The organism is Segatella albensis DSM 11370 = JCM 12258 (assembly GCF_000426565.1).
Lineage (GTDB): Bacteria > Bacteroidota > Bacteroidia > Bacteroidales > Bacteroidaceae > Prevotella > Prevotella albensis.
On record NZ_AUFP01000013.1, the window covers coordinates 1 to 53,969 of the forward strand.

At 41.6% G+C, this 53,969-nt stretch carries 41 protein-coding genes and 1 pseudogene; 16 read left to right on the forward strand and 26 right to left on the reverse strand.

The genetic code is table 11. The annotated features are described in order from the left end of the window. Positions 1 to 315 precede the first annotated feature (315 nt). The 8 genes from hisS to K333_RS13565 form a co-directional block, all read right to left on the reverse strand. Positions 316 to 1,680, reverse strand: a complete 1,365-nt coding sequence (hisS, locus tag K333_RS0108035) for a histidine--tRNA ligase (RefSeq protein ID WP_024990389.1) — start codon at positions 1,678 to 1,680, stop codon at positions 316 to 318. A 95-nt stretch (positions 1,681 to 1,775) separates the two neighbouring features. Next, entirely contained in the window at positions 1,776 to 3,053 is a 1,278-nt protein-coding gene (locus K333_RS0108040; RefSeq protein WP_024990388.1) for an adenylosuccinate synthase, read from the reverse strand. 1 nt (position 3,054) lies between these two features. Further along, the gene (locus K333_RS0108045) at positions 3,055 to 3,540 is read right to left on the reverse strand and encodes a Fur family transcriptional regulator (RefSeq protein WP_027452553.1); all 486 of its coding nucleotides are present in this window, start codon (positions 3,538 to 3,540) and stop codon (positions 3,055 to 3,057) included. A 149-nt stretch (positions 3,541 to 3,689) separates the two neighbouring features. Next, the gene (locus K333_RS0108050) at positions 3,690 to 4,307 is read right to left on the reverse strand and encodes a DNA alkylation repair protein (protein WP_024990387.1); all 618 of its coding nucleotides are present in this window, start codon (positions 4,305 to 4,307) and stop codon (positions 3,690 to 3,692) included. Between the two features lie 7 nt (positions 4,308 to 4,314). After that, positions 4,315 to 6,282, reverse strand: coding sequence for a dipeptidyl-peptidase 3 family protein (locus K333_RS0108055; RefSeq protein WP_024990386.1), 1,968 nt, complete (start codon positions 6,280 to 6,282; stop codon positions 4,315 to 4,317). Further along, positions 6,282 to 6,755: a helix-turn-helix domain-containing protein gene (locus tag K333_RS0108060; protein WP_024990385.1), complete on the reverse strand. Its 474-nt coding sequence runs from the start codon at positions 6,753 to 6,755 to the stop codon at positions 6,282 to 6,284. The genes K333_RS0108055 and K333_RS0108060 overlap by 1 nt, the downstream gene beginning before the upstream one ends. Positions 6,756 to 7,132: 377 nt before the next feature. After that, positions 7,133 to 7,825 carry a hypothetical protein gene (locus tag K333_RS0108065; RefSeq protein WP_024990384.1) on the reverse strand — a complete coding sequence of 231 codons (693 nt, stop codon included), beginning with the start codon at positions 7,823 to 7,825 and terminating at the stop codon, positions 7,133 to 7,135. Between the two features lie 158 nt (positions 7,826 to 7,983). Continuing rightward, the gene (locus tag K333_RS13565) at positions 7,984 to 8,106 is read right to left on the reverse strand and encodes a hypothetical protein (protein ID WP_262498690.1); all 123 of its coding nucleotides are present in this window, start codon (positions 8,104 to 8,106) and stop codon (positions 7,984 to 7,986) included. A 262-nt stretch (positions 8,107 to 8,368) separates the two neighbouring features. On the opposite strand from K333_RS13565, the gene K333_RS0108075 reads away from it, so the two are divergent. From K333_RS0108075 to K333_RS12130, 3 genes are all read left to right on the forward strand, one after another. After that, on the forward strand, positions 8,369 to 8,851 hold the full coding sequence (locus tag K333_RS0108075) for a low molecular weight protein-tyrosine-phosphatase (RefSeq protein ID WP_024990382.1): 483 nt from the start codon (positions 8,369 to 8,371) through the stop codon (positions 8,849 to 8,851). A gap of 131 nt (positions 8,852 to 8,982) precedes the next feature. Further along, the gene (locus K333_RS0108080; RefSeq protein ID WP_024990381.1) at positions 8,983 to 9,858 is read left to right on the forward strand and encodes a sigma-70 family RNA polymerase sigma factor; all 876 of its coding nucleotides are present in this window, start codon (positions 8,983 to 8,985) and stop codon (positions 9,856 to 9,858) included. An 11-nt stretch (positions 9,859 to 9,869) separates the two neighbouring features. Further along, complete coding sequence (locus K333_RS12130; RefSeq protein WP_024990380.1) at positions 9,870 to 11,345, forward strand: sodium:solute symporter; 1,476 nt, start codon at positions 9,870 to 9,872, stop codon at positions 11,343 to 11,345. Here the strand turns inward: K333_RS12130 and K333_RS0108090 are convergent. Both K333_RS0108090 and K333_RS0108095 read right to left on the reverse strand, forming a co-directional pair. After that, positions 11,342 to 15,448, reverse strand: a complete 4,107-nt coding sequence (locus K333_RS0108090; protein ID WP_450097607.1) for a hybrid sensor histidine kinase/response regulator transcription factor — start codon at positions 15,446 to 15,448, stop codon at positions 11,342 to 11,344. The genes K333_RS12130 and K333_RS0108090 overlap by 4 nt on opposite strands. 459 nt (positions 15,449 to 15,907) lie before the next feature. Continuing rightward, positions 15,908 to 17,680, reverse strand: coding sequence for a calcineurin-like phosphoesterase C-terminal domain-containing protein (locus tag K333_RS0108095; protein ID WP_024990378.1), 1,773 nt, complete (start codon positions 17,678 to 17,680; stop codon positions 15,908 to 15,910). A gap of 116 nt (positions 17,681 to 17,796) precedes the next feature. On the opposite strand from K333_RS0108095, the gene K333_RS0108100 reads away from it, so the two are divergent. Beyond that, on the forward strand, positions 17,797 to 19,335 hold the full coding sequence (locus K333_RS0108100) for an endonuclease I family protein (protein WP_036886465.1): 1,539 nt from the start codon (positions 17,797 to 17,799) through the stop codon (positions 19,333 to 19,335). Positions 19,336 to 19,416: 81 nt separating this feature from the next. On the opposite strand, the gene K333_RS0108105 is transcribed toward K333_RS0108100, so the two are convergent. Continuing rightward, on the reverse strand, positions 19,417 to 20,709 hold the full coding sequence (locus K333_RS0108105) for an L-cysteine desulfidase family protein (RefSeq protein WP_024990376.1): 1,293 nt from the start codon (positions 20,707 to 20,709) through the stop codon (positions 19,417 to 19,419). A 566-nt stretch (positions 20,710 to 21,275) separates the two neighbouring features. Between K333_RS0108105 and K333_RS0108110 the strand changes: the two genes are divergently transcribed. After that, positions 21,276 to 22,574 (forward strand): NCS2 family permease, encoded by a 1,299-nt coding sequence (locus K333_RS0108110; RefSeq protein ID WP_027452554.1) that lies wholly within the window; start codon positions 21,276 to 21,278, stop codon positions 22,572 to 22,574. A 132-nt stretch (positions 22,575 to 22,706) separates the two neighbouring features. Next, positions 22,707 to 23,828, forward strand: a complete 1,122-nt coding sequence (locus tag K333_RS0108115; RefSeq protein ID WP_024990375.1) for a DUF3810 domain-containing protein — start codon at positions 22,707 to 22,709, stop codon at positions 23,826 to 23,828. Positions 23,829 to 23,867: 39 nt separating this feature from the next. On the opposite strand, the gene K333_RS0108120 is transcribed toward K333_RS0108115, so the two are convergent. The 4 genes from K333_RS0108120 to K333_RS0108135 are packed head-to-tail and all read right to left on the reverse strand — an operon-like array spanning position 23,868 to position 26,778. Further along, positions 23,868 to 24,425 carry a histidine phosphatase family protein gene (locus tag K333_RS0108120; protein WP_024990374.1) on the reverse strand — a complete coding sequence of 186 codons (558 nt, stop codon included), beginning with the start codon at positions 24,423 to 24,425 and terminating at the stop codon, positions 23,868 to 23,870. Positions 24,426 to 24,429: 4 nt separating this feature from the next. Then, positions 24,430 to 25,221 carry an adenosylcobinamide-GDP ribazoletransferase gene (locus K333_RS0108125; RefSeq protein WP_027452556.1) on the reverse strand — a complete coding sequence of 264 codons (792 nt, stop codon included), beginning with the start codon at positions 25,219 to 25,221 and terminating at the stop codon, positions 24,430 to 24,432. After that, positions 25,196 to 26,254 carry a nicotinate-nucleotide--dimethylbenzimidazole phosphoribosyltransferase gene (cobT, locus tag K333_RS0108130; RefSeq protein ID WP_024990373.1) on the reverse strand — a complete coding sequence of 353 codons (1,059 nt, stop codon included), beginning with the start codon at positions 26,252 to 26,254 and terminating at the stop codon, positions 25,196 to 25,198. The genes K333_RS0108125 and cobT overlap by 26 nt, the downstream gene beginning before the upstream one ends. Further along, positions 26,251 to 26,778 carry a bifunctional adenosylcobinamide kinase/adenosylcobinamide-phosphate guanylyltransferase gene (locus K333_RS0108135; RefSeq protein WP_024990372.1) on the reverse strand — a complete coding sequence of 176 codons (528 nt, stop codon included), beginning with the start codon at positions 26,776 to 26,778 and terminating at the stop codon, positions 26,251 to 26,253. Before K333_RS0108135 ends, cobT begins: the two co-directional genes overlap by 4 nt. A 30-nt stretch (positions 26,779 to 26,808) precedes the next feature. Here K333_RS0108135 and K333_RS0108140 point away from each other — a divergent pair, with 30 nt between their 5' ends. The 4 genes from K333_RS0108140 to K333_RS12685 all read left to right on the forward strand — a co-directional run bounded on the left by K333_RS0108140 (position 26,809) and on the right by K333_RS12685 (position 33,482). After that, a complete protein-coding gene (locus K333_RS0108140; RefSeq protein WP_211223367.1) occupies positions 26,809 to 28,254 on the forward strand; it encodes a cobyric acid synthase in 1,446 nt (481 codons plus the stop codon). Between the two features lie 22 nt (positions 28,255 to 28,276). Further along, positions 28,277 to 29,260 carry an aminotransferase class I/II-fold pyridoxal phosphate-dependent enzyme gene (locus K333_RS0108145; RefSeq protein ID WP_024990371.1) on the forward strand — a complete coding sequence of 328 codons (984 nt, stop codon included), beginning with the start codon at positions 28,277 to 28,279 and terminating at the stop codon, positions 29,258 to 29,260. Continuing rightward, positions 29,236 to 30,219, forward strand: coding sequence for an adenosylcobinamide-phosphate synthase CbiB (gene cbiB, locus K333_RS0108150; RefSeq protein ID WP_024990370.1), 984 nt, complete (start codon positions 29,236 to 29,238; stop codon positions 30,217 to 30,219). The genes K333_RS0108145 and cbiB overlap by 25 nt, the downstream gene beginning before the upstream one ends. Before the next feature lie 158 nt (positions 30,220 to 30,377). Then, on the forward strand, positions 30,378 to 33,482 hold the full coding sequence (locus K333_RS12685; protein ID WP_081657226.1) for a glycoside hydrolase family 98 domain-containing protein: 3,105 nt from the start codon (positions 30,378 to 30,380) through the stop codon (positions 33,480 to 33,482). Positions 33,483 to 33,576: 94 nt separating this feature from the next. On the opposite strand, the gene K333_RS0108160 is transcribed toward K333_RS12685, so the two are convergent. The 10 genes from K333_RS0108160 to K333_RS12695 all read right to left on the reverse strand — a co-directional run bounded on the left by K333_RS0108160 (position 33,577) and on the right by K333_RS12695 (position 41,459). After that, positions 33,577 to 34,116 carry a C40 family peptidase gene (locus tag K333_RS0108160; RefSeq protein ID WP_027452558.1) on the reverse strand — a complete coding sequence of 180 codons (540 nt, stop codon included), beginning with the start codon at positions 34,114 to 34,116 and terminating at the stop codon, positions 33,577 to 33,579. A 481-nt stretch (positions 34,117 to 34,597) separates the two neighbouring features. Continuing rightward, positions 34,598 to 35,098, reverse strand: a complete 501-nt coding sequence (locus K333_RS12140; protein WP_238314476.1) for a hypothetical protein — start codon at positions 35,096 to 35,098, stop codon at positions 34,598 to 34,600. 282 nt (positions 35,099 to 35,380) lie between these two features. Further along, positions 35,381 to 36,556 carry a serine/threonine protein kinase gene (locus K333_RS0108170; RefSeq protein ID WP_024990369.1) on the reverse strand — a complete coding sequence of 392 codons (1,176 nt, stop codon included), beginning with the start codon at positions 36,554 to 36,556 and terminating at the stop codon, positions 35,381 to 35,383. Between the two features lie 122 nt (positions 36,557 to 36,678). Next, a complete protein-coding gene (locus K333_RS0108175) occupies positions 36,679 to 37,203 on the reverse strand; it encodes a cob(I)yrinic acid a,c-diamide adenosyltransferase (protein WP_024990368.1) in 525 nt (174 codons plus the stop codon). Positions 37,204 to 37,215: 12 nt separating this feature from the next. Beyond that, the gene (locus tag K333_RS0108180) at positions 37,216 to 38,130 is read right to left on the reverse strand and encodes a ribonuclease Z (RefSeq protein WP_024990367.1); all 915 of its coding nucleotides are present in this window, start codon (positions 38,128 to 38,130) and stop codon (positions 37,216 to 37,218) included. Then, complete coding sequence (locus K333_RS0108185; RefSeq protein WP_024990366.1) at positions 38,130 to 38,699, reverse strand: lipocalin-like domain-containing protein; 570 nt, start codon at positions 38,697 to 38,699, stop codon at positions 38,130 to 38,132. The genes K333_RS0108180 and K333_RS0108185 overlap by 1 nt, the downstream gene beginning before the upstream one ends. Positions 38,700 to 38,708: 9 nt before the next feature. Beyond that, positions 38,709 to 39,602, reverse strand: a complete 894-nt coding sequence (gene mazG, locus K333_RS0108190; RefSeq protein WP_024990365.1) for a nucleoside triphosphate pyrophosphohydrolase — start codon at positions 39,600 to 39,602, stop codon at positions 38,709 to 38,711. A gap of 67 nt (positions 39,603 to 39,669) precedes the next feature. Beyond that, entirely contained in the window at positions 39,670 to 40,428 is a 759-nt protein-coding gene (locus tag K333_RS0108195; protein ID WP_027452559.1) for a LytR/AlgR family response regulator transcription factor, read from the reverse strand. After that, positions 40,425 to 40,811: a LytS family sensor histidine kinase gene (locus K333_RS12690; protein ID WP_051230909.1), complete on the reverse strand. Its 387-nt coding sequence runs from the start codon at positions 40,809 to 40,811 to the stop codon at positions 40,425 to 40,427. The genes K333_RS0108195 and K333_RS12690 overlap by 4 nt, the downstream gene beginning before the upstream one ends. A 6-nt stretch (positions 40,812 to 40,817) precedes the next feature. After that, entirely contained in the window at positions 40,818 to 41,459 is a 642-nt protein-coding gene (locus K333_RS12695) for a histidine kinase (RefSeq protein WP_051230910.1), read from the reverse strand. 218 nt (positions 41,460 to 41,677) lie between these two features. On the opposite strand from K333_RS12695, the gene K333_RS12955 reads away from it, so the two are divergent. The 3 genes and pseudogenes from K333_RS12955 (at position 41,678) to K333_RS12155 (ending at position 45,591) form a co-directional block, all read left to right on the forward strand. Then, positions 41,678 to 42,400: an efflux RND transporter periplasmic adaptor subunit gene (locus tag K333_RS12955; RefSeq protein ID WP_081657227.1), complete on the forward strand. Its 723-nt coding sequence runs from the start codon at positions 41,678 to 41,680 to the stop codon at positions 42,398 to 42,400. Further along, the gene (locus K333_RS12960) at positions 42,376 to 42,738 is read left to right on the forward strand and encodes an efflux RND transporter periplasmic adaptor subunit (RefSeq protein WP_155807885.1); all 363 of its coding nucleotides are present in this window, start codon (positions 42,376 to 42,378) and stop codon (positions 42,736 to 42,738) included. Before K333_RS12955 ends, K333_RS12960 begins: the two co-directional genes overlap by 25 nt. Positions 42,739 to 42,744: 6 nt before the next feature. Beyond that, positions 42,745 to 45,591: pseudogene (locus K333_RS12155) on the forward strand (efflux RND transporter permease subunit). Positions 45,592 to 46,570: 979 nt separating this feature from the next. On the opposite strand, the gene K333_RS0108215 reads toward K333_RS12155, so the two are convergent. Then, positions 46,571 to 47,566 (reverse strand): hypothetical protein, encoded by a 996-nt coding sequence (locus tag K333_RS0108215; protein WP_024990364.1) that lies wholly within the window; start codon positions 47,564 to 47,566, stop codon positions 46,571 to 46,573. Positions 47,567 to 47,791: 225 nt separating this feature from the next. Between K333_RS0108215 and K333_RS0108220 the strand changes: the two genes are divergently transcribed. The 3 genes from K333_RS0108220 to K333_RS0108230 are packed head-to-tail and all read left to right on the forward strand — an operon-like array spanning position 47,792 to position 53,737. Then, complete coding sequence (locus K333_RS0108220) at positions 47,792 to 49,357, forward strand: fimbrillin family protein (protein WP_024990363.1); 1,566 nt, start codon at positions 47,792 to 47,794, stop codon at positions 49,355 to 49,357. Then, positions 49,354 to 52,227: a fimbrillin family protein gene (locus K333_RS0108225; protein WP_154653020.1), complete on the forward strand. Its 2,874-nt coding sequence runs from the start codon at positions 49,354 to 49,356 to the stop codon at positions 52,225 to 52,227. The genes K333_RS0108220 and K333_RS0108225 overlap by 4 nt, the downstream gene beginning before the upstream one ends. A gap of 16 nt (positions 52,228 to 52,243) precedes the next feature. Next, entirely contained in the window at positions 52,244 to 53,737 is a 1,494-nt protein-coding gene (locus tag K333_RS0108230) for a fimbrillin family protein (RefSeq protein ID WP_081657230.1), read from the forward strand. The last annotated feature ends 232 nt before the right edge of the window (positions 53,738 to 53,969 follow it).

The following is a 53,969-nucleotide window of genomic DNA, read 5'->3' on the forward strand; positions in this document are numbered from 1 at the left end:
GTTTTGCAGAATGTTGACTTTCAACATCCGTTTTTTTTGATTCACTTTTCAAAATTTCTCCGTACCTTTGCAGCCGTCAACGTTGATAAGGCCTGCAGAGGGCTCCGAAAGACAAAGCGCGCTGTCTCGAAGAAATCTCGAAAGACCTTCGGAAGAAATTGCTAGCTCTAAAAGCTCGAAAACAACAAGGGTCAATTGCCAACTCATCAACACTTTACACGGAGACCGGTATCAGAGAGGCAGATGACAAAACGGGAAACAAAAAAGATGCAATGCCGTCGAGCATCGCATCCTTGTTATGAACATAGCAAAAACTTATGCTAAAATTGTTTTGATGATTTCATCGGCAGTTACCATGGTTTGCTCACCAGTAGTCATATTCTTCAACGTAACCTTGCCTTCGTTCATCTCATTTTCACCAGCAAGTGCCACAAATGGAATATTCTTAGCATTAGCATAGTTCATCTGCTTCTTCATCTTGGTACTATCCGGGAACATCTCTGTACGTACACCGGCCTTGCGACACTTCTCGACAATAGGCAGACAATAAGCAGTTTCCTTATCGCCAAAATTGATGAAGAGTACCTGAGTAGCATTAACGGCTTCCTTTGGATATAGATCAAGTGCATTGAGCACATCATAAATACGGTCGGCGCCGAAACTGATGCCCACACCAGAAAGTCCTGGCATACCGAAGATTCCTGTAAGGTTATCATAACGGCCACCACCACCGATACTTCCCATCGCAGTATCAAGGGCCTTTACCTCAAAGATAGCACCGGTATAATAGTTCAGACCACGAGCCAATGTCAGGTCGAGTTGTATTTCGTTCTTCATATCGAAGCCCTTCAGCGTGTCGAGAATAAACTGAGTTTCCTCTACACCCTTCTCGCCCATCTCACTACCGGCAAGTACTTGTTTGATGGTAGCAAGTTTCTCATCATTTGTTCCCTCAAGAGCAATGATAGGTTGCAGTTTGGCTATTGCTTCCTCAGAGATACCATCTTCGCGAAGTTCTGCATTTACTCCATCAATACCAATTTTATCAAGTTTGTCCATAGCCACGGTGATATCAACAATCTTGTCAGCCTCTCCTATCACCTCGGCAATACCTGTAAGAATCTTACGGTTGTTGATTTTGATCTGTACGCGAACACCAAACTTAGCAAAAACAGTATCGTAAATCTGCATCAACTCTACTTCATTGAGCAAAGAATCAGAACCTACAACGTCAGCATCACACTGGAAAAATTCGCGATAACGACCCTTCTGTGGACGGTCTGCACGCCATACTGGTTGAATCTGATAACGCTTGAAAGGCAACTGGAGTTCGTCACGATGCATCACCACATAACGAGCAAAAGGTACAGTAAGGTCATAACGCAGACCCTTCTCACAAAGCTTAGTCTGTAACTTCAACGTATTGCGCTCAGACAATTCCTCGTCGGTTACCTTTTTCAGATAATCACCAGAGTTCAGCACTTTGAAGAGTAACTTATCACCTTCATCACCATATTTACCCATCAGAGTATGAAGAGTCTCCATAGCTGGAGTTTCTATCTGCTGAAAGCCATATAGCGCATAAACGCTCTTGATCGTATCAAATATGTAATTACGCTTGGCCATTTCCATAGGGCCAAAGTCGCGTGTTCCCTTTGGGATACTTGGTTTTTGAGCCATATTATTTCTTTTATTATTTTCGACACGAAAGGCACGAAATACACATTCTTGTGTAATTCATGCCCACGTGATAAAGATTATTTTAACTAATTAATTTATTTACGAACGATGGTCTGTGCACGATCAGGACCAATAGAGATGACCTTGATAGGTGTCTCGAGGAACTCTTCGAGGAACTTCACATAAGCCTTGAACTCTTCTGGGAACTGATCTTCACTGGTAAACTTCGTCATGTCGGTCTTCCAGCCTTTGAACTCCTTATATACAGGGGTTACATTGTCGATTTCGTATGGCAGCTCTGTTGTCTCACTACCATCAGCCAACTTATAAGCTACACATGCCTTAATTGTATCGAAACCATCGAGCACATCGCTCTTCATCATGATCAATTCGGTAACGCCATTTACCATGATACTATAGCGGAGCTGAACCAAGTCACACCATCCGCAACGACGCTCACGACCGGTAACAGCACCATATTCATGTCCCAGGTCACGAATCAACTTACCTGTTTCGTCAAACAACTCTGTAGGGAATGGACCAGCACCAACACGAGTGCAATAAGCCTTCATGATACCATATACATTACCTATCTTGTTAGGACCGATACCCAGACCTGTACAAGCACCTGCGCACACTGTATTACTTGAAGTAACGAAAGGATAAGAACCGAAATCAACATCAAGCATCGTGCCTTGAGCACCTTCACAGAGAATGCTCTTTCCTGAACGTAACACATTGTTGATTTCATGTTCGCTGTCTACAATATGGAACTGGCGCATATATTCAATGCCCTCGAGCCATTTCTTCTCTGTTTCCTCAAAGCCTTCAAAATCTGTCCATCCCAATGCTTTCAGCATCTGCATGTGACGTTCCTTGTGAGCTGCATATTTAGCGTCGAAATTCTCCAGGATATCACCGACGCGGAGGCCATTGCGACTTACCTTATCGGTATATGTAGGGCCAATGCCCTTACCTGTAGTTCCCACCTTATTTTTATCTTTGGCAGCCTCATAAGCGCGGTCGAGGATGCGATGAGTAGGCATAATCAGATGAGCCTTCTTTGAGATATGAAGGCGCTCCTTCAATGGATGTCCGCTCTTTTCCAAATCCTGTGCTTCGCCCATAAAGAGATCCGGAGCCAAAACTACACCATTACCGATGATATTCACCTTTCCACCCTGGAAGATTCCAGAAGGAATAGAGCGAAGAACATACTTCTCCCCTTCGAATTCAAGAGTATGGCCTGCGTTAGGGCCACCCTGGAAACGAGCTACTACATCATACTTCGGAGTTAATACATCAACTACCTTTCCTTTTCCTTCATCGCCCCACTGCAAACCCAGCAGAACGTCAACTTTACCTGTGTTCATTTTATTTTTGGTTTCTTAGACTTTGCGTTTTATTCTTCCGCTTCGTGATTTTTCCTTGGCAACTGCTGCACACGCCATAGATGTACAGAGAGAATCCATCTTTTCGGAATCGCCTGAGCCGAGCCTCGTTGATACTTTGCGTCACACCAGGCAATGATATTTCGGTTATTTTCCCACATATTGTACAAATCTGGTGACAGTGGTTATTACTTGCATAGTATGCTTCGTAGAGTGTAACTCCCTGAAAGTTGTGTCGCACCACCAACCGCAATTCTATAAACAATCGGATAGTGTTGTATAGCGTAGCTCTACTTACACGAAAGTTATTCGCGAGCAGAGTCTCACTTAATTGTTCGAGCGAAAAATGCCCCTTTATGCTGTATACTGCATCCAAGATAGCATATCGCTCCGGGGTTTTGCGATGATTACGCAACTCCAAATAGTTATCGAGAATCTCTCTAACCTTGGCCTTTACGTTTTCTTTCATATCACCAGTTCGTTACATAAAACGCACAAAATTACTAATTTTAATTTAGATAAAAGAAAAATAAACCAAGAAAATAATAAATGATAAAGAAAATAAAACGATAATGACATAAAAGTAGCAAAAAACACCACTTTTATGTCATTGTGTCGTTATAGTTCGATCAGTCCTTTGGTTGCTGATTTTGCCATTCGTTCATACACGATACCGAGTTGGGCAAATCGTTGTATGCAGTTGGCCGCAGCATGCTTTAAGCCTACATTCTCTTTTTGTTGCAGGGCTGTGATGGCCTGATCTAGAAACTCGTTGATACCTCGTTCGTTAGGTTCCTGACCTTTCATGAAAAGGCGCGAAAGTATAGAATAACCGCATATCTGTCGGATAACGCTTTCACTTGCAATCCATTGATAAGCAATGGCTGGTGCATGCTTTACGTTCTGCAACAGATTAAAGGCCAATAGTTCTGCCAATTCTTGATTGTGTACGCTTTCCATCCATACATCCACGAGTTCCTCGTCCATTCTTTCTGCAGGCATGATGAGCATAGCAAGAATTTTACATTCTCTGATGTCTTCTTTCCACAGTTCTATGGCAAGTTCGTAGTTCTTGCCATATTCTGCAGCCATACGTTTCAGTTCTATCAAAGGCACCCCCCAGTTGATCTTGTAGTCAAGACCTTTATCACGCATCGACTGTGACCCCGGGCCATTCATCCACAGACGGAATGAACGTTTGATGCCCATTAGTTGGTTATGTACTTCTTCGTTCATACACATGTTATATTAATGTTGCATATTCCTCAGAATATCTTCGCATCTGATGTTCGTAAGTTTCAGTATAGTCCACCTTGACATCCTCTATCTCGCCATCCTTTCCTATCACAGGTTTCATCCACGGATTGATAAATCCCTTGTATGGAGCGATATTCAGTTTGGCATATCTATTCAAGATTTCCTCGTGTAACTTTCTATCCAGTTTTACAGCATATTTCTCTACAAGTTGTCGGGCGCGCTCATAGTCACCTTCACTCTTGATACGCTGTATTTCGGCTAATTGCATAGCAAAGATGTCACGTAGTCGAGCGTAATCATTAATTCTGATGTAATGTTTACCCTTCACCTCTACAATCTCTACGACATTCTCCTGTCGGTTGATATCGCAATCCAAGGCCCAATTGGCAATTAATGCGCGGTTACGCATATGTGCCTCTTCGATATCATTACCGAGTTTTATGCGCATCGACTGTGTAAGGGCGCCATTCATCATATAGGTATAATACTGACTCTTATAGGCTTCCATATCTGGCAACAGTCCGAGCTCTACCATCTTTTTATCGGCCATATAATATAGTCCGAACAGGTCGGCGCGAGCTTCTTCGTTGGTGTTTCCATAAGCCTTCAAAGCGTCCGGGTCAGTACCGGCGAGCAACTGTCCGCTACCGTGTCCCAGGCATTCATGCAAATCGGTATGCAAGTCGTCGGTATAATCACCATACTTATCAATCAATTGTCTTGTGGCATCATCGATAACGAACTCTTCGCGGAAACCATTGCCCTTCATCGCTTTATTGTAAGCCTCTGTAAGATTACCTATAGTTACGCTCTTACTTCCATGTTCTGCACGAATCCAATCAGCATTGGGCAAGTTGATGCCAATAGCAGTGGAAGGATATTCGTCACCACCGAGCATAGCTGCACAAATCACATTGGCGGTAACACCTTTTACCTTTGATTTACGGAATCTTGGGTCAACAGGCGAATGGTCCTCAAACCATTGGGCATTTTCGGAAATAGTCTGAGTACGCTTTGTTGCTACCAAATCCTTATATTCTACGATACCTTCCCACGTGCCTTTCAGTCCAAGAGGGTCACCGTATACTTCGATAAATCCATTCACGAAATCTACAAGTCCTTCGTGCTGGTTTACCCATTTAATAGAATATTTATCAAAATCTCGTAAATCTCCTGTACGATAATACTTTATAAGCAACTCAACGACAACTTTCTGTTCCTCGTTTTCTGCATATTTCAATGCTCTTTGCAACCAGGAAATGATTTTTCGGATAGCTTCGCCATACATTCCATCCTCTTTCCACACGATCTCAGAGAGTTGTCCGTTACATTTCACTAATTTTGAGTTCAGACCATACGAAGGAGGTTCCTGGTCGTCAGCATCTTTCATGTTACCATAAAAGTGCTCTACTTCTTGCTGGTTTACACCTTCATAGAAGTTGCATGCTGAAGTTTCTACGATATCCACGCCGTCAGCCTGGTTTACGCGTTTCGGCATGAAATCAGTATCGAAGATAACCTTCACAAGTTCCTCAAGTAAATCCTCTTTGCTCTCACCCTTTCTTAACGGCAGTTTCCCTTCATCTATTTTCATCAACTCCTCACGGAAGAAGTCCTCCGTAAAGTCAGCCACAAATTTCTCGCAACCATAGTGATGATAAATGCCATTAGAGAACCATACCCTCTTCAGGTAAGTCTCCAAACCTTTAAAATCACTCTGATTGCGAGAACCTTGATACTCTTCGGTCATCACCTCAAGCACCTTTCTGATGCACAAGTTGTATCGACCTTGCTGATCGAACGTGATATCACGTCCATACAACGTAGCCTGTGACAGGCAATAGATATAGCTTTTCTGTTGAAGTGTGAGATTTTCAAAACCATTCAGGCGATAACGAAGCATCTGAATATCAGCAAACTTTTCGTCTGAATAGTTAAAATCATCATTTCTCATTATTCTTCAGTTTTTGGTTTACGTCCTCTTCTCTTTGGCTTTTCTAATAAAGATGGGTGCAAAGCAAGATTGCGCATCTTATAATCGCGCGGTGTACAACCATTAATTTTGAAGAAAGAAGCATAGAAACTCTGACGATTACTGAAACCGACCATATCCGAGATGTCTTCCATCGTCAAATCTTGGTAACGGCGATCAATTAATATAGACATAGCTTCATCGATACGATACTTGTTTACAAACGAAGTATAGTTCATGTGAAATTTCACATTCACGACAGCCGAAATATAACGAGTGTTAGTGCCCAAATCTTCGGCAAGTTTCTTTGCAGAGTAGTCTTTGTCCTTATACTTCTTTTCAAGTAAGATAATTTTAAGGATCTTATCGCCTAACTCATCCATCAACTTCGGACTAACCAATGTGCGATAAGCAGCTTCCTTCTCTTTCAATTCTGTAATATTATACTTTGCCATAACTATATAGATTATAATAAGTCATCCCTTTGGTTGTGCAAAAATAAATACTATTTTTTAAAGTCGCAAGAAAATTCCTTCTTTTTTTTTGATAAATTTTCAATTTTTCTTCATAAGGGCAAAAGATAAATAGAAATATACCTTCACGTACACCTAGAAAGAATTTTGAATACGAAAAATTTCGACTAAATTAGTATTATATTGAAATTCTTTATATACACATAAGTATGAAACAGTTAGCCTATGCGGATATAATAGTTAGGATGAAATTGATTTACGTTTAATTAGAATAAAGAAATCGAATTCGACATATTTCAGTAGCCGGTAAAGGCTACTGAAGATGTCTCTATAAAGAAGTAAATATTTTCCATATTGTTTTATTGTGGATTGAGGGTTTGTTCCTCAAATCGACCATATCTGTCAAGAGTTCCGCGCATTTTCCCCTTTCTGGCCTCGAAGAAAGGGGGTTCTGTACGTAAACTCACATCATCATAAACGAAGTCTGCCACAATGGTATCCTTGCCATCAGGACGTACCAGTCCCATTTTTCCGTCTTTCTCTGCAATTACAGGCATGATCATGAGTTCATCAACATATACGTAAGGCGTACGCAAGAAGTCATAGACAGGATGCAATAATATATTACCTTCATGGTCTCGCATACCATACTTACCGTTTTCCTCGAAAATTTCATGGAATTTCACATAGGTATCCTTGATGCGATGTAAATAATATACCATTTTTCCACGATTGTTAATCATGGCATGCATATACTCAAAGGTATCGCAATAGTTGGCAATTGCACGCGCCAAGACCATCTTAAAGTCACAACCTTTCAACACCTTTCTGTTCAGATCGATATATTGTGCCAATGCCTTTTGCTTACCTTCCAGATCGAGAGAATCAATATAAGCGGTAAACTGGTCCATCACTAATTTTGAGCCTTTCATAGCCTTAATATAGCGATGCACTTGTCGAATCATCTCCCGGCAAACAAACTTGTCGATTTCGTTAACTTCTATCGTGTCGACGTATTTTTCATCGAAATCTTCATGATTTAGCTTCTTCATGGTCTTACTCCTTTCTTATATTTACGCGAATGATAACCTTTTGGGCCAAAGATATGCTTTTTTTTCTGATTGACCAAACATTTTGCAAAAATAACACACAATAAATACCTGATCTCTGATTTTATGCAGAAATAAAGCATAAGAATTCTTTTCCGAAGTCAATGTAAGGTACCGACTTTGTCAGCTGTTCGATGCTGTGTCGGCAAAAACACATGTGCAGGTTTACCTACTGGAGCAGAATGAGGAGATATCGTGTCGTTAGGCTTGGTTAGTTTTGACACATTTTCTTGATGTCTTGATCTAAGTTGCTGAGCGACGGGGTCAGGTTTATGCCAACAAGAGGACATCATAAAAGATACAAATAATAAAAGAATTATAGAATTTAATTTCGCCATGTTGTTAAAGAGTTATTTTTTTAGTCTTCTTGCAAAGGTAGTTATTATTTATGAAAAAGAGAGGTTTTCGGATGAATATATCAACTAAAAAATGTATTTTTGCAGAAATTAATAACATAGGTCAATTCATGGCCTCAAAACTATAATTATGACGCATAATATATCGAAAATGAGAGTACTGTTTATCTGTCTTGGCAATATTTGCAGATCACCTGCCGCCCATGCTATATTTCAAAAGATGATAGATGACGCGGGATTGTCAGATCACTTCTTGGTAGACTCTGCAGGAATTGGAAATTGGCATGTAGGAGAACTCCCGGACAAGCGCATGCGCGACCATGGATATAGAAGGGGATATCGGATAGACCATCATGCAAGGCAGTTTAAGATTTCTGACTTCGACAACTTTGATAAAATCATAGTAATGGATGATGATAACTATCGGATAATCACAGGGAAAGCTGATAATGAAGACCAAAGGCGCAAGGTAGTCAAGATGGTAGATTATCTGGAGCAATATGCTGGTGAAGAAAGTGTACCCGATCCCTATTACGGTGGAGCAGACGACTTTGAATGGGCGCTCGATTTGATAGAAGACGGATGCAGAGGTTTGTTAAAACTTAGCAGATAAATGCGTAATAAATGTTTTAAATCAATAGAAAAAACATAAAAAGGAAAAAAAATCGTTGAAATTGCTGAAATAAAAAATATTTGTGTATATTTGCCAACAATATACATCTAAACTACGCATTAAAGTATACCATGAGACAGCTAAAGATTACTAAAAACATTACCAATCGGCAAAGTGGATCACTTGACCGTTATCTATCAGAGATCGCTCGAGAGCCAATGATTTCACCTGAAGAAGAGGTTGATTTGGCTAGGAAAATTCACGAAGGAGGCAAAGAGGCCGAAAGAGCTAAAGACAGACTGGTAAGGGCTAATTTGAGATTTGTTGTTTCTGTGGCTAAACAGTATCAGCATGAAGGTATTACTCTCACAGATTTAATCAACGAAGGTAATCTGGGTTTAGTAAAAGCTGCCGAGAAATACGACGAAACGCGCGGTTTTAAGTTTATTTCATATGCTGTATGGTGGATAAGACAAGCCATCATTCAGGCATTGACGGAGAAAGGACGACTGGTACGTATCCCACTGAACCAATCAATAGCAGCAGGGAAAATACAGAAGGCTACTTCTGATTTCCTACAGGAATATGGTAGGTATCCTTCTCCAGAAGAGGTTTCTGAGATTACAGATATTGAACTGGATAAAGTTCTTGAAGCTCAGAGTGCACTATCTTACTCAGTAAGTATAGATACACCAATGTCGGAAGACAATGACACTTCGATAGCTGACTCTCTTACCTCTGGCGATCGACGCGAATCTGCAGACAACGAGGTTGATCTACAGTCCATGAAACGAGATATCGGCAAGGTGATAGAAACGCTATTAAGTAAGCGAGAAACTCTTGTGATATGTCGATTCTATGGTTTGGGACGTCCTGAAGAGACACTCGAACAGATAGGTGACGAAATGGGATTATCGAGAGAACGTGTACGCCAAATCAAGGAAAAAGGATTGCGAAAAATAAGACATAGTAAAAGTAGCGGAATGCTACTGAAATATTTAGGATAAAAATATATTATATGACCATTATACTTACGATACTTGCCTACTTTGGCATTCTACTCATCTTTAGTAGGGCTACATCAGGCAAGTCAAACAATGATACATTCTATCGTGCAAACCGGCGCTCCCCATGGTATATGGTGGCATTCGGTATGGTGGGTGCAAGTATCTCAGGAATCACCTTCGTCTCAGTACCGGGAATGGTGCTGACGAGTGATATGTCATATCTACAAATGTGTATCGGATTTATTTTCGGATATTTTGCCGTTGCCTTTGTATTATTACCTATTTATTATAAACTCAATCTTACGACAATATACTCGTATTTAGAATATAGAATGGGAAAGAAGAGCTATAAGACGGGAGCTTCTTTTTTTATTCTGTCTAAGTTGACCGGTGCCGCTGTACGATTCTATGTGGTTTGCTTCATTCTGCAACGATTTGTATTGGATGCCTTCGGGATTCCTTTTGCTGTGACTGTTGTTGTGATGGTAGGACTCATCTGGCTTTACACCCATAAGAGCGGAGTAAAGACTCTCGTATGGACGGATACTTTTCAGACGCTCTGCATGTTTGCTGCCTTGATATTAATGATCTTCCAAGTGATGAATGCTCTCCATTATGACATGGGACAAGCTGTAGATGCAATTATCGCAGATAAAAGAAGTAACATCTTTGTATGGAGCGATTTCATCAGTCGACAGAATTTCGTAAAACAGTTTCTGAGTGGTATCTTTGTTGTCATCGTGATGACAGGCCTTGACCAAGACATGATGCAAAAGAACTTAACTTGCAAATCATTACACGAGGCACAGAAAGATATGTGTTCCTATGGTTTTGCTTTCATTCCTGCAAACTTGTTATTCTTGTCGTTAGGAATACTCTTGGCACAACTCGCAAACAGTTGGCATATTGCCCTCCCTACTATGACTGATGACCTACTTCCTATGTTTGCTGCTTCCGGTAAAATAGGTCCGGTTATCGTTATTTTGTTCAGCATCGGCATTGTGGCAGCCAGTTTTTCGAGTGCAGACAGTTCTATGACTGCTCTTACCACCTGTTGGTGCATCGACATCATGGAACAGAAAGATAATGAAAAACTCCGCAAGTACACGCATTTTTTCATCGCGTTGATCTTTGTGATCTTCATCTTGCTATTTAGAATTATCAATTCTACCAGCGTCCTTGATGCAATCTACACCCTATGCTCATATACTTACGGTCCATTGCTAGGACTTTTCGCTTATGGAATTTTCACTCATCGCGGAGTGAACGACAACTACGTACCTTATATTGCCATCGGTAGTCCTGTTATCTGTGGTATTATCGACTATACTACCCGATATCTCACAGGCTATCAGTTTGGCTATGAACTATTACTATTGAATGGTGGCATCACTTTTCTGGGTTTATGGCTATCTGCCCCTGCTAACAGATACCATAAATTCCAGTTGAAAGTTACTGATGAAAACGACCGTCCAATCGGTTTCTAGTCTTTAGCGCTTATTTTCCGTAAATATTCACTTGGTAAACAGCCGAATTCCTCCTTGAAACACTTACGGAAATAAGCGATACTATTGATGCCCACCATAAATGCGATTTCGCTAATCGTATATTTCCCTTGCATCAATAGGCGTTCTGCATATTGCATCTTGTAGTGACGAAGATATCCATTGGTACTGGCACCTGTAAGTGCTTTCATCTTACGATAAAGTGTCGAAGCACTCATACCGAGTTCCTTAGCTACTATATTCACATCAAGATCACCGGTAATATTCTTGTCAAGGATTTTATTGAGTTGTTCAAAGAAAGCATGGTCACTCTCTGACATTGCCTGTCGGAGTTCCTGCGCCTTCTGCTGAATAGTATTATTATTAGTCTTATTCATTATCTTAGCGATAAGCTGTCTTCGCTGATTGAGTAGATTCTTGACACGACTCTGTAACACGCTTACCGTGAAAGGTTTGGTAATATAACTATCTGCACCAGCATCATATCCTTCGATTTTTGACTGGTCTCCATCCTTAGCCGTCAGCAAGAGCACAGGAATATGACTTGTACGAACATCTTTCTTCACAGCTCGCAACAGTTCATTACCATCCATTATAGGCATCATGATATCACTAATGATCACATCCGGAATGCGATCAAGTGCCAAAGCAAGACCTTCCTTACCATTTGAAGCCTGAACAACTTCATATTCATCTTCAAAGTTCTCAGTAATATAATTACGGATGCCTTCATTATCCTCTACGATGAGCAAAATCGGTTTCCCTTCATGTTCATCAAACGAGATAAGCGTTTCCTGCTTTCTCTCATTCTCTTTTGTTATGGATGAGTTTATCTCTTCATCTAGATGTTCTTCGGCCAACTCTAATTGTTCGTCTATATTCCCACATTGATAGGTTACTGTCGAATAAAAATTATTTTCATCAAGAGTCACTATAAATGTTGTCCCCCTGTTAACTTTACTTTCCACCTGAATGGTGCCTTGATGTAATGCCACCAATTGCTTGACAAGAGCTAGCCCTATACCCGTTCCGGAAGCCTGATGCTTACCATTTTCCTGATAATAACTATCAAAAATATGAGGTAAAGCTTCTGGAGATATACCATAACCTGTATCGGATACCATAATATCTATGAGATTCTTCTTCCTCTCGTGTCTCCGTTTCACAGTTACTGTAATACTACCCACATCCGTATATTTAAAGGCATTGCTGATCAGGTTATCCATAATCATGATAATGATGCCCTTATCAAAATAGGTAGAGATATTACTCTCGGGAGCTATAAAAAAGATGTCGAGTTTCTCCTTCGTGTTGAGTTCCTGATATTTCACACACACTTGTTGAATGACCTTCACAATATTGTCTTTTGACACATTGAGTTGTCGCCCATTACATTGAGTTTTTCTATATTCCAGTATTTGATTAATCAGTTCCTTCAACCTACTGGCACTCTGATAAATGACAGCTAGTTTATGCTTTATTTTATCAGGAATTTCAGTGCTTCTTGAGATATCATCTAAAGGTCCAAGTATTAAGGTAAGTGGGGTTCGGAGTTCATGAGTAATACTTGTAAAGAAGTGCATACGCTCTTCATTGAGTTTCTGTTCCTGCTCATTTTTCTTCTTCTCCGCATCAAGTTGCACTTGCAGACGGAACTTCTTCGTATACTCACGCTGATTTATATAGATGACAGCCACCACGAAGACTACAAAAAGCAATTTAGCCCACCATGTAAGATACAAAGGTGGTTCTATCTCAAGTCTCAGTTCTGTAGGCTCTGACCATTCTCGATTTTTGAATCGGCATCTCACCTTAATATGATATATACCATGTGAGAAATTATGCAGATAAATACGATTACCTACTACCGGATTCCACTTATTATCTCTATCATTGATTATATAACTGTACTCCACCATATTATTAAGAGCTACGTCAGCCTCATTTACCGATAAGACCAGTGAATTCTGATTATGATTGAGCACAAGTGTTTTTTTACCGATCAAGTTGATTGTACTGTCAGGCTCATCACCATTGGAAACGACATAAGCCTGAGTGATATAAGGGACAACTGCCTTTTCCTTCATGAGAATCTGGTGAGGATTAAAATAGGTAAGTCCATTCGTACTTCCAAAATATAATGTACCGTTCGATGAAATTGCCACACAACCACTATTGTAATTACCTTGGGCAATATGATCTTGATAACCATAATTATCAAATTTGCCATCTAGTTCATTATAAAAACTAATTCCTCTATTGGTACTTATCCATATATGATGCTGTTTATCTTCAACAATTGCATGTACGATGGCATTATTCAGATTCGAAGAAATTGTAGTGTATTTCCTACCCAATCGATTAGGCATATATGCGATACCTGCATCTGTAGCAGCCCATAAATGTCCCTTTCTGTCTAACAGAAGATCGTTCACATTATTATTAAGGAATCCACTTTGTTCCTGTAACTTCTGAATAATACGCATCTGCTGATTGAATATCAACAGTCCACCCCCAAAAGTACCGACATAGAGATATCCCTGAGAATCATGTATCATGGTACGAACAAGTCGCTCACTAAATTCGTTATGGTGGGCAACAACCCTAAGGGTTGCCTTGTCCACAATATAGAAGCCATCGCTTGTTCCCACAAACATTTTGTCCTTATATTCATTAAAGCAACGTACATCTGTCTTTTTCTCGAATATCTTGCGCGCTACCCCTCCATTCGCAGGTCTCACATAAGCATTATCGGTAAAAGTACCAAACCATAATCTGCCTTCACTATCCTCCAAAATCGATTGCACGGCTTTTTCCTTTAAATTCACATCAGGTTCTATACGGCGCCCATTCTTAAACAGATTCAAGCCATCGCCATCCGTACCAACCCAAAGTTGGTGATGGCTATCATAAGAAACCGAGAGTACTGATTTTTCTGTAAGGTGATGTTCTACGTCAATAGGCGAGAAATCAATATAGTTAAAATATGGAGCACGGTGCAGAAGTACATTTACTCCTGAAGCATAAAATCCCAACCATACATTATGAAATTTATCCTCAATCATACACCTGATTGTTTTTCCCGACAAATCATTATCACAATATCCTTCATTGAGATATTGAAAAGATGCCGAAGAAGGCAATCCAAGTGTAAGTCCTGGCTTCATAATAGCCACACCACCCTGTTCGGTACATATCCAGAGCCTACCATCACTACCTTGCTTGATATCAAAAATCGTTCGGTTCAGTCTTCCGTCATCAGAATAATGAATAAACTCACCCTTATTTCGATCAAAAAGATTTAAACCTTTGTTAGTACCAACCCATACATTACCATTATTATCTTGATACACACAAAACACATCATTACCCATAATACTTGTAGGGTCTGAAGAATTCTCAGTAAATGTATGTGAATTTCTGTTTTTTGTATCTATCAGTGTCAGACCACCATGAATGTGACCTACTGCGATAATGCCACCGCCCAAATCACAAACACAATCATTAAAGGATTGTGGCACACCCTTAAGATGTGTATAATCATAGTGGGTAAACTTATTGGTTTTAAAGTCAAAGTGGTCAATACCATACCAATAGGTTGTAATCCAAATGCCTCCATCATAGGCAGGTTTTATATCTGTCACATCATTGGTATAAAGTGAGTTTGGATTTTTCTTGTCTTTACGATAGGTCGTAAACTGATCGGTATCATAGTTATAGGCTTGTAGACCCTCGCGTTGAGAACCTATCCACATTATTTTTTCCTTGGGGTCATCACAAACTACGTTTAGCGCATTGGCCACTAATGAATTCTTTGTATTCTTTTTATAATAGGTAAAAAAACTAGACCCATCAAAACGATTCAAGCCTTCTTCTGTGGCAAGCCAAACAAATCCATATTTGTCTTGTGCCATACTTAGAACATAATCACTCGATAACCCTGAGGTTACATTTAAACGTTTTATCGTATGCCCCCATACCTGAAAGTGAGCAAAAACAAGAAGTATACCTATATATATAAATCTTAACTTCATTCTAAAAATATCAAAATTTTGCATGCGCAAAGATACAAAAAAATTCATCATAGAAATAGTTTTGCGGATATTTTCAACCAAATTAGGTATATAAATCGCGCAATGCATGATTTATATACCTACATTGAACGATAATCAACCATGATAAATGTTTTTTATCCCTACCTTTGTATCGTAAAAATACAGGCAAGCTCCAAGCTTCAATAGTCCTAATGACAACATAAAAATAACATATAGATAGATAACATTATTGAACACGAGGAAAAAACTAGCCTCTTAAATTAATGCTCACAAAAACTGAGCTACACGAAATGCTCCTCTACAAAGAGGGGCATTTTTTCGTTTTATATTATCATCTAATTATAAACAGACTTGGAACCATGAAATGCACAGTTAACTGCATCGGCCAACGCAGTTAATTTCATCACCCAACATAGTTAACTGCATCAGCTTATGCGAATAACTGCGTAAAATGGCATAAGTAATTCTCATCATGAAAACAATAAGGATTTAGTATGAATGTGCGTAGTTAAAGAACGGTTCTTTCACAACATCCTTACTCGAACCACTATACTGATGACCATACCTATCGATAACCTTTACTTCGATAACACTCGTGCTATCTTCAAGAACATAATAGTATAGATGGTTCATCAATAGATAGTTGTTTGACTTGCTAATGAAACGATAGCTTACAGACTGAGCATATTTATGATGATAACCAGCAGAAAAAGCATCTTGTCCTTTACTACTGATACGAGTCATCTCATGTTCCTTACCTTTTTCTATCGCATACACTTTCCATTGAGAATCGGCATTAAACACATTTGCTATCAATGTATGCTTACCCTTCTCCAAATTCCAATCGACAGCATAACATTCCCCATTAAAGTCGGTATCAGCCCAAAATAGACTCATCTGGCGCGATACTGGCATAAAAGTACATTTATAGAAACTATCGATGATGCGATTACCACTAAAAGAGTACACATAATATCCGTTTGGCGTTCCACATATATTTATATTGGATTGCCAGATGTTTCCACAAGCTGCACCATGACAATGTTCATATACCGTGCGATCAGCAAAAGGAATCACATGGTTTAAAGCAAAATGCGTATGTCCGCAAAACAACTCATAACCTCCCTTAAATTCATCAAGCATCTTCAAAATTGCAGACAGACGTGATGACGCATAATGTCCCTTTTCCGATTCTATCTTAAGTGGTATAGCCCCTCTCATAGGACTATTACCAAAAGTCAATGGCACATGATAGCATAACACCACTTTTTTACTTTTATCCGTTAATGCCAAATCCTGTTTTAACCAGTTCATCTGAGTATTCGACAGTTCTCCAGGGGAGAAATAAGCTTTGGCACGGTAATATTTCACATCATTAAATACAATATAATGTTCATCACCTCGATCGAACGAATAATCTGTAGGGCCCCATGCTTCCTCCCATTTCTTGGTATACAATGGCACATTGTCTTGGTCATGATTACCAATAACCGAGAACACCTTGACACGAGTGGAACCCAAAGCCTTGCGCATCCCCATCTCCAGATTTTCGTTGAAGCCACCATAATACTGCACGTTATCTCCCATGCTGATTGCATAGACAGGCATACTCTGCGGAATTCTGTTGAGCATCTGCTTAATGTCGGTCATCGTCTCGTCTTGAAAACGAGAAAGATCAGACTTTTGTTTCAAGTCATCCGTCATATCTGTATAATAAGGACTAAAAGCATTTGTCACCTGAGGGTCTCCGATCACGAGAAGACGATAATTCGTCTCCTTGCCCATCGGTAGTTTTTTCAAGGTAAAATCATAAGTACGATGTTCCTTTTCTAATGGGATATAGGCATTAGCTGTAAAATCATCAGCATGCGTAGGCACTTCACAATCGGCAGGCACAGTATAATACACAAACTTAGCCTTCGGATTACGACGAAAATGATAATGCCCTGTACTGTCTGTAAGTTGACAAGTATAGCTATCACTCACCACAACACCAACCATGGCATTACCATCCTCATCAAGGAGTGTCCCCTCTACCACGGAATCGATCTTCTCTACTGGTTTTGGGTTAGGAGTGAATTTTTTTATAATTTTAGCCACAGTATCCTTTGCTACTGCTGAGGGCAAAGGTTTCTGCATATGTGAATCCGACTCTGGAAAATCCTTCTTCCTAAGTCCCCTGATGGAGAGTATACCCACAGTAACTGAAAGCAAGATAATAATAGATGCTATGATGATATTTTTACGTTTATTCTTTTCCACATTGCAAAAATAATGATTTTGGATGAGAAAACGAAACAACACGTCACAAAAAATATATGATTGTCTGCCGACTTTAACAAAAAATCAACTAACTTTGCACGCATATACAGAAAAAAATGAAGAATCTTTTAAAACTTACGCCAATATTCTTAACGTTGGCACTTTTATTATCGACAACACAAGTGTCGGCCATAAGGCGCGACGAGTTAACTAACTATGCATCTTCTCTCAAGGGATTAAAAAAGGCAGAACTTAAGGAAGCTCTTCACAAGTTGATGAACAAGAACAAGACTGTCTTGGAATATGGTAGTGGAAAACAGAAAACTTGGTGGGGATTCTGGTATACCGATCGTATTTCAGCAACCAATGAATGTATCAACCGATACAATGCACATAAGTTTCATTTTATAGGAAAAAGCAATAACGGAAATGCTATCTCAGGTATGAATATCGAACATTCTTTTCCAAAGAGTTGGTGGGGAGGAACCAAGAATGATGCTTATAAGGATTTAATGCATCTCTACCCTTCTGAGTCTGAGGGAAATAGTGACAAGTCGAACTATCCAATGGGAGTCGTTACTCAGGTCGACGAAGGAAAGAGTGTTGAAGGTTACGACAAACTGGGTACTGGATATATAAATGGAAGAAACCAAAAATGTTGGGAGCCTGGTGATCAGTTTAAGGGCGACTTCGCGCGTACATATATGTATATGGCCGTAACATACTCAAACCTCACATTCAAGAAAATGGGTTTGGAGACTATGGATAATTCTCCATATCCTGGACTTAAGGAATGGGCTTACACCCTCTATCTTTCATGGTCATGTCAGGATAAGGTTTCTCAGATGGAGATAGACCGTAATAATGCTGTTTACAACATTCAGCATAATCGTGATCTCTTTGTAGATTATCCTTTCCTCAGCGAATATATCTGGGGCGATAGCACAGAGGTTGCCTTTAATCCTGCTACTTCTATTTCTACAGCCGATGGTGACAGTCGTTATGTTTCTTATGTGCCGACACCATCTCCGTCATCTACTCCAACACCTGGTCCTACTTCTGACAAGACATATCTCTTCCGCCCTGTCGACGAGATTACTTCGGGTAAACAATATCTGATCGTTGTCAACAATAATGGGAAACTTCTTTCTGCTCAGACCGTTCAAGATGGCAGAGAATATGGGTTCCTTTATGCAGAAGAAACGAAAGCTGAAAAAAATAATATGGTATCACTTACCACGATGAATAATGCTTTCATACTCGAAGAGAGCAACGGCGGTTATTACATCAAGGATACTCAAGGAAGATATCTATTTAATGATAATAAACACGACAATTTCAATATCACCACCGATAAGACAAAAGCAAGCACTTGGGCTATACAGGACAATCGTGATGGCACCTTTGAGATTACGATGAACAACCGATATATCCAATTCGAGGAAGCCTATAATTCTTTTGGATGCTATCAGTATGAAGTAGGAATTATCCCTATGCTTTATGAATATGATTCGACTCTCGGCATAACACCTACTTTCTTACCATACAAACATAAGACAGCCGACAATAGAATCTTCAATCTGAATGGTCAGCAGGTCGACAAAAACTACAAAGGTGTAGTAATACGCAATGGTGTGAAATATGTAAACAAATAATAGTCTTAAACGAAACAAGATGGAAGAATTCTTCCATCTTGTTTCCGTTTTATAATTCGATAATCTAACAAATCTCAGAAATCAACACAGAGACTTATGAGTCATAATCTCTAATACCATATCATCGGTGGCACACATTGCTTTCTTACCGATACTTGTAAGATTCTGAATACTTCGATCAACGTCGTTGTCGATGATTCCCTCAACGGATGTAACATGTTTACCTTCACGGGCCAACAAGGCACTAAGCAGAGCTGTACTCACTCCAGAACAGATTTTCAAAGAGCAACTTGGTTTTGCTCCATCACAAATCATACCAGTCAGATTGGCTATCATATTCTTTACCGCATGGCAGACATCTTCGAAATTGCCACCCATTAGATAAGTAATACCGCAACTACTACCAATACTGGCCACAACACAACCACAAAGCGCACTCAAAGTACCCAGACTTTGTTTGATATAAATAGCTGTCAGATGACTGAGCATCAAGGCTCGAACCAACTCCTCATAGGTATTCTCATTTTCCTCGGCATATACAACGACAGGATTCGTGGCACAAATGCCTTGATTACCTGATCCGGAATTACTCATCACAGGAATCATAGCCCCTCCCATACGGGCATCACAAGCAGAAGCTGTCTTGGAGATAATATGGGAAAACATCGTATTACCGAAAATACCATGACTCAAAGGACGTTCCATTGTCTTGCCCAGACAATGACCATAGTTGCCTTTGATACTCTCCTGAGCAGCTTTCATATTATACTCTTTGGTTTTGTGAATAAATTCAATTTCCTCAAGTGGCGCTGTCAACGCAAAATCCCATACCATTTTCAGGTTCAGAAGAATGTCTTTATCATCGTCTTCAACGACATGATCCTGTCGCTTGTCGAATATAACTTCTCCATTACATTCTTCATAGACAAAATTGGTATGTGTACCTGATATAATCGCTGTAGAAAGGTTACCATCAGCCTCACAGGTAACTTCTATATATAGTTTTTCTTCGATATTGTTTTTCAAACAAACATTGATATGATTATCTGCGAGATACTCCTTACCCATTGCAAGAGAATCAGGTGTCAAATCCTTGATTACTTCCAGTTGATATTCGCTCTTACCAATGAGAGCGCCTAAAGCAATAGCAATAGGCAATCCAATCATACCCGTACCAGGTATCCCAACACCCATAGCATTCTTCAGTATATTTGCACTAAGTGATGCCGTAATTTTGTCAGGACGACAACCAAGATTTTCAACAGCACGAGCCGTACATAGCGCAACAGCCATTGGTTCCGTACATCCAACAGCAGGAACAACTTGTTTTTTCACAAGATTAAGTATCTCGTTTCTTACCTTCTTATCCAGCATAGAATTCTTTATTACATTTATTGTGCAAAAATACCACTTTTTTCTGAATACACAAAAAAATAAAGTTACGCTTCACAGCGTAACCTTATCAAGGTCTTTTAGAAATTAATAACCAAACGATTTACTATCCCATTTTTAGAAAGATAAAGATCAGTAGACCAGAGACAATTAAGAAGAACAACAAAGATAAAACTCTGGTCACATTAATAACTATAAGAACTATTATCAAATATAACTAATTACTTTGAATATATTTAAGAAGGAAGAGTTCTCACGAACTCACGTTGACAAAAGTACGAGTAATCTAAATAATACAGAAATTATTGAGATAGTTATAGTTATGTTTATGTGTGGAAACGTTCATTAAATGTGTGAGAATGACTTTTTCTATATATTTTACAACTTATTCAATATTATTTACGAAAACTATGTGATCATCACATCTATTTTAGGAGAACACAAACTGATGCTGGAAAATAAACAGAAAAAAACAGAAAACTTTTGTTACGTCATAAAATTTAACTACCTTTGTGGGCAGATAATAAATACCCATTTAACAAACTATTATGTTACTGCAGAAAATGCTTGGCTTTGATTCCAAGACTATGAAAGTTCGCACAGAAATCGTTGCGGGCTGTACTACCTTTCTTACGATGTGTTATATTTTGGCCGTTAATCCTACAGTACTAAGTACAACAGGAATGGACAAAGGTGCACTTTTCACCGCTACAGCCATCGCATCAGCTATTGCTACACTCTTGCTCGCTTTTATGGCAAAGCTCCCTTTTGCCCAAGCTCCTAGTATGGGCCTGAATGCTTTCTTTGCCTTCACCCTCAGTCAGGCTATGGGATATAATTGGGAACAAGCACTTGCTATCATGCTCATCGAAGGTGTAATCTTTCTGCTCATAACTTTTATTAATGTGCGAGAGATGATCTTGGATGCGATACCAACTAACCTAAGACATGCTATCTCTGTAGGTATTGGAATGTTCATAGCGTTTATCGGACTTAAGAATGCTGAAATCATTGTTCCTAATGATGCGACCTTTGTAAGTCTTGGAAAGTTTACGCCGACAGCCATCCTTGGTACCTTTGGTATCGTGTTAAGTGGTGTGCTCATGGCCCGTAAGGTTAAAGGTGCTTTATTCTTCAGCATCATCATAACAACACTTGTAGGTATTCCTTTAGGCGTCACCGAGATACCAGACAATTGGTTTCCTATATCAATGCCTCAGGATATCTCACCTGTATTCTGTCAGTTCGACTTCAACGGTATGTTTTCTCTGAAGACTGCTATGGTTGTGGTCTCACTCCTATTAGTAAATATCTTCGATACTGTCGGCACACTTGTAGGACTAGCTTATAAAACCCATATCGTACGCGAGGATGGAAGTATACCACACATCAAAGAGGCCATGATGAGTGATGCTATTGGTACGACATGTGGAGCATTTCTCGGTTCTAGTACGCTCACCACTTATGTAGAAAGCGCTTCTGGTATTGCTGAAGGTGGCCGAAGTGGTCTCACATCTTTTACAATAGGGTTATTATTTTTAATTTCCCTTTTCCTGGCTCCTATATTCATGTTGATTCCAGGATGTGCAACCAGTGGAGCTCTCGTTTTAGTGGGCGTGTTGATGCTCGATAGTGTAAAACTGCTTGACTTAAAAGATGTGAGTGATGCATTCCCGGCTTTCATCACGATGATCACAATGGTTTTGTGTTATTCTATTGCTGATGGTATCTGTCTCGGTATTCTGAGCTACGTCATCCTGAAGCTCTGTACTCAACAGTATAAGGCACTTAATCCAACATTGATCATACTGGCCATCATCTTTGTATTGAACTTTATATTTGAATAAAATAAACATATTCCATGTAGTATCAACTGCATGGAATATTAATTTCTGACACACCTAAAAGGCACCAGCCTAGAACTAGGCTCCCACAGTTTATCTGTGGGGCCTTTTCTGTACCTTCTTTATCTTTACGACATGAACTTGAAAAGAACCATCTTATCTATATTCAACAGTTGGCATCGCCGATTGGTACTCGCTTTACTTATCCTTGTTGTCGTCTTCCGGTATATCCCCGGATTAGGCGATTTCTATACACAGTCTATATACCCTTTGATAGCAACTCCACTTTCAACAATCACAGGGTTTATTCCTATTTGTGTAGGCGAAATCATATATGCCCTTGTCATCGGATGGTTTATCTGGTATCCTATCTATACCATCCAGTCATTAGACATATCATGGAAAGAAACCTTAGGCAATTGGATAGAAGGCGTAGTATGGGTTTATGTATGGTTCTATCTGGCCTGGGGACTAAACTATTCACAGAGTAATCTCTTTGCCAGAGCTCACATCAAACCGGCACATTATAGCAAAGAGTTGCTCCAACAGTTTGCCTTCGAATATCTCGATAGTCTAAACGCATCCTATACCAACATCTCTCAAGACAGTAATGCATATCACATATCCGACCTTGCCCGACAGCGTGAGATCGCAACACGACAGCAAGTCGTGGATGGCTATTATCGGATAGAAGAAAAGAAATTAGGTATACACGCACCTTTTAATAATGCGCCCCATGTGAAGACCATGCTCTACACCCCACTCTATTCCAAACTTGGCGTATCCGGAAGTATGGCACCTTTTACTGCTGAATTCACGATTAGTGGAGACCTCATGCCTACGGAATATGCAGCAACCTATGCACACGAATATGCCCATCTGCTGGGTGTTGCCAATGAGGGCGAAGCTACTTTTTATAGCTACCTCTGTTGCACCATAAGCAACGACAAAGCTACGAAATATAGCGGCTATCTAAGTATCTATATGTATGTACTTAGAGCATTAGAAAATGAAGATCCCAAACTCGCAAAGAAGTTTATAAATCATACCGATCCAAGAGTTCTTAGCGACAAACAAACATCTATCAACCATTGGCGAGCTCTATACAGCGATTTACTGGGCTATATACAACACAAAGCCTTTGAACTCTATTTGCAAAGTAATCATGTAGATGACGGTACTAGGAGCTATAGTCATGTAATCGGATTATTGATCAGTTATAAAAAGAATGTCAAATCGACAAATCCGTCAAATTAAAACACATTATCGATATAGACATTATAGAAATAGAGGTTGTTAGATCTCAATAATCCGGATTCCACCATAAGAAGTCATATTGGAATCGGTATAAGCATCCTTTACTGTAAACAATCCCGCATAGATTCCTCCACAGATGCACACCCCTCCATGAGCAAAAATCACGACATTTTCAAATTGTTGTTGTTTAATCTCATGGAAGACATCTGTCACACGCTGATAAAACTCAGGAAACGATTCTCCACCTGGTGTCGACATGGTATCATAGTTGTCAGTCCATTCGTGGAAACGAGAATCGTTTTTCCATAGATTATCATAGTTATCCATCTCCCACTCTCCCATGTTGTATTCCTTCAACCGATTTTCTACTATTGGCTGAAAGCCACAATAATACGCCAACTTCAAAGCTCGAGTAAGGGGTGAAGAATAGCACGCATCGAAATGAGAGATTCCATATACTTTCATCTCCTGTTGCAAATGAGAAAGCGTCTCTTTCGCCTCCTCCTCAAAGCTATCAGCTACGGGTACATCAGTCCATCCATAACAAGTACCCTTGTCTACCCCAACACGAGTATGGCGTACAATAAATATTCTCATTTGATTATGCAAATAAATAAACACTTAATTCGCAGAGTAGGAAAAGTGCCCCACAACAATCGCCCGTATATCCTCCCAATTTGCGATTCATCAACAGATACAGAAAGAGCATCACAATACTAGGCATAAACAACACCCATTCCCAATTTGCAAATGCTGAAAGATAGAGATAGACAACCATAGGAATAATACCTTGTATAAAGATACTTATCGCTGCGCCTAATGAGAATTGACGATATTCTACACGATTCTTAGCCGTCGAAGCCGTACGAGCATAAGGCAATACTTGGATGACCTGAGCTGCAATCAACTTAGCATAACAATCGGCTGCAACAATGAATAAAGCTGTGATCAAATAATAATGACTTATGGCAAAATTCCATAATAACAGGAAAAAGAGGAGTTCATAGATAATGAGTCCAAGCACGCCAAAGGTTCCTATTCTACTATCCTTCATGATAGCCAAAATACGTTCCCTGTCATTTCCTCCACCTCCGAATCCGTCAAAGAAATCAGCTAATCCATCTTCATGCAGAGCTCCTGTAAGCAGCAATCGAGCGACCATCGCCAAAACGACACTCACAGAAACCGACACCCAAAAAGATGACACCAAAAATGTCAGGGCCATAACGCCACCTGTAAGCCAACCCATAAGAGGCCAATGTTCCACCACAGTCTCATAAGCACATTGTGGCGGTTGATAAACACGCCAAAAAGGTAGACGGGTAAAAAAGATTAAAGCCGCCCACACACGATCGAACCATCTAGGGTTAGAAGTATTTAGTGATATTCGCATTTTTAAAATTATTCATTTCATTAATCATATATACCGCCGACTCTACGATAGGATAAGCACAGATAGCCCCTGTACCTTCACCCAGTCGAAGTCCAAGATTCAACAAAGGACGAGCATTCATCAAGTCAAGCATCCGTCGATGAGCTTTTTCATCACCACAATGAGCAAATATAGCATAGTCTAAAACTTCGGGATGCATACGGGATGCAGCCAACATACAAGCTGTCATGATAAAACCATCCACGAGGATAACTATATGTTTTTCGGCAGCCTGCAACATGGCACCAATGGCGCCAACCATCTCAAAACCGCCAAAATACATGATCACACTCTCTACCTCATCAATTTGAGGATTCTTTTCTTTCCATAACCGATATTGCTCTATCGAACGTTTTAGAATCAATCGTTTATGATGAATACCCTCCGTGTCGAGTCCCGCTCCGGCACCCACACATTCATCAAGTGGGATATTTCCGAATAAACTCATCCAGATACTCGAGGGTGAAGTATTGGCGATACCCATCTCTCCGATACTCAAGATGTTACAGTCCTTCTCGGCACAATCATCCACAAGCATAGCCCCTACTTCTATACATCGATTCATCTGTTCTTCGGTCATCGCAGGCTCGTACAAGAAATTCTTTGTTCCCCAACCCACTTTGCGATCTAAAATACGAGGATGATCGCTGAGGTCATAGTCAACTCCCATATCCACTATCGACAGATCAAAATGATGCTGACGACAAAAAATGTTAACACCGCCACCTCCACGGGTGAAGTTGATCATCTGCTGCCATGTAATCTCGCGTGGCGATACCGACACACCTTCATGTTCGATGCCATGGTCTCCTCCCATGAGCAGATGACAAGGATGACAAAGTTTCGGCTCCAATGACTGCTGAATGAGCCCAATCTGTAAGGCTATATCTTCAAGCATACCCAACGAACCCTTGGGCTTGTTTAGATTATCGATTTTCTCGATCAGAGCCGACCTTATCGACTCGTCTGGTTTCTCAATATTAAACTTTTTCATTTTATTTTCACAGGAATTCCACTCACCATAAGAATCACTTCGTCAGCTCTGGAAGCAACATACTGATTCATCCATCCCTCCAGATCTGTAAAGCGGCGTTGAATCTCATTTTCGCTCACCCCTCCACTACCTATCTCGTTCGTTACAAAAATGAACGTAGCGTCTTGAAGGGTAAACCGATCAAACTCGGTTTTCAGAGAACTAAGAGCTTCCTCTACCGTCGGCTGTTCCTTTACGGTCTTGTCGCTATCATAAAAGAAATTCGTGGCCCACAATGTGATACAATCCACTACCACCACGCGTCCACAAACATCATGTCGAGAAAGGAACTTCTCCTCTTCGATATTTGTCCAGTTATCTCCACGACGTTCCTGATGCTTGCGCACACGTTCCCGGAACTCATCATCCCAGATATGGGCAGTAGCAAGATACACCGGATTCTTCGACAAAGAGAGAGCCAGATTCTCGGCCTGCAGACTCTTACCGGAGCGCTGGCCACCCGTGATTAATATGATTTTTCTCATGATGTAGCAAAAGTACAAAAAATATTTCGTATATTTGCAAGAATGAAGCCAATAATGTTTTGCGCGACAGGAAGCGATGCAGGTAAAAGTATCCTTGCAACGGCCCTTTGTCGTATTCTTAGGCAGGATGGTTATCATCCCGCTCCTTTCAAGGCCCAGAACATGGCCTTGAATAGTTATGTGACGCCCGATGGATGCGAAATCGGTCGGGCACAGGCTGTACAAGCCGAAGCTGCTGGAGTAGAGATTGAATCTGATATGAATCCCATCTTGCTCAAACCTCAAAGCGATCACACCTCACAGGTCATTCTCAACGGTCATCCGATAGGTAACCGTTCAGCGTATAGTTATTTCCGGAATGAGGGACGTGAGGATTTACGCAAAGCTGCTTGTGAGGCTTTCGACCGCTTGGCGCGTAAATACGATCCCATCGTCATGGAGGGAGCTGGAAGCATCAGCGAACTCAATCTGAAACGACAAGACTTGGTAAATCTTCCTATGGCCAAATATGCTGGGGCCAACGTGGTTTTAGTAACCGACATCGACCGCGGAGGTGTTTTTGCTTCATGCTATGGTAGTATTGCTTTACAAGATGAGGAAGATCGTAAGCTCATCAAGGGTATTATCATCAATAAGTTTCGAGGTGACATCCGTCTCTTTGATGAAGGAAGACAAATTCTCGAACGCATCTGTGGCGTACCTGTGCTGGGCATCATACCTTATTTTACCGATATCCATATCGAGGAAGAAGATAGCGTGGAATTGGCTCAGAAAAGCCATGAAGCTATGCAAGGAAAGGTGAATATTGCCGTAGTATTGCTCAAACATATCAGTAATTTTACCGATTTCGACAGAATAGAGAACGATTCTCGTGTACATCTTTATTATACGAATAATGTCATCGATATCGATCATGCCGACATCGTCATCCTTCCGGGTAGCAAATCTACTATCGACGATCTTTATGAACTACGCCATAATGGTTGTGCCCAGGCTATCATCCGCGCACATCGTCAGGGCAAGACCATTATGGGCATCTGTGGGGGATTCCAGATGTTGGGTATTGATGTCTGCGACCCAGAACATATCGAGGGCTACATCGAACGTATGCCGGGACTATCCCTGTTACCGATGTCTACGATGATGAATAGCGAGAAGACAACACGACAGGTAGAATTTTCTCATCATGGGAATATTCTAAGGGGATACGAAATCCATAATGGCATTTCATCATTCGATGACGAGGTATCACAGGATATGCTGAACAAGGAAAAGATAGTACATCGTCATCGTGTCTATGGCACGTATGTACATGGAATCCTTGACAATCAAGAGTTTGTAGAGGAATTACTTGCCCCTTATAGCAATAAGTCTGACGAGGTCGTAGACTATCAGAAATACAAACAACAGCAATACGATAAACTCGCTGACCATGTACGACAACATCTCGACATCTCCCGACTTTACAATTTATAACTCGTAAAAACATAGAATACAAATGTTGCAACACGGCGACGATATATATAATTATCCTAATATTCAAATCAATTTTAGCTCCAATATCTGGGGGCATGCGGATCTTTCTGCCCTCAAGAATCATCTGGCTCTCCATTTGGACGTCATCGATAACTATCCGGAACCGGATGCCCATTCATTGGAATCTCTTATCGCTGAGAAGACGGGAATCTCTTGCGATGAGGTTTTGGTAACCAATGGAGCTACCGAGGGAATCTACCTGTTACATGAACTCTTTCAGGATGCCTATCATGACATTCCCCAACCTACATTTGCAGAATATCGTGACTCTGGTCTGCGATTTCGTCATCGAGATATTCAAAATTGCGGGAATCAGAAAACCGTTCATTGGCTATGCAACCCCAACAATCCTACGGGAAAATGGAACGATCTTTCACAAGTTATTGATAATCAAGATGTTTTCATCATAGACCAAGCCTACGAGGATTATACGCTTCATCCTTCCTTACATGATATCGATACGGTAAAGGAGAAAAATATCATCTTGCTCCATTCCATGACCAAGAAATATTGTATTCCTGGCATCCGACTGGGGTATGTGACGGCCCATCGCGATATCATCGCTCATCTGCGCATGCTCAAACAACCATGGAGCGTAAACGCTTTGGCATTAGAAGCTGGCAAATTCTTATTGCAAAACGACATCCATGTATTACCAGATATGCATCATCTGTTGGATGAGACACAGAAATTTCGTGAACAAATCGACCATATCAAGGATTTCAAAACCTATCCTACCGACACCAACTTCTTCCTTATCGAGCACACGAATCACGCTCATACAAATACAGAAGTTACGCTCAAAAACTATCTGGCCACTCACGGAATATTAGTACGCGACTGTTCAAACTTTAAAAAACTATCTAGTCATTTCATCCGAGTAGCAACACAGTTGCCCAAAGAAAATAAAGAGTTAATAAAATGGTTCAAGCAATATCCTTATTAGTAGGATGGATTCTCGACCGTATTTTCGGCGATCCATCATGTATTCCCCATCCTATTGTGGGCTTTGGCAAAGCCATTGCTTGGTGTGAGCATCATTTTAATCATGACAGCCATCGCAAAATCAAAGGAGGCGTTGTGGCTGTCTGCCTCATCCTCGCCACATATCTTCTCATCTGGGGAATATTAGATCTGCTCCTATTTATGATGCAAGGCATCAACCTATCGGGTTCTCTGATGACAGAAATTCCAACGGTTATCGTCCAAAGTATTCTGATATTTTATTGCCTTGCCGGAACCACCCTCATCAAGGAAGTTAGTCTAGTATTCATCAAACTCGACCAATCCTTAGACGAAGGACGCAAACAGGTAGCACGCATCGTTGGTCGGGACACGTCAAAACTTTCCGCTCAGGAAGTCCGCATGGCTGCCCTAGAAACTCTTGCAGAAAACCTTTCCGATGGCGTGATAGCTCCCCTTTTCTGGCTTTCTCTGCTCGGAGTACCCGGTATGATGACCTACAAGATGATCAACACGCTCGACTCGATGATTGCCTATCGCACAGCGAGATACAAGGATTTTGGATGCATCGCTGCTCATATTGACGATGCCGCCAACTGGTTTCCAGCTCGCATCACGGCCTTCCTCATGGTTATAGCTTCTCTGTTTCTGAGATTACGCCATACGCTCCCCATGCATCATCGTCATCTAGTCAAGCGCATATACAAGAACGCATCACGACATCTCTCACCAAATAGCGGATGGCCGGAGGCTGCGTTGGCCATGATCCTGGATTGTAGATTTGGCGGGGCACATCAATATTTCGGAGAAACCATCAACAAACCTTTTATCGGCGATAATCCTCGATCTTTAACAACTGATGATATGCGATTATCTATTCTCATCAACCGTATCGCCGAGGATCTTGCTATCCTCTGCATTCTCCTCATATATATCATATAGAGCACGACAATCTCTCCTACTTCTACGCAAGGTAACAGAAAAACAAATGATTGTAACATAGTATAAAACAGTTTTGCGCAGAATATTGTAACTTCGCAAACGGAATATCATGCGAAATACATTTGATCAACAAAACAAATCATTACAATCATATTACCATGAAAAAGAAAAGGTTTATTCTATTATTATTTGTCGTCTTCATGATGGCAAGTGTGTATGCGCAACAGCGCCGTCCTATCGACTCGCGGCATCCTCTATGGCTCGTACATGTGGACGTCTGGAACAAGGCCGACCCTCAGAAGATCATCGACCAGATTCCTAACGACATCCGACCTTACGTATGTATGAATCTCTCGCTCAGTTGCCAATACGACACCAAGAAGAATGTTTACAAGATGCCTCAGAATGCTGTACGTACCTATAAATCATGGGGCTCGATATGCCAAAAGAATGGCCTGTGGTTTACCTGTCAACCGGCTTCTGGCGGACATACCCATATTCAGGACGATGACCTCGAAACATTCGAGTATTTCTTCAAGACCTATCCGAATTTCTTAGGTTGGAACTATGCCGAACAGTTTTGGGGATTTGATGAAACCAACGACAAGAGTTCCAGTTCACAGGCTCATCGCATCGCTCTCTTTGCCAAACTCGTCAAGATGAGTCATCAATATGGTGGATTCCTTACCATCTCTTTTTGTGGAAATGTATGGTCGCATCCTCTCAACCCAATGGGCATGCTCAAGCGAAACCAAGATCTGTTAATGGCATGCAGAGCCTATCCGGAATCTATTCTTTGGCTCTATAAATATACCACCTCGAGTTGTTTCTACAACAACGAGAGTATGACTATTGCTCCTTTCATCTCCGGTCTCACTAAAAACTATGGTGTACGGTATGATAACTGTGGATGGAATGGTGCCATGGAAGATATCTTTGGTAAGAACCATCCGCAAAAATATCCTGTCAGCGCCGGAATTGGTACCGTGATGGAGCAGACAGCCATGAATGGCGGAGCTGTATGGGATGGACCGGAGCTCATCTGGACGGAGGATTTCACAGAGACCAATCGCACAAACGTTGATGGTTACACACGTCGCAACTGGACGACTTTCCCTGGTTTCCGCAACATCTGGATTGATATGTTCCGTAAGATCATCGACGGTTCTCTTTATATCCCTTCTCGTGAGGAGGTCGTAGGCAAAACGAAGGTGTGCATCGTCAACGACATAAATACGGGCAACGATGAGGATAAATATGCCACTTGGAGCGATCTCTATGATGGACTCTACAAGCAGGATGATCCGCTCAATAAGGGGAATGGACAATGGATGGATAATTTGTGTTACTTTAAGAAGACGGGTAGATATGGTACGATTCCTGTAGTAGAGGAACTTTGCGATGAGGTGGCTCAGCAGATTCCTCTTCAAATCAAGAAATCGGAACGCTCACAGAAATGGCCGACGATAGAAAAGAAGGTGGCCGACTTCAACCAATATTATCCAGAGATTAGTACAGGTGATCTCTTTGTAGAGCGTTTCCGTAATCAACTCGTTACTTACACGCCATATTCATATCTCAACGTCAAGACTTCTGCCGAGGCCACAATACCTTTATTATATAATACTTGTAAACAGATGAAGTTGCATTATGGTAAGTTGAGTTCCGGCCTTATCCGAGAATCTGCCGACCATATCGATTTCTATCTCAACAACTATCGTACCGATACCACCTCTGTCGTTACCGACCAGATCGTCATCGAGGGAGCGTCTTCTCGTCCTTCTTTCAACATGACCCCTCGTCAAGAGGCTATAGCCACAGCAGAAGAGAAATGGGATGCCGACACATACACGTTGAACATTTCCCACAATGGTCCTGTCGACATTCGTATCCAATGTGCGGGAGATGGCACAGAACGACTCTCCGATGAACTTCCTTCTATACCTTTGGATCAACCCGTCCAACCGGCTGCTTTCAATGGGGAGGTCATCGTGGAAGCTGAGGATATGGACTTCAAGGATATCCGTGAATGTGTCCTCGATCCTTATAACCAATATCCTGACGAACGAGGAAATGCGGGCAATGGTTTCGCCGATATGGGTTCTCGTGCCACAGCAACGTTATGCCATCAACTCCATCTGAACCAGTCGGGCGAATATCGCATCAGCATGAGATATATGGCAGAAGATGGAGGAAACATTACCGCCAAGGTGAATGGCTCTTCTATGTCCCTACCACTTGGCAAGACTACCGAAGGCCAATGGCAGAAGGTTACCTTTACGACGCCACTCTCAACCGATAACAATATCTCCTATACCAACACTGGCGCCACTCGTCTGTTCATAGACCAAGTGGTATACACGCCGACGAATATCGAACCGGAAAAATATCTCGTTACCGTGCGAGACGTTGACCATGCCACCATAACACCAAATGTTGACCATGCCACAGAGGGTGAAAAGGTTAGCTTGAAAATCGACCTCGACCCGGGCTATGCGTTGAAAGAGTTACGCGTCGTTAGTTCTGTATATTATAGCATGAACAAGACGATTGCCGTCAACTCGGATGGCAACATTTCCTTTACCATGCCTGACGAGAATATCACCATACTTCCGATCCTTGAGAACACGGCTCTCAACTATCATCTCGACTTTACGAACGTAAACAATGGTACTATTCCAGAGGGATGGAGCGTCACACAGGGCAATAACGAGAAACATGAATACCCTAGTGCGTATAATTCCGGATCACGTACCTTCTCTGGATTCTCCGGCTATCAGGGCAAGGGACTTTATTGGCGTGAGGGAAGTGCAGAATATGGACGACTCGGGGGTTATCCGCTTACGCTCGCTCCTGGCGAATACAAACTATCATGGGCTATGGCCGGATGGACCGGTGAACCTCAATATACGGCTTGCATCACGAATCTTGCTGGCAGTACGTTAGCCACATCGCCAAGTTATACGGCAACGCCGGATGTAGAGCGTAACACTTCTGCCGACATTTCCTCTGCCGAGATACATACTCTTCATTTCAGCATCAACACGGCAGGCGACTATGTCATCAAGTTCATTTGTCCCGGCGGTTTCGCGGAATATCTCCTGCTCGATTGTGAGATTTCACACGACCAATCTACCGGCATTGAACTTGTAAACCGTGAGAATACGGATGAGCATACGCCGATCTATAACCTTGCGGGACAACGGGTTTCTGATACTTATCATGGCATCATCATCAAGAAGGGTAAGAAATATACCAGATAGATGATATCATAAAACAACAAGAAAAAAGGCAATCCATAGCAGGTTGCCTTTTCACTTTCCATCAATCTCAAAAAAACAATTAAAAAATCATGTTCTAATAATCGCCTAATATCCTTCGCGCTCCGCGATATTTTCGGGTATAATAGTCATCTTCTATATCGCTGATTGTCACGCCACGAGCTATACTGGAATGGATAAACTTAAAATCGCCATTTCCTTTCACCTCGCACACGATACCTACATGACCTATATAATGACTATTACTACCAAAGAAAACCAAATCACCAACTTTCACATCCTCCTTATCATCGATGGCGATACCTTCCTGCCATTGGTCACGACTAGAAGCACCTATCTTGATATTCATGCTCTTATAAACATATCCTGTAAAACCAGAACAATCAAAAGAACTCGGTCCTTTACTACCATAATGATAAGGTCGCCCCAAGAAGTCTTTTGCTCTATCCACGAGAGAAGCTCCCGTCACATTAAACAGAGCCTCGAATTCAGAATGATCATAGAAATCCTCGGAATACTCAGGTGCCGGTCCGTTGGTCACAGGATTACCAGCAACGGCAGAGACCGAAACGGTAAGAAAGAGTATAAAAGCTAAAACAATGTTTTTATAGTTCATGATGGTTTCTTTGTTATGCCACAAAGATAACAAAAAAAGTACACTTTTGAAAATGAAAAAATACAGAAATTAACAAGTAAACTTCCGAGGCGTTATAAAATTAAGGGGTATTATTACTTTTTGTGAGAATACCCCCATATTATAACGATTGTGAAAATGGAGTCCTCAAGGCTATTTTTAGATTTAGAGCCTTAATCATATCCATTATCTAGCCACATCTCCATCATCAGACATGTTGAGTAAAGGCTCTGAGGATCACTGGTCTCTATTTTTTAACTCAAGAAATATCTTATAATTATTTTAAAATGAGCAGAAAGAAAAAAAAGGTAGAAAGAAAAACAGATACAGGCTGTATGTGGTCTTGATTGATTGGAAACACAAAAAAAGCGGTATCGCCCCAATGTGGACTGATACCGCTTTTTAAACTATCAACGATTCTTTCAAAATAAAGGTTCTATGATGGTATTGTTACCATCGTATTTTATCTTAATAGAATTGATGCCCATTTTTTCTGAAGAATAAATCGTCTTATTAGCATTATAGACTTAATTCGAATACAACTTCCGCCATACATTTGCATAGCTTCCTTTGATGTTACGTAGCTAAAGTTCACGATCATAGGCAAAGTTGTCCCTTTGATATTCATCACCATACCTACTTTTCCCGAGGCTTCTGTCTTGTCCTTATTATACTCCATAGATCTCGTATCTGGCAGATCGACGCTAAAGCGAAACACTTTTGTTCCCTCGTAATCGGTAACATCAACTTTTGCTTTTCGATTTGATTCTTCTATAACAGAAAATTCGTTATTAGCAAGCATCGCTTCATTATTCATAGAATTGCCTCGCTTATCTAATATCGAGACATAAAGTGAATTGAAAATAGCAGATGCAAGTTGTGGATTGTATTCTTCATCTTTTGAACAAGAGCAGAACACAGTCGAAATAAGGGCGAAACTAATTAGCATTTTTAGGATTTTCATAATAACACATACGGATAATAGCATGAGACCGTGATGATGTTTCTATTTATAGAAATACGAATGAGCGAAATTCTTTCCCTGTCTGACGTTAAAATTACTTAATTGATGGTATTTAAACATAGAATGCCCGCAAAAAAACTTACTTGATTTGAGGTATTTGGTTTGATACATTACGAATAGACAAGGGCAACGCTATCAAACGAAACAATGGATATAAAAAAAGGCGGAATACGCGATTGGGTGTATTCCGTCTTCTGCAAAATTAAATTTTTAATGCTATTATTATTGTTGTGCAGAAACATCGCCAACGCCAGCAGAAAATTCCTGCTCCTTCTGTGCCTTATACTCGATGAAGAGTTTATCAAAGGCAGTACGTTGCTCGTTGTTCATACCCTGAATAGCCTTTTTATAATATCTGTTGATCTGCTTACGCAACTTATATATATTACGTGCAATATCAGCCTGATTGCCTCCATTATTCTTCCACTCTATCCATGGCTTATAAATAGAATCTATGCTCGCTACGAGTTGTGCTTTCATTGGGTCGGCAGCCGTAGTATTTTGTGAAGCGGTAGCCTTTGGTTTGGCTTCTACGGTATCAGGGGAGATTTGAGCAGAATTAACCGTATCGGTAACTTCTTCGTTATTATTGCTCAGATTATTTGCCATCTGATTGATATCGACATTCTGGAAGACAAGAACGGCTACAACGACAATAGCGATAGCGGCAAAACCGATAAGCCATTTCTTCGGAGACAGGTGTACTTCATGTTTGCTTCCTCCATTGATTTCCTCCAAAAAGGCGTCGAAATCCATAAAACGATCGGTACGCCCTCTAGAACAACATTTGTTGATAACATTGTAATGGGTAGTATGCAAGCCGAGGGCTTTCATCAACATACCGAGAGAATATACGTCGGCACGACCATCGATAGAGGCAAGTCCATCACGAATTTCCGGAGCGATATAGCGGGAAGTCTCTGCCGACTCCTTGGTAGTTTCGTAAAGTGTAGGAAGTAAGCGCACGATCTTGGCGCGATCGCCATCCTTGGAAATGATGATGCTATTTGGCGAAAGATTACCCACGATAACATAACGGGTGTGGGCATATTGTAAAGTAGCAGCCAACTGTGTGATGATATTCATCTTCTCATCCTCGGTATGGTTTTCCTTGATGTAATCGGCAAAGATACGGCCCTCTACATATTCCATCTCTATGCATCTACCATATTCAGGGTGCTCTATCAAGGCATGGTATTTCGCAATACCCGCATGGTCGAGCTTACTTCCGCGCTCATACTCTTTCTTTAGTAAATTCTTATATTGTAGATTATCACGATATTCTTCTTTAAGTCCTTTAAGGATGACTGTTTCCTCACCCTTCTTGCATAAAATAATCTTGTGATAGCCTTCTGAAGCAATCACTTGACAGTCCTTATAATTTACAACACTTTCCATAATATAGCTCAAAAATAGATTCTACCAATTTTCTTATCTATCGCACAAAAGTAGAAAAATATTTTTATCCGAACAAATTAAATGCATATAAAAATATATAAATACAAAAAACGGAATGTATTTTAACGTGTTCGATAACGATGTCTGTCTGAATAATGTAAGGCTAACACAAAGAGATAGTCGCTCAGACGGTTGAAGAATTTCAGTATCGTTGGGTCTATAGGGTATTGGCGATGTGCTGTCCAAAGGCGGCGCTCGGCCGTACGACATTTACTCCGAGCCATCTGAAGATATGCCTCCACTGCATTTGCTCCAGGCAGGACGAAACGGAAATTTTGCTTTGTACTAAGAAGATCTATCTGGGATTCAAGATACTCTACAAGGTCTGACGAAAGATGGCGATGTGGTTCACGTCCTTCGGGGGTGGCGATAATACTCATCGCATTCATGAGTTCGTTCTGAAGTGTCATCAGGTCGGCCTTATGTTCATCTTCATCGGGCAGCATCGTGATGGCGATACCGAGCATACAGTTGAGTTCATCGATCTGTCCATTGGCTTCTATGCGCACATCATCTTTTTCTACACGCAATCCGCCAGATAAGAACGTAAGGCCTTCATCACCTGTTTTTGTATATATTTTTCCCATACCTACATATCTTTAGACATCAAAGACCATTCCCTCGTTGGTGAGGTAACTATTAGGAAATATCTCTTGGGCTTCTTTCAGGATAACCGATTCATCATTATAGCGCGCGCTATAATGCCCCAAGAAGAGTTTGCCCACATGTGCATCACGGGCCACAGAGGCCGCATCTCGTGCTGTAGAATGATGATATTTGCGGGCACGGTCGGCATTATCGCTGGCATAGGTAGATTCGTGATACAACGTATCCACGCCTTCGATAAGTTTATAAAGGTCAGGAATATATCTCGTATCGCTACAGTAAGCATAAGAACGTGGAGCATCAGCTGGTTCTACGAATCTGCTATTGTCGATAACATCTCCGTCGGGGGTGGTCCAAGAAGCACCCAACTTGATATTATTGATTTGTGATATCGGCACATGATAGAAATCTATCATATCTCGTTTGATATGCGGAAGGGTCGGCTTTTCGCGAAACAGATATCCGCAAGTTGGCATACGATGCTTCAGAGGGATACTTTCTACCGTGAGCGAACGATCTTCGTAAATGACAGTTTTTTTCGTAGTATCCACGGCATGGAATTCTACACTAAATTCGAGACCTTGACAGAATGTCTTGATCTGTGAATCGAGTACAGGGCCGAGTTCTTTCGGACCATAGACCCGAAGCGTTGCCGTACGACCAAGCATCCCAAAGGTGGAGATCATGCCAATAAGACCAAAACAATGGTCGCCATGGAGATGGGAGATGAATACACAACTGATCTTGGTAAACCTTATCTTAGACTTACGCAGTTGCATCTGTGTACCCTCCCCGCAATCAATCATGAAGAGTTTCTCTCTGATCTCCACGACTTGCGACGAGGCATTATGTTTAAGTGTGGGAAGGGCTGAACCACATCCCAGGATATGAACTCTGAATGGTTCCACTACTTCTGACGCTTATAATCGAAAATTCCGTTCTTGTTTTCCAGACTCAAACTGTCTGCCGATAGGTTGTTAATATCGAAGGTGTCGCGGTTGATGACCAAACGACCATTGGAAATTCGCCAACTGGTCCATGGGTTCTGCTCGGCCTTGACATAACTTTCGATCTTACCGCCCTCCTCGATTTGGAAGTTCTTGTCGATACTTGTCCATTTACCGAGTAAGGTCGTGATATTGATAACTTTATTGGCTATCATCTCGCCATCGCCATCCTTATATCCGATGACGGCCATACGGTCGCCTGTCATGATGCCACCCACGACAGGATCTGTGTCGCTATCCAAGTTCATCAGATAGATAATGGTATCGCCATCGTCTGTGATGAGTTCGAGCGAATGCATCGCCGAGCCGTCTCCCGCAACGCCATAGACGGTAGAATCGTTTTCGTCGACCTCTACTACATTTGTACTATCCCCGGCAGCCGAAAGTACGGCCCGTTTGGTTCCATTACCATTGCAACTCGCCATGGCGATGACCATGAGCGCTATAAATGCATATAGTATCTTCTTCATCGTTCTTTATTATTTCTGGTTATTCTTCTCTTGTTGTTTTGCTTCATCCCAGAGGGCGTCCATCTCTTCAAGACTACTCTCATTAAAGTCTTTGCCCATCTCCTTCAATCGTTTCTCTACGTGGTTGAAACGACGGATAAACTTCTGATTAGTACTCTCGAGGGCATTGTCAGGATTCAGATGATACAGACGGGCTGCGTTGATGACGCTGAACAGGAAGTCGCCCAATTCTCGTGTGGAGCGTTCTTTATCGCCTTTGCGAAGTTCTGTTTCGAGTTCGCCCATCTCCTCGCGCACCTTATCCCATACATCATCCTTATCTTTCCAGTCGAAGCCCACGTTACGAGCTTTATCTTGGATACGATAAGCCTTGATAAGCGAAGGGAGCGAGTCTGGAACGCCGGAGAGAACCGTCTTATTGCCATCACGTTCTTTCTGTTTGCGTTGCTCCCAAGTTGATTCTACCTGAGCGGCCGTCTCAGGATTAGACGCATCCACCTCTTCTTCGTCGCGATAAACTACCTGCCCGCGAGCATTGATCTTGAGTTCCGGATTCGTGACATACCAGTCGCCCTCTTCGTTCCAATTGATGAAATCATGGCGAAACATCAACTTATCAGCCTGAGCGTTGCATACATCAGCAACATCGAATCCATCTTGTTCCTCGCCAAGTATGCTATAGAACAGCACATGCTCCGACACATCACCTAACTCTTTGCAGATATTCCTCATATCGTTCTTCATCAGAGCATCGCAAAGTTCAAAGGTTTCTTCTATCGTGTTAGGGCGCAAACTCTCAAAGGTTTGCTTCTTGTCCCAAGGGCACTCTTTCCTCAGTCGCTCCTGAACATCAAGTAATCGACCGAAAGCCTTCAGTTTCTCCTCTTTTGAATGTTTTTTCATGCTGCAAAGATAATAAAAATATGTGACTTCCGCCGTCACGGGTATGATTTTTAGGAAATCTTATATCTTACTTTCCCAGCCATTCTTTAAGTTGTGGGGCTCTATCGCGGCTGCACATCACATCGGTTTCCGGATAATATTTTAGTACAACACGATATTTTCCTACGAAATGGGTCTTCAGTCCACCTATTGCGTCGATATGCAGGATATATTGTCGACTGACGCGGAAGAAGTCATCTGGGCACAGTTCGCGTTCTACCTCCTCGAGGGTCTGTGAGATGCTATACCATTTACCATTTTTAAGATAGATACGCGTGTCTTTGTTCTCGGTACAGATGTGGCTGATGTCGCACACGTTGACAACCAAGAATCCATCCTTATAGGCTACGAGAAAGCGCTCTCGATATTTCATCTGATGTGCTTTCATCTGTTGCATGAGCATCTGGAGGCCCTCATTGGGCAACCGCATCTGCCGTATTCTTTCCATGACGGCTCTCAACTCTTCTGCGTCGACGGGTTTCATCAGATAGGCCAAACCGTTATAGCGAAAGGCTTGGAGGGCGTATTCGTCGTAAGCGGTCGTGAACACAAGTGATGTGGCGGAACTCATCTCGCTTAACGCGTCAAAGGCTATGCCGTCACTCAGACGAACATCCGAAAAAATGATGTCCGGGGCTTGATTGCCTTGATGGATATGCAACCATTGGCGGGCTTCCACTACCGATTCCAATGGTCCTTCTATCTCGAGGGTACAGTCATACTCCAGCAAGAGTTTCTGCAGACGGTTGAAATTACGAAATTCGTCTTCGATGATCAATATCTTCATAATACAGGTCTTTTTACGGTAAATGTCTGGTCGTTGTCGACAACCTCTATCTCTCTGCCAAAGAGCAACTGATAACGCTCACGAAGATTAGAGAGACCTAAACCCGTTGAATCAATGTTAGAAGATAGTGGCTGTATCTTATTGCTAATCAACAGATAGCCGTCACAACTACGAATATCGACGACCAGCGGATGTTTCAGCGAATGCGCATTGTGCTTGATAGCATTCTCCACCAACAGTTGGATGGCAAGTGGCGGTAACATTCCAGACCGCTCCTCGGGGAAGTTCACCTGTATGGCCTTGCCAAATCGCATCTGAATCAATTCTTCATACGAGTGGAGCATCTGCAATTCTTCATGCAGAGACACAAGATGGGTATTCATGTTTACTTATTTATAGCGGTATACACGCGACAAACTATCCAAAAAGGCGTGCGCATCATTTGTACTTTCGTCGATAAGATCAGAGAGAATACTGAAGTTATTGAAGAGAAAAAGCGGCTCAACCTGACTTTTGAGCGCTATGAGCGAAGTTTGCAGATTGACTTCTTTCTGTCGGGCATTCTCCATCTCCAATTTATGCCGTCCTTCCATTTGCAGGCGATAAGCGCGCTGAAACACAATATTGGCATGAACTCCCGAAATAAAGGTGGCTATAAGACTGAACACATAGACTGACGCCACATATTCCTCATGGGAGATGTCATCGATTGAGGCGTAGAGGGAGGCTACCAACGTGTTCACAGCCAACAGCAACAGAGAATACAAGAACATCTTGCCCAAATAATGCTCCAATGGCTGAAAAAGATAGATGAACAGGCGGTTGAGTACAAGCGATATACCGATAAACACAACCATTGAGGAACAATCGCGCACAAAGTCCATGACTTGGTAATGGTCGCCAAACACAGGTTCCTGAGATATGATACTGAAATAGCCATAACTCAAGACCATGGCAATGAGCCAAAGTTCAAGAAGCAATAATATGTCGCGCCAACTGGCGCAATATTTTTTTTCATTTCCATATGACAAAGATAATATAAATCAAAGCGTGATACAAATCTTTTATCTTTTTTATTATCGATTTCTTGTTGTAAAGGTAATCATTTCATATCTTCCTACCCCTTCGCATATGACCGAACTGTAGAAAAATACGTTTCAACAGTCATTTTATACGATTCAGTCATTTTTATGAGTGTCATAGGCTTCTTACATCGTAACTTTGCCGACGAAAATTCAGAATTAAAAAAATGAGAAAGAGTATCGTTATAATATTAAATATCGCATGTATTCTTTTGTTTACAGGATGTAACTATCAAGAGAACAAAAACGAAGCAGAGAGTAAAACAGAGACGATGAGGGTAACAACACGAGATGTCACCCTCACAACTGCATATTCTGCCACCATGCGAGGACGACAAGATATTGCAGTTTTTCCACAATTAGAGAGCAAAATCGTAAGACTCTTGATAGAGGAAGGCCAGTCTGTGAAGATTGGTCAACCTCTTTTCATCTTAAACCAGGTGGCACAACGTGCTGCGCTCAACACGGCCATCGCCAACGAGCACGCGGCACAAGCGGCCCTTGCCAACGCTCGTCTCACTTTTGCCGGGAAGATGAAATTGTATCAGAAGAAAATCGAGTCGGCCTTTACCATCGCCCAGACGCGCAATCAGGTAGCACAGGCCAAGGCTCAATGGGAACAGGCTCATGCCGAAGTGGTAAACGCTAGGAACAGTCTGTCGTATACCGTGGTGAGAAGTCCGTCGGCTGGTGTCATCGGCTCCCTACCTTATAGAGTCGGAGCCTTAGTGTCGCCCACCATGACAACACCTCTTACATATGTTTCCGACAACGCAGAGATGATAGCGTATTTTTCCCTCAACCAAGACCAGCTATCCTCTCTACTTCGCAAATATGGCAGCAAAGAGAAGGCGCTCAAAAAAAAATGCCTGCCGTACGCTGGCAAATGAATGATGGGTCTTGCTATGCTACTCCTGGGAAGGTGATAACCATCAGCGGATTACTTGACCAGAATACCGGTAGCGTGAGCGTACGGGCTGTCTTTGACAATAGTAACCGACTTTTGCTGAGTGGGGCCACAGGCAACGTGCTGATGCCTACCACCTTCAGAAACGTAGTGGTGATACCACAGACAGCCGTAAGCCAGTTGCAAGACAAGTTGCTGGTGAAAAAAGTCATAAATGGCAAGACGAAACTTACCGAGATTAAGGTATATCCACAGAACGACGGCAAAAACTATATCGTGCTGAGCGGTCTGAAAGCTGGCGATGAAATCATTAAAAACTAAAGAATCATAAAACTGAAGACTTTTATCGAGCGCCCGATATTCTCAGCCGTTATATCCATTCTCATCATCCTCATGGGACTTGTTTCCTTGTTCCAGTTACCTATCGAGCAATTCCCTGATATGGCTCTCCCTACCGTCAACGTAATGACGACATACGCGGGGGTCAATGCCGAAACCGTAATCAAGAGCGTGATAACTCCTCTGGAGGAGAGCATCAACGGTGTGGAGGGTATGACTTATATGACCTCTTCTGCCTCTAACACAGGAGATGCCAGCATTACCGTATATTTCAAGAAGGGCGTCAATCCTGATATGGCGGCCATAAACGTGCAAAACCGTGTACAGGCGGCGCTTGCTTTGATGCCTGCTGAGGTTACCCGACAAGGTGTAACTACCGAAAAGGATCAAAGCGGAGAACTTATGACGATATCATTATATTCTGATAATAAGCAGTTTGACGAGAATTTCATCAACAACTACATGAGTATCAATATCATCCCGAAATTGAAACGTATCACGGGTGTGGGCAAGGTAATGATGTATGGTGGAAACTATAATATGCGCCTATGGCTCAAACCTGATAAGATGGCTCAATATAAGTTGGTTCCTGAGGACATCTCTACGGCTTTGGCCAATCAGAATATAGAGGCTGCCACAGGTGCTTTTGGCGAGAACCATGACAACACCTACGTCTACACGATGAAATACCGGGGCCGTTTCTCTACGCCGGAGCAGTTTGCTAACATCATGATCAGGAGTAAGGCGGATGGACAGATTCTTCGTCTTGGCGATGTGGCCCGCGTAGAAATGGGAGCTGACTCTTACAACTATACCAACGCCGTGGATGGGCATCCTGCGGCCATCATGATGATACAACAGACATCGGGAACCAATGCTTCGCAGATCATCAAGGAGATAGACTAGGAGATGGAGGTTATCGCGAGAAATTTGCCTGAGGGTTTGCTTTTCCAAAGAATCAACGATGCCAAACAATATCTGGATGCCAGTATCAATACCGTGGTAGAGACTTTGATAGAGGCTATCCTACTGGTGATCCTTGTGGTATATGTGTTCCTACAGGACATTAAGTCGACACTGATTCCGACGATAAGTATCATCGTGTCGCTCATCGGTACTTTCGCTTTTATGCAGATGGCTGGATTCACGCTCAACCTGCTCACACTCTTTGCCCTCGTGCTGACCATAGGAACCGTGGTAGGCGATGCCATCATCGTGGTAGAGGCCGTACAGGCGAATTTCGACAAAGGTTATCGATCGCCTTATCTGGCTTCGACCGATGCCATGCGCAATGTGGCGATGGCCCTCTTCACATCCTCTGTCATCTTCATGGTCGTCTTCATCTCGGTAAGTATGATCGGGGGCACGTCGGGAGCTTTCTATCGCCAGTTTGGTCTTACCATGGCTGCTGCCATCGGTATCTCGGCTCTGAATGCGTTCACATTATCGCCTGCGCTTTGTGCCCTTCTGTTGCGCCCTTATACCGACGAGAATGGTGTGGAGAAGCAGAATTTTGCGGCACGTTTTCGTCATGCTTTCAACGCGATTTTCTCCGTGGTGAGCGCTAAATATGCGCATATTGCCTTCCGATTTATGAAGCACAAATACATCTCCTTGGGGATTGTGGCGGCAGCCATTGGTCTGTTGGTAGTCTTGGTTAGGATTACGCCGATGGCTCTCGTTCCCGATGAGGATACGGGTATGCTCTACGTAAACCTGAACACCAAACCGGGTACGTCGCTCAGCGAGAATGCGAAGTCGCTGGCGCAGATGGATAGGATTCTTCGAAACATTCCGGGTATTGCACATCAGGCGATGACAAAGGGTTATTCGTTTACGGGTTCGGGTAGCAACTCGGGTATGTTCTTTGTACCGCTCAAACCGTGGGAAGAACGTGGTAAAGACGAGAGTATAACGGCTATCACGGAGAAAATCAACGAGGCTGCTAAGGGAATCGATGGCGCACAAGTCATGGTGATGTCGCCTTCGCTCATACCGGGATTCGGAACCTGCAACGGTTTCGACTTGAACTTGGAGGATAAGAATGGTGGAAGCATAGAGAGATTCCAACAGATAAAGTATCGGTTCATAGCGGAACTAAGTCAGCAACCTGAGATTAGTATGGGCTATTCTGAGTTTAGTGTCGACTATCCGCAATATTGGTTGGATATCGATGCAGCGAAATGTGAGCGTGCGGGTATCTCGCCAAATGCGATCTTACAGACGATACAGGGATATTATGGTAGTAGTTATATCTCTAACTTCAACCGATTCTCTCGCTTGTATAATGTCACGATGCAGGCTGAACCTGATGCGCGTGTAAACGCAGAATCACTCAATAACATCTATGTCAGACTGGAGAATGGAGAGATGTCGCCCGTGGCTCAATATGTGAAGCTCACTCGGACACAAGGCCCACAGAGTCTGTCGAGATTCAATATGTTCAATAGTATCAACGTGACGGGTACTCCGTCGGCGGGTCATAGCAACGGACAGGCTATGGAGGCTATTGAACGGGTGGCCAAGAAGACACTTCCGTTGGGTTATGGCTATGAATATGGCGGAATGTCGCTCGAGGAGAGTAAGTCGAAAGGGAACTTTGCGCTCGTCTTTGCCCTGAGTCTGCTCATCATCTATCTTGTGCTGGCATCGCTCTATGAGAGTCTCATCTTGCCTTTCGCCATCATCTTGGCGGTTCCTGTGGGAATACTTGGCAGTTTTGTGATGGCTCAACTTCTTGATTTCCAGAACAACATCTATATGCAGACGAGTATCGTACTTCTAATAGGATTACTTGCCAAGACTGGCATTCTTCATCATCTTCCAATGGCTTGAGGAGAGGTTTCATCTTCATAGGTAATTGATTGGCATTCGATGTTTTTTTAAAAACCGCCAACACTCACGTGCTAACGGTTTCTTTCTTCCCTCACTCGAGAAGTTCTAATAACGTTTGTTCAACGTTACATTATGACGAGTTTATGTGCTCTATTGAGCACATGCAAAAGTAGTAATATTGCGACGAAACGCCAAATGTTTTTCCAACTGTTTTCGCCGAAAAGCGCATAAATTAACTATATTTAAACTTACAAGACTTATAAAGGCTTTCCCCGTTACTTACAACTGAGAGAACCGTAAGAACGGGATTTCATGCCGGTACAATAGTAAGGGTATATCCCCAATGGGTATTGTTAGAGCTGATGTTGATGGGAGGCGAGATGCTGCAAAGAAGATAGATTTGGGCTTCGTAGAGAAGAAGTAGATTTGGGGGAGATGAGAATGAACTAATCCCTGAAATTTATCTCTTACTTCAGTTACTTCAGTTTTCAGTTAGTTTTTTGAGGGGTATAACTTTATACTTTTTGCGAAAATGTCTGACAGATATTTTTCTTAATTAATTATATTATATAAATAAGAGAAAAATATATACAAATTGGAAAATCAGAGAAGAATCACTACCCCGAAAAACAACTGAAGTAACTGAAATCTGAAGTAAATATAATATTAATTTTAACGTAAAACTCTGATTATCAGCAATTTATATGGATTCTATAAAATATGATATCACAGAAGCCTCTTCTCCTATGATGCCATAACTCGGTAGGCAGGACCTTAAGATACTCATTATCAAGCAGTTAAGTATAAAATCGCACAATAACGTATAACAACGTATCATCGCTATTTCAGAATGTTGTATCTTTGCAAATGTCATCAGGAAACAAGGCGACGTCCACCACCCCGTCCAGAAGGAATCCCGAATGCTAAGACAGAGACGTCTGTACATAGCACGGGATGCAACAGAAGAATTCTACCGGCCTTACTTAGAAGTTTCTTCGTCCTTCTTTCCGAATTCTTGCTGATAGCCTTCGCTTGTGACGATGGCATGGATGTTGTCAGCATTCAATTCTACGAAGACCTGATCGAATGGGTTAATGACGATACTTGGTAACGGTTTCTTCTCCTTACCGTTCTGAGTCGACGCAGCATACATCTGCTCGTTGATGGCTATGGCATCATTGAAACTCATCAGTTGGACACGGGGACGCTTGCCACTGGCCTTGATATTAGGCTCATGCAACAGAGAACGAAAATCGGTATACATCTGGAAAACAGGGATGTCTTCTCTCATCAACCAATTGAATGAGATCTGGGTGCCCTCAGGCCATTTCTCCATGTTTTCCCCAGTATCCGGATTCTGTACGATTTCTGGTTCCTTGTTGGCCATAAAGGGTACGATAAATGGGGAATGACAAATGGTAAAGGTCAGCAGATTGGCATATTGTGGGTCTTGATAGTTCTTTGGAAATTCTTGTATCAGACCTTTCAAGAATGCATTCTCACAGGGTTTTGAGAGGTCGTTGGGGTTAAATGACGGTATATTGGTGACGACGGCAAAACGACTGGCATACTGCAAATCCTTCAGACCGCTGATTTGGATGGTGACGAACTCGTCTTTGCCTCGATGCACGGTTACTCCGGTCGAGGTTTCGATATACACAATCTCGCATCCTTCTGTATGGTTAGGCACGCAAAGGCGCACTTTCTGGCCCTTCACGATTTCGCCATGTACCGTTCCTCTCACTTCGATGTCGCTATCCGACAACTTACGGGCAGATTCTATCATAAGGGTGAAAGGTTGTCCGACGATATGCTCACGGAAAGGAGCTTCTATGTCTTCCACCTTATTATCAATGTCCATATCAACCATTGCTGGTCTCTCGACAGACTTTTCCGACAGTTGTTCTTCTGATTTGTTTTCCGCAGTATGTTCTGTGTTATTCTTTTTCCCAAAAAGTTTATCAAAAATGCTCATAATTAGTTATTTTTCATAAATATTTCTTCTTCATTATAGTGCAAAAATAGCAAAATTAGGCAATCTAACAAAATATTTTCTAAAAAAATTCGAAAATTTGCTTTGATATTTGATTTAATTTATTATATTTGCCACAGAACATTTATTATTTTATTACTACTTATTCATACGCATAACATCTTGAGAATTAAGATAAAAGAGTTCCAGGGTATATTAATATTCGCAATGATTATTACTTCAGGATGCTCCAATGATGATTCTTACACACTGGAACCAGACATAAACATCCCTGTCGCCTTCAATACTTATGTTGAAGGGGGAAATAATAGTTCGTCTATTTCTACACGCGCAGGAGAAGTTGCCCCTGTTGGAGCAATTCAAAATGTTGATCGGCTACAGCAATATGGATTCGGTGTATTCAGTTACTATACCGAAGAGAATAATTATGCTGGCAATACTAGGGCTAACTTTATGTGGGATCAGAAAATAGTATATAGTAACGGATGGACATATACGCCGTTGAGATATTGGCCTACGGAATCAACGAGGAATTCTGTTGTTGTCCAGAATTTACTTTCCTTCTTTTCTTATGCGCCATTTTATGAAGCCTTGGGCGGAACGGCCTGTGATGTCACGGGAAATACCAATGCTGTAAGCGCGCAGAATTTTATGGTGAAAACGGGGGCTAACAATGGGATTGTCGCCATCACCAATAATAATTATGCTGGTGACCCTCTCGTCTTGTATAAGGTTGCGCAAAGTCCATCTGAGCATGTCGATTTGCTTTGGGGTGTCGTTCCGTCTGGAACAACATCGTATCAGGACGCAAGTGGCAACACGGTGGCGCTTACGCCTGGTAGACCTTATGCCAACATGAGTCAACAGTCGCGTAATAGTAATGTGAACTTCCACTTTAAGCATGCGCTCATGCGTATCGGTTTGAATGTGCAATGCGACTATTCGGGTACGGGGGATGATGCGGAGAATGGTATACAGACTTTGTTCTTGTTTAAGGAAGCTTCCATCAGAATCAATACGCCAAATTCGGCTACGCTTAATCTTAACAATACGGTGGCTAACACGCCATTGTGGCAGAATATCGGCTATCAGACCATTGTGGGCGAAGATGATGAGACGGCTGTATTTGGTAGAGGTAAGACGACGTTGCATATCGATAGTGCGTTTATCTCGCCTTCTTTGCGTGACTTTGATTATGGGAGCAATTCTCTTACTACTGAGGAGAAGAATAGTAAGTGGAGTTTTGCTTATACGAATAAGGAGAATACGAGGAATTTGCTTAAGGATGTTGCGGTAGGTAATTCTTCTGTTCCGGCATATTACATGATCATCCCTGATACTTGTACTCATTCGCCAAGAACGGTATTGGAAATTTCGGCCACGTATTCTATCCAGATCCGTGACCCTCGACTGGTGCTCACGAATGGGTTTACCAGACAATTGATTACACGAAACTCTACACTCGTACTGGAGAAATTCCAGGCGGGTAAAGCTTATACTATTAATATCATTCTGAGCAGGAACAAGATGGAGTTCAAGGTTTCTTGTGATGATTGGCAAGAGCCTATCAACTATAATCCTGATGTTGATCTTTGGGCTGAAACTACGCCTGATTATATCGACTTGCATCCGAATATCGGTTATCTCCCTTATGTCACTCCATGGGATAATGAGGCTAGTAATCGTTCTTTGGATTTGCATCCTCCTGTTGGATATTCTAATTCTGTTGAACCGTGGGAGAACGATCCTATTAGAACTATTGATTTTAAATGATGAATATACGTTTCCGACATATCCTATACGCGACAATGATGATATCTCCTTTCTTGATATCATCTTGTTCGGATGAGTTGTCTGCTGAGGGCAACAAGAATCCTGGCAGCATCTATTTCCGTGTATCTACATCGCAACTCGATGACCAATCGTCTATGACCCGTTCTTCGATTGGTGAGGTCAATAATTCATTACCAGTTGCTTTCCAGGGATCTACGGGGCATACTGGGAATGTGTATCTGCACGAAAGTTGTTATGGGCAGATCGATAAGGGATTGCGAACTAGTCGACAAGATACACGTGGTAGTATCATCACCAACGAGAATTTGTCAACTTTCAGGGCGTGGGGATATTATTCTGATCATATTAATGAGGAATCTACGGATTCTATCTTTAAGAGACTCGATATTACGAAGAGTACCACTACAACGACGCTCTGGAGTAGAGCTTATGCGTGGCCTAACAATCACGAATTTTATCGTTTCTATGGGATTACTCCATATTCTGCTACGGGTGTTGTCATCAACGACAGAAATACGGCCTTCTATTGGGCTCCGGAAATCACTTATACGCCGAGTACCAATGTGGATGAACAGGTTGACTTGTTGGAGGCTACTACGATCACAAATAAGGAGGAAATGTATTCTCGACAGGGTGAGGTTCCTTTACAGTTTAAGCATATCACCACAGCGGTAAGATTCTCTGTGGATGAACTTCCTGCGGGAGATACTATCAAGAGCATAACGATTAGTGATGTTCTCAACCAAGGTACTTACTTTTTGTTGAATAATACAGGATTCGACCATACGGGTTGGCAGTATTATAATGCTACCAAGACGAGTTATACCATAAACTTGGGCACGGGATATATCGTGAATAATGATAGTAAAAATAATTACATCACGGATAAGGTGATGTTCGTTGTTCCTCAGTATCTTCCTGATAGCGCTAGAATTTCTGCGGTGGTTCGTCATGCGGGTGTAGATCACACAATATATGCTGATCTTGGTGGAAAGAAATGGCCTATGGGAGCCACGGTGATTTATAAGCTCTCTTCGAGTGCTATCAATTATGCTTATGAGTTATCTGTTGACCCGATTGAAAATTTCTCACATCAGGCAGGTAGTAAGACTTATCGGGTGACGAGTTTCCTTAAGGATAATGGTGGTAACACCACTACCGCTAAGGGATGGACCATCACGGGATATAAGGTGGACGATGCGGCTAATTTCTCTAACACTTGTCCTTCTTGGCTTACGCTCTCAGTAACGAGTTCCGATGGTACATTAGTAAATGTTAGTGGTTCAGCTTCTATCTCTGAGGCGGGATATTCTACCTCTGGAAATCATATTACTAATCTTCAGGTTCAAAAGGGTGGATATGATGCTACTCATGCCGAGGATTTGTCATTCTATGATGCTGATGGTAACAGACAGGTGAGCCGAAACACGGCTAACTGTTATGTGGTACATGGATATGGATGGTATAAATTCCCAATGGTCTATGGTAATGCTATCGCAAACTATAGAACGAATGCTTCGAGTTATAGTTCGGCGACAAGTTCGTCTGAAACTTATCTAAATTGTTTTAAGAATGCGCGTGGCGAGAATATTTCTTCTCCGTGGATTCGAAGTGACTTGGGAATTGGTAATAATTCGCGCCTAGCATCTGTCATCTGGTCAGATACCGAGGGCCTTATAGATACAGAGGTCGTCACAAGCAATGATTATGTGATTTTCCATATCGATAGGGATAAGATAAAACCTGGAAATGCGGTCATCGCCTTATGGGATGGAGATGGTAAAACGAATGATGCCAATATCGTTTGGAGTTGGCATATCTGGGTAACTGATGAATCTTTGGGATATTCTGACTGTATTCCTGTGACCAATCAGAATAATTATACTTCGCACATGATGCCGGTAAATTTGGGATGGGTCGATAGCGAGAGTTCTACAAGAACTTACTTGGGAAGAAAATGCGTCGTGGAACTTACACAGGAAACGTCTGGAAAGAAGGCTACTTTCGTCATCAATCAGGTTGGCGAGAGAATTCGTGCGGGATATAATACTTATTATCAATGGGGACGCAAGGATGCTATGCCTCCTAACAAGACTTTCTATAGTGTTGCTTATCCTAATCAAACTAAGGCTAGGCATCCAGCTCGAACATATTCTTATTCTGCAAGTTCTACTGGAAGCATTGCTGAGGGTATCCTTAATCCTGAGAAGTTGATTCGCTATAGTAGCACAGCTAACTGGCTCAACGGAAATATCATCAATCTGTGGGATATGGGTAATACTCAGACGATTCTCACGGGTGACGTTGTGGTTCCTAGTGATGCGAGAATCACCAAGACGATATATGATCCTTGTCCAGTGGGTTATCATGTTCCTTCTTCGGGAGCTTTAACTGGTTTTACTTCTATAGGGGCTAATTCTTCGGGATTCTCTTCAAGTGAGGAATACTGGAATATTTTAGGTACCATTTCCAACTGGAACGCGGGATGGAGTTTTTTTAGTGCTCCTCTTACAGCTAATTCTAACCCTAAGATGAGTGAGGATGCTATCACTATTTACTTCCCAGCTACTGGTTTCCGCGGAGATAACTGGAGTGATTTCTGCCCTATCGGATCTACAGCTAGCAACACCGGAGATGTATGGAATGATGGCGATTTCGGATGTTACTGGAATGCAGGCTTCATGCGTACTGATAATACGCATGCTCGTGCGGGTGCCTTCTTCTTCCATTACGATAGATCAGAAACTGATGCCAACGGCAGAAGTGGTAAGAATATGAATCCATTGGTCAATAGCAATAACGAGTCTGCTCCTTGGCATGCTCGTAGCATTCGACCAGCCCATGATTAACATAAAAATATAAAAAATGAAACAAAAAAGTTTACATATTATCTTCCTATATTCTATGTTATTCGCTGCTTGTAGCGATAACATAGAGATTGGTCGTAATACCTATGAAACGGGAGAAGTACCAATGTCTTTCACTGTAAAGTCGACAGATTTACCTGATGAATCTTCTACTCGTTTCAATGATTCTTATTATATTGATAGCACGATAATACCACAGGGACAGCAAATTGGTGTTTTCGCCTTCGATCAAGGCACAACCTTATGGGATGATTTAGCTACGAAAACCGCCAATTTCATGTATAATCAACCAATGACAAGTGCTAAAACGAGCGCTGACGAAGATACGCTAACATACTCTCCTGTGAGATATTGGACTCCGGATCATATGTATGCTTTCTATGCGTACTATCCATTTAGCGCAACCGTTAATAGTGTTGAAAATGGAATCTACGGCTATGGGGTTACAATTACCCCTTCTAATATCGGTGTTGGCGATGGCGCAGGAAGTATTCATTTTAAAATGCAACCTGAGGCTAAGAATCAAACAGACTTCTTAGTAAGCGATTTAACGGTAAATCATATCATGCCGGGCATGGCTGGTAATTTGGATAAACGAGTAAGTTTCTCTATGCATCATGCCCTGTCAAGTTTGTCTTTTACTATCAATCTAACTCATCTTTATCCAGACATAACCCTCGACGATCCTACACCACAGTATCATCTATATACAGGACTCTATGGCATATATACAGAAGGAAATCTTTCTACAACAAATTCTTATGAGATTAGCAATAGTAGTTGGCAACTAACAAATACAGGAAATGTTCATATGACTAACTTTGATGCAGAAAAAGAAGGTAGTAGCGATAACTATGACACTCAAGAGGCTGCTACATTCTTAGTTCTACCACAAAGCCCACAAAATATTGCCAATGACGACGACACATATCTTATCATGGAATTCCATGCTAGAAACTATGAAAGCAATGGCAAACATAATCATGGCATATACATTAATAAAATTAGCAATATCATGCAAGATGCAGGATGGCGGGAAGGTGTGAAATATAATTACACAATATACCCTAGAAAAAGTGAAGATTGCTACAAATTTCAAAACTTCTACTACCCTCTCATACTCAATGGAAAGGATATGACAGCTAGTTCATCCTTCAGTATTCCGGGTCAAATAAACAATGCTGAACAAGAATGGAAATATAATAAATATCTAATCTATCTAAAGGACTACAAAGTTTCTACTAGCACCAAACTCGTAATTGACTATACATGTGAAAATTCATCAGAAAGTGCTCTGACAATACAACAAGGAGGCAATACACTAACATTTTCAAGGACATCACCCGAAAGTAATCATTACATCCTTACTCACAATATGACAACAGACGATATATCATATATACAAAACAATGGAATTGGATATACAATTACTTCAAGTGTAAACGGTATGCACATCAATTCAGTTACAATTCTTTCAGATCCGAGCGAATAGTGTTCCATAATTCTCGAATTTGGAAGCGTCCGACCCGTTGCACGGAAATTCTCAAAATATGAACGATATATATCAGCCTGTCAGTTGTACATTCTGGCAGGCTTTTTACGTAATATATACACGAAACAACGATACAACAAATCACTTTACGGCTTAACCAGCACATCAATGTACGGCAACGAAAAAAGCCCCGAATACTTTCGTAATCGAGGCTTGATTTAAAAGGAGGCGG

Bases quoted from the DNA above. Each gene is read 5' to 3' on its own strand.
- K333_RS0108055 (WP_024990386.1), bottom strand. From the start codon at position 6,282: ATGAGAAATGATGATTTTAACTATTCAGACGAAAAGTTTGCTGATATT.
- K333_RS12690 (WP_051230909.1), bottom strand. From the start codon at position 40,811: ATGAATACCCATCTTGTGTCTCTGCATGAAGAATTGCAGATGCTCCAC.
- K333_RS12130 (WP_024990380.1), top strand. From the start codon at position 9,870: ATGACCATTATACTTACGATACTTGCCTACTTTGGCATTCTACTCATC.
- cbiB (WP_024990370.1), top strand. From the start codon at position 29,236: ATGGTTCAAGCAATATCCTTATTAGTAGGATGGATTCTCGACCGTATT.
- K333_RS0108220 (WP_024990363.1), top strand. From the start codon at position 47,792: ATGATTATTACTTCAGGATGCTCCAATGATGATTCTTACACACTGGAA.
- K333_RS0108115 (WP_024990375.1), top strand. From the start codon at position 22,707: ATGAACTTGAAAAGAACCATCTTATCTATATTCAACAGTTGGCATCGC.
- K333_RS0108105 (WP_024990376.1), bottom strand. From the start codon at position 20,709: ATGCTGGATAAGAAGGTAAGAAACGAGATACTTAATCTTGTGAAAAAA.
- K333_RS0108195 (WP_027452559.1), bottom strand. From the start codon at position 40,428: ATGAAGATATTGATCATCGAAGACGAATTTCGTAATTTCAACCGTCTG.
- K333_RS0108065 (WP_024990384.1), bottom strand. From the start codon at position 7,825: ATGAAGAAGCTAAATCATGAAGATTTCGATGAAAAATACGTCGACACG.
- K333_RS0108160 (WP_027452558.1), bottom strand. From the start codon at position 34,116: ATGAACTATAAAAACATTGTTTTAGCTTTTATACTCTTTCTTACCGTT.
- K333_RS0108110 (WP_027452554.1), top strand. From the start codon at position 21,276: ATGTTACTGCAGAAAATGCTTGGCTTTGATTCCAAGACTATGAAAGTT.
- K333_RS0108050 (WP_024990387.1), bottom strand. From the start codon at position 4,307: ATGAACGAAGAAGTACATAACCAACTAATGGGCATCAAACGTTCATTC.
- K333_RS0108230 (WP_081657230.1), top strand. From the start codon at position 52,244: ATGAAACAAAAAAGTTTACATATTATCTTCCTATATTCTATGTTATTC.
- K333_RS0108125 (WP_027452556.1), bottom strand. From the start codon at position 25,221: ATGCGAATATCACTAAATACTTCTAACCCTAGATGGTTCGATCGTGTG.
- K333_RS12955 (WP_081657227.1), top strand. From the start codon at position 41,678: ATGAGAAAGAGTATCGTTATAATATTAAATATCGCATGTATTCTTTTG.
- K333_RS0108185 (WP_024990366.1), bottom strand. From the start codon at position 38,699: ATGAAGAAGATACTATATGCATTTATAGCGCTCATGGTCATCGCCATG.
- mazG (WP_024990365.1), bottom strand. From the start codon at position 39,602: ATGAAAAAACATTCAAAAGAGGAGAAACTGAAGGCTTTCGGTCGATTA.
- K333_RS0108100 (WP_036886465.1), top strand. From the start codon at position 17,797: ATGAAGAATCTTTTAAAACTTACGCCAATATTCTTAACGTTGGCACTT.
- K333_RS0108120 (WP_024990374.1), bottom strand. From the start codon at position 24,425: ATGAGAATATTTATTGTACGCCATACTCGTGTTGGGGTAGACAAGGGT.
- hisS (WP_024990389.1), bottom strand. From the start codon at position 1,680: ATGGCTCAAAAACCAAGTATCCCAAAGGGAACACGCGACTTTGGCCCT.
- cobT (WP_024990373.1), bottom strand. From the start codon at position 26,254: ATGAAAAAGTTTAATATTGAGAAACCAGACGAGTCGATAAGGTCGGCT.
- K333_RS0108135 (WP_024990372.1), bottom strand. From the start codon at position 26,778: ATGAGAAAAATCATATTAATCACGGGTGGCCAGCGCTCCGGTAAGAGT.
- K333_RS0108145 (WP_024990371.1), top strand. From the start codon at position 28,277: ATGTTGCAACACGGCGACGATATATATAATTATCCTAATATTCAAATC.
- K333_RS0108080 (WP_024990381.1), top strand. From the start codon at position 8,983: ATGAGACAGCTAAAGATTACTAAAAACATTACCAATCGGCAAAGTGGA.
- K333_RS12140 (WP_238314476.1), bottom strand. From the start codon at position 35,098: ATGAAAATCCTAAAAATGCTAATTAGTTTCGCCCTTATTTCGACTGTG.
- K333_RS0108170 (WP_024990369.1), bottom strand. From the start codon at position 36,556: ATGGAAAGTGTTGTAAATTATAAGGACTGTCAAGTGATTGCTTCAGAA.
- K333_RS0108040 (WP_024990388.1), bottom strand. From the start codon at position 3,053: ATGAACACAGGTAAAGTTGACGTTCTGCTGGGTTTGCAGTGGGGCGAT.
- K333_RS0108175 (WP_024990368.1), bottom strand. From the start codon at position 37,203: ATGGGAAAAATATATACAAAAACAGGTGATGAAGGCCTTACGTTCTTA.
- K333_RS0108075 (WP_024990382.1), top strand. From the start codon at position 8,369: ATGACGCATAATATATCGAAAATGAGAGTACTGTTTATCTGTCTTGGC.
- K333_RS0108215 (WP_024990364.1), bottom strand. From the start codon at position 47,566: ATGAGCATTTTTGATAAACTTTTTGGGAAAAAGAATAACACAGAACAT.
- K333_RS0108225 (WP_154653020.1), top strand. From the start codon at position 49,354: ATGATGAATATACGTTTCCGACATATCCTATACGCGACAATGATGATA.
- K333_RS0108090 (WP_450097607.1), bottom strand. From the start codon at position 15,448: ATGATGAATTTTTTTGTATCTTTGCGCATGCAAAATTTTGATATTTTT.
- K333_RS12960 (WP_155807885.1), top strand. From the start codon at position 42,376: ATGCCTGCCGTACGCTGGCAAATGAATGATGGGTCTTGCTATGCTACT.
- K333_RS0108045 (WP_027452553.1), bottom strand. From the start codon at position 3,540: ATGAAAGAAAACGTAAAGGCCAAGGTTAGAGAGATTCTCGATAACTAT.
- K333_RS0108060 (WP_024990385.1), bottom strand. From the start codon at position 6,755: ATGGCAAAGTATAATATTACAGAATTGAAAGAGAAGGAAGCTGCTTAT.
- K333_RS12685 (WP_081657226.1), top strand. From the start codon at position 30,378: ATGAAAAAGAAAAGGTTTATTCTATTATTATTTGTCGTCTTCATGATG.